At 57.4% G+C, this 56,151-nt stretch carries 54 protein-coding genes and 3 pseudogenes (2 of these 57 running past the window's edge); 22 read left to right on the forward strand and 35 right to left on the reverse strand.

Translation table 11 applies throughout. The features are described from left to right. Positions 1-85: the beginning of an Atu4866 domain-containing protein gene (locus tag FHT84_RS26970; protein WP_112343071.1), read on the reverse strand. It extends 242 nt beyond the left edge of the window; only the first 85 of its 327 coding nucleotides appear in the window; its start codon is at positions 83-85; its stop codon lies beyond the left edge, outside the window. A gap of 106 nt (positions 86-191) precedes the next feature. Then, positions 192-746 (reverse strand): nuclear transport factor 2 family protein, encoded by a 555-nt coding sequence (locus tag FHT84_RS26975; protein ID WP_112342977.1) that lies wholly within the window; start codon positions 744-746, stop codon positions 192-194. 172 nt (positions 747-918) lie between these two features. On the opposite strand from FHT84_RS26975, the gene FHT84_RS26980 reads away from it, so the two are divergent. The 3 genes from FHT84_RS26980 (at position 919) to FHT84_RS26990 (ending at position 3,262) form a co-directional block, all read left to right on the forward strand. Then, complete coding sequence (locus FHT84_RS26980) at positions 919-1,809, forward strand: LysR family transcriptional regulator (protein ID WP_183765098.1); 891 nt, start codon at positions 919-921, stop codon at positions 1,807-1,809. Positions 1,810-2,076: 267 nt separating this feature from the next. After that, entirely contained in the window at positions 2,077-2,448 is a 372-nt protein-coding gene (locus FHT84_RS26985; protein ID WP_245430388.1) for a MarR family transcriptional regulator, read from the forward strand. Positions 2,449-2,452: 4 nt separating this feature from the next. Continuing rightward, on the forward strand, positions 2,453-3,262 hold the full coding sequence (locus tag FHT84_RS26990; RefSeq protein ID WP_183765095.1) for an NAD(P)-dependent oxidoreductase: 810 nt from the start codon (positions 2,453-2,455) through the stop codon (positions 3,260-3,262). Between the two features lie 55 nt (positions 3,263-3,317). Here the strand turns inward: FHT84_RS26990 and FHT84_RS26995 are convergent, their stop codons facing one another. From FHT84_RS26995 to FHT84_RS27015, 5 genes and pseudogenes are all read right to left on the reverse strand, one after another. Continuing rightward, entirely contained in the window at positions 3,318-4,841 is a 1,524-nt protein-coding gene (locus tag FHT84_RS26995; RefSeq protein WP_112342981.1) for an ATP-binding protein, read from the reverse strand. Then, a complete protein-coding gene (locus FHT84_RS27000) occupies positions 4,838-5,557 on the reverse strand; it encodes a response regulator (RefSeq protein WP_112342982.1) in 720 nt (239 codons plus the stop codon). Before FHT84_RS27000 ends, FHT84_RS26995 begins: the two co-directional genes overlap by 4 nt. 650 nt (positions 5,558-6,207) lie before the next feature. Continuing rightward, positions 6,208-6,309, reverse strand: a pseudogene (locus FHT84_RS31560) (XdhC family protein); the annotation flags it as partial. A gap of 505 nt (positions 6,310-6,814) precedes the next feature. Then, positions 6,815-9,961, reverse strand: coding sequence for an efflux RND transporter permease subunit (locus FHT84_RS27010; RefSeq protein WP_112342983.1), 3,147 nt, complete (start codon positions 9,959-9,961; stop codon positions 6,815-6,817). 8 nt (positions 9,962-9,969) lie between these two features. Next, a complete protein-coding gene (locus FHT84_RS27015; protein ID WP_183765090.1) occupies positions 9,970-11,223 on the reverse strand; it encodes an efflux RND transporter periplasmic adaptor subunit in 1,254 nt (417 codons plus the stop codon). Positions 11,224-12,066: 843 nt separating this feature from the next. On the opposite strand from FHT84_RS27015, the gene FHT84_RS27020 reads away from it, so the two are divergent. From FHT84_RS27020 to FHT84_RS27030, 3 genes are all read left to right on the forward strand, one after another. Then, a complete protein-coding gene (locus FHT84_RS27020) occupies positions 12,067-12,417 on the forward strand; it encodes a transposase (RefSeq protein WP_234904071.1) in 351 nt (116 codons plus the stop codon). Next, a complete protein-coding gene (gene tnpB / locus FHT84_RS27025) occupies positions 12,414-12,758 on the forward strand; it encodes an IS66 family insertion sequence element accessory protein TnpB (RefSeq protein ID WP_011053349.1) in 345 nt (114 codons plus the stop codon). The genes FHT84_RS27020 and tnpB (FHT84_RS27025) overlap by 4 nt, the downstream gene beginning before the upstream one ends. Before the next feature lie 73 nt (positions 12,759-12,831). Further along, positions 12,832-14,424 carry an IS66 family transposase gene (locus FHT84_RS27030; protein WP_169646181.1) on the forward strand — a complete coding sequence of 531 codons (1,593 nt, stop codon included), beginning with the start codon at positions 12,832-12,834 and terminating at the stop codon, positions 14,422-14,424. 618 nt (positions 14,425-15,042) lie between these two features. On the opposite strand, the gene FHT84_RS27035 is transcribed toward FHT84_RS27030, so the two are convergent. Together FHT84_RS27035 and FHT84_RS27040 are read right to left on the reverse strand one after the other, a co-directional pair. Continuing rightward, positions 15,043-15,702, reverse strand: a complete 660-nt coding sequence (locus tag FHT84_RS27035) for a hypothetical protein (protein WP_112342986.1) — start codon at positions 15,700-15,702, stop codon at positions 15,043-15,045. Between the two features lie 331 nt (positions 15,703-16,033). After that, positions 16,034-16,375: pseudogene (locus FHT84_RS27040) on the reverse strand (transposase); the annotation flags it as partial. A gap of 47 nt (positions 16,376-16,422) precedes the next feature. Between FHT84_RS27040 and FHT84_RS27045 the strand changes: the two are divergent. Next, positions 16,423-16,824 carry a transposase gene (locus FHT84_RS27045; protein WP_245430389.1) on the forward strand — a complete coding sequence of 134 codons (402 nt, stop codon included), beginning with the start codon at positions 16,423-16,425 and terminating at the stop codon, positions 16,822-16,824. A 305-nt stretch (positions 16,825-17,129) separates the two neighbouring features. Here the strand turns inward: FHT84_RS27045 and FHT84_RS27050 are convergent, their stop codons facing one another. Genes FHT84_RS27050 through FHT84_RS27060 form a run of 3 tightly spaced genes read right to left on the reverse strand, consistent with a single transcriptional unit; the run spans position 17,130 to position 19,529 of the window. Then, a complete protein-coding gene (locus tag FHT84_RS27050) occupies positions 17,130-18,719 on the reverse strand; it encodes an IS66 family transposase (RefSeq protein WP_183765087.1) in 1,590 nt (529 codons plus the stop codon). Between the two features lie 53 nt (positions 18,720-18,772). Then, a complete protein-coding gene (tnpB, locus tag FHT84_RS27055) occupies positions 18,773-19,126 on the reverse strand; it encodes an IS66 family insertion sequence element accessory protein TnpB (protein ID WP_016557443.1) in 354 nt (117 codons plus the stop codon). Continuing rightward, positions 19,107-19,529 (reverse strand): transposase, encoded by a 423-nt coding sequence (locus tag FHT84_RS27060; RefSeq protein WP_112342989.1) that lies wholly within the window; start codon positions 19,527-19,529, stop codon positions 19,107-19,109. Before FHT84_RS27060 ends, tnpB (FHT84_RS27055) begins: the two co-directional genes overlap by 20 nt. 77 nt (positions 19,530-19,606) lie before the next feature. On the opposite strand from FHT84_RS27060, the gene FHT84_RS27065 reads away from it, so the two are divergent. Beyond that, on the forward strand, positions 19,607-21,052 hold the full coding sequence (locus FHT84_RS27065) for an IS1182 family transposase (protein ID WP_183765084.1): 1,446 nt from the start codon (positions 19,607-19,609) through the stop codon (positions 21,050-21,052). Positions 21,053-21,368: 316 nt separating this feature from the next. Here FHT84_RS27065 and FHT84_RS27070 read toward each other — a convergent pair whose 3' ends face one another. The 4 genes from FHT84_RS27070 to FHT84_RS27085 form a co-directional block, all read right to left on the reverse strand. Then, positions 21,369-21,803, reverse strand: coding sequence for a response regulator (locus FHT84_RS27070; protein ID WP_112342991.1), 435 nt, complete (start codon positions 21,801-21,803; stop codon positions 21,369-21,371). A gap of 14 nt (positions 21,804-21,817) precedes the next feature. Continuing rightward, positions 21,818-22,924 (reverse strand): PAS domain-containing protein, encoded by a 1,107-nt coding sequence (locus FHT84_RS27075; protein WP_113250165.1) that lies wholly within the window; start codon positions 22,922-22,924, stop codon positions 21,818-21,820. A 337-nt stretch (positions 22,925-23,261) separates the two neighbouring features. Then, positions 23,262-23,912 carry a ChrR family anti-sigma-E factor gene (locus tag FHT84_RS27080; RefSeq protein ID WP_112342993.1) on the reverse strand — a complete coding sequence of 217 codons (651 nt, stop codon included), beginning with the start codon at positions 23,910-23,912 and terminating at the stop codon, positions 23,262-23,264. Then, on the reverse strand, positions 23,909-24,562 hold the full coding sequence (locus FHT84_RS27085) for a sigma-70 family RNA polymerase sigma factor (protein WP_112342994.1): 654 nt from the start codon (positions 24,560-24,562) through the stop codon (positions 23,909-23,911). Before FHT84_RS27085 ends, FHT84_RS27080 begins: the two co-directional genes overlap by 4 nt. Before the next feature lie 135 nt (positions 24,563-24,697). Between FHT84_RS27085 and FHT84_RS27090 the strand changes: the two genes are divergently transcribed. After that, on the forward strand, positions 24,698-25,195 hold the full coding sequence (locus FHT84_RS27090) for a TspO/MBR family protein (protein WP_245430390.1): 498 nt from the start codon (positions 24,698-24,700) through the stop codon (positions 25,193-25,195). Positions 25,196-25,234: 39 nt separating this feature from the next. Here FHT84_RS27090 and FHT84_RS27095 read toward each other — a convergent pair whose 3' ends face one another. Genes FHT84_RS27095 through FHT84_RS27115 form a run of 5 tightly spaced genes read right to left on the reverse strand, consistent with a single transcriptional unit; the run spans position 25,235 to position 29,506 of the window. Beyond that, the gene (locus FHT84_RS27095; RefSeq protein WP_162736995.1) at positions 25,235-25,654 is read right to left on the reverse strand and encodes a DUF2177 family protein; all 420 of its coding nucleotides are present in this window, start codon (positions 25,652-25,654) and stop codon (positions 25,235-25,237) included. A gap of 32 nt (positions 25,655-25,686) precedes the next feature. Next, a complete protein-coding gene (locus FHT84_RS27100; RefSeq protein ID WP_112342996.1) occupies positions 25,687-26,058 on the reverse strand; it encodes a DUF2147 domain-containing protein in 372 nt (123 codons plus the stop codon). 28 nt (positions 26,059-26,086) lie between these two features. After that, positions 26,087-27,319, reverse strand: a complete 1,233-nt coding sequence (locus FHT84_RS27105; RefSeq protein WP_112342997.1) for a cyclopropane-fatty-acyl-phospholipid synthase family protein — start codon at positions 27,317-27,319, stop codon at positions 26,087-26,089. Beyond that, on the reverse strand, positions 27,306-28,139 hold the full coding sequence (locus FHT84_RS27110; RefSeq protein WP_112342998.1) for a DUF1365 family protein: 834 nt from the start codon (positions 28,137-28,139) through the stop codon (positions 27,306-27,308). The genes FHT84_RS27105 and FHT84_RS27110 overlap by 14 nt, the downstream gene beginning before the upstream one ends. Next, positions 28,136-29,506 carry an NAD(P)/FAD-dependent oxidoreductase gene (locus FHT84_RS27115; protein ID WP_183765081.1) on the reverse strand — a complete coding sequence of 457 codons (1,371 nt, stop codon included), beginning with the start codon at positions 29,504-29,506 and terminating at the stop codon, positions 28,136-28,138. Before FHT84_RS27115 ends, FHT84_RS27110 begins: the two co-directional genes overlap by 4 nt. 170 nt (positions 29,507-29,676) lie before the next feature. On the opposite strand from FHT84_RS27115, the gene FHT84_RS27120 reads away from it, so the two are divergent. The 4 genes and pseudogenes from FHT84_RS27120 to FHT84_RS31565 form a co-directional block, all read left to right on the forward strand. Next, positions 29,677-30,477, forward strand: coding sequence for a DUF1295 domain-containing protein (locus tag FHT84_RS27120; RefSeq protein ID WP_112343000.1), 801 nt, complete (start codon positions 29,677-29,679; stop codon positions 30,475-30,477). Between the two features lie 3 nt (positions 30,478-30,480). Continuing rightward, complete coding sequence (locus FHT84_RS27125) at positions 30,481-31,509, forward strand: cyclopropane-fatty-acyl-phospholipid synthase family protein (protein ID WP_112343001.1); 1,029 nt, start codon at positions 30,481-30,483, stop codon at positions 31,507-31,509. Further along, the gene (locus FHT84_RS27130; protein WP_112343002.1) at positions 31,506-32,036 is read left to right on the forward strand and encodes a hypothetical protein; all 531 of its coding nucleotides are present in this window, start codon (positions 31,506-31,508) and stop codon (positions 32,034-32,036) included. Before FHT84_RS27125 ends, FHT84_RS27130 begins: the two co-directional genes overlap by 4 nt. 290 nt (positions 32,037-32,326) lie before the next feature. Further along, positions 32,327-32,446, forward strand: a pseudogene (locus FHT84_RS31565) (AraC family transcriptional regulator); the annotation flags it as partial. A 14-nt stretch (positions 32,447-32,460) separates the two neighbouring features. On the opposite strand, the gene FHT84_RS27135 reads toward FHT84_RS31565, so the two are convergent. Next, positions 32,461-33,876: a PLP-dependent aminotransferase family protein gene (locus FHT84_RS27135; protein WP_183765078.1), complete on the reverse strand. Its 1,416-nt coding sequence runs from the start codon at positions 33,874-33,876 to the stop codon at positions 32,461-32,463. Positions 33,877-33,967: 91 nt separating this feature from the next. On the opposite strand from FHT84_RS27135, the gene FHT84_RS27140 reads away from it, so the two are divergent. The 4 genes from FHT84_RS27140 (at position 33,968) to FHT84_RS27155 (ending at position 36,525) form a co-directional block, all read left to right on the forward strand. After that, a complete protein-coding gene (locus tag FHT84_RS27140; RefSeq protein ID WP_183765075.1) occupies positions 33,968-34,393 on the forward strand; it encodes a cupin domain-containing protein in 426 nt (141 codons plus the stop codon). An 11-nt stretch (positions 34,394-34,404) separates the two neighbouring features. Next, positions 34,405-34,854 carry a carboxymuconolactone decarboxylase family protein gene (locus tag FHT84_RS27145; RefSeq protein ID WP_183765073.1) on the forward strand — a complete coding sequence of 150 codons (450 nt, stop codon included), beginning with the start codon at positions 34,405-34,407 and terminating at the stop codon, positions 34,852-34,854. A gap of 43 nt (positions 34,855-34,897) precedes the next feature. Then, complete coding sequence (locus FHT84_RS27150) at positions 34,898-35,542, forward strand: HD domain-containing protein (protein WP_183765070.1); 645 nt, start codon at positions 34,898-34,900, stop codon at positions 35,540-35,542. A 263-nt stretch (positions 35,543-35,805) separates the two neighbouring features. Further along, a complete protein-coding gene (locus FHT84_RS27155) occupies positions 35,806-36,525 on the forward strand; it encodes an SDR family oxidoreductase (RefSeq protein WP_183765067.1) in 720 nt (239 codons plus the stop codon). A 407-nt stretch (positions 36,526-36,932) separates the two neighbouring features. Here the strand turns inward: FHT84_RS27155 and FHT84_RS27160 are convergent, their stop codons facing one another. The 8 genes from FHT84_RS27160 to FHT84_RS27195 all read right to left on the reverse strand — a co-directional run bounded on the left by FHT84_RS27160 (position 36,933) and on the right by FHT84_RS27195 (position 44,561). After that, positions 36,933-37,904, reverse strand: a complete 972-nt coding sequence (locus tag FHT84_RS27160) for an alpha/beta hydrolase (protein ID WP_183765065.1) — start codon at positions 37,902-37,904, stop codon at positions 36,933-36,935. Between the two features lie 338 nt (positions 37,905-38,242). Then, positions 38,243-39,133, reverse strand: coding sequence for a LysR family transcriptional regulator (locus FHT84_RS27165; protein ID WP_183765063.1), 891 nt, complete (start codon positions 39,131-39,133; stop codon positions 38,243-38,245). Positions 39,134-39,166: 33 nt separating this feature from the next. Further along, on the reverse strand, positions 39,167-39,508 hold the full coding sequence (locus FHT84_RS27170) for a hypothetical protein (RefSeq protein ID WP_183765060.1): 342 nt from the start codon (positions 39,506-39,508) through the stop codon (positions 39,167-39,169). A 24-nt stretch (positions 39,509-39,532) separates the two neighbouring features. After that, entirely contained in the window at positions 39,533-39,997 is a 465-nt protein-coding gene (locus FHT84_RS27175; protein WP_183765057.1) for a DUF1348 family protein, read from the reverse strand. Between the two features lie 69 nt (positions 39,998-40,066). Further along, positions 40,067-40,615: a peroxidase-related enzyme gene (locus FHT84_RS27180; RefSeq protein WP_183765054.1), complete on the reverse strand. Its 549-nt coding sequence runs from the start codon at positions 40,613-40,615 to the stop codon at positions 40,067-40,069. A gap of 124 nt (positions 40,616-40,739) precedes the next feature. Beyond that, a complete protein-coding gene (locus FHT84_RS27185; RefSeq protein ID WP_183765051.1) occupies positions 40,740-42,797 on the reverse strand; it encodes a pyridoxamine 5'-phosphate oxidase family protein in 2,058 nt (685 codons plus the stop codon). 60 nt (positions 42,798-42,857) lie between these two features. Continuing rightward, a complete protein-coding gene (locus tag FHT84_RS27190; RefSeq protein WP_183765048.1) occupies positions 42,858-43,469 on the reverse strand; it encodes a glutathione S-transferase in 612 nt (203 codons plus the stop codon). 189 nt (positions 43,470-43,658) lie between these two features. Next, entirely contained in the window at positions 43,659-44,561 is a 903-nt protein-coding gene (locus tag FHT84_RS27195; protein WP_210278970.1) for a LysR family transcriptional regulator, read from the reverse strand. A gap of 98 nt (positions 44,562-44,659) precedes the next feature. On the opposite strand from FHT84_RS27195, the gene FHT84_RS27200 reads away from it, so the two are divergent. Next, on the forward strand, positions 44,660-46,078 hold the full coding sequence (locus FHT84_RS27200; protein ID WP_183765043.1) for an aldehyde dehydrogenase family protein: 1,419 nt from the start codon (positions 44,660-44,662) through the stop codon (positions 46,076-46,078). Between the two features lie 20 nt (positions 46,079-46,098). Here FHT84_RS27200 and FHT84_RS27205 read toward each other — a convergent pair whose 3' ends face one another. Then, positions 46,099-47,094, reverse strand: coding sequence for an NADPH:quinone reductase (locus FHT84_RS27205; protein WP_183765040.1), 996 nt, complete (start codon positions 47,092-47,094; stop codon positions 46,099-46,101). A 108-nt stretch (positions 47,095-47,202) separates the two neighbouring features. Here FHT84_RS27205 and FHT84_RS27210 point away from each other — a divergent pair, with 108 nt between their 5' ends. After that, positions 47,203-47,526: a helix-turn-helix domain-containing protein gene (locus tag FHT84_RS27210; protein ID WP_183765037.1), complete on the forward strand. Its 324-nt coding sequence runs from the start codon at positions 47,203-47,205 to the stop codon at positions 47,524-47,526. Between the two features lie 17 nt (positions 47,527-47,543). Here the strand turns inward: FHT84_RS27210 and FHT84_RS27215 are convergent, their stop codons facing one another. Further along, positions 47,544-48,428: a LysR family transcriptional regulator gene (locus FHT84_RS27215; RefSeq protein ID WP_183765034.1), complete on the reverse strand. Its 885-nt coding sequence runs from the start codon at positions 48,426-48,428 to the stop codon at positions 47,544-47,546. A 140-nt stretch (positions 48,429-48,568) separates the two neighbouring features. Here FHT84_RS27215 and FHT84_RS27220 point away from each other — a divergent pair, with 140 nt between their 5' ends. Together FHT84_RS27220 and FHT84_RS27225 are read left to right on the forward strand one after the other, a co-directional pair. Beyond that, complete coding sequence (locus FHT84_RS27220) at positions 48,569-49,144, forward strand: isochorismatase family protein (protein ID WP_183765031.1); 576 nt, start codon at positions 48,569-48,571, stop codon at positions 49,142-49,144. Between the two features lie 67 nt (positions 49,145-49,211). After that, positions 49,212-49,958, forward strand: a complete 747-nt coding sequence (locus FHT84_RS27225) for a pirin family protein (protein WP_183765028.1) — start codon at positions 49,212-49,214, stop codon at positions 49,956-49,958. 223 nt (positions 49,959-50,181) lie between these two features. Here FHT84_RS27225 and FHT84_RS27230 read toward each other — a convergent pair whose 3' ends face one another. Both FHT84_RS27230 and FHT84_RS27235 read right to left on the reverse strand, forming a co-directional pair. After that, on the reverse strand, positions 50,182-51,777 hold the full coding sequence (locus tag FHT84_RS27230; RefSeq protein ID WP_183765025.1) for a hypothetical protein: 1,596 nt from the start codon (positions 51,775-51,777) through the stop codon (positions 50,182-50,184). 137 nt (positions 51,778-51,914) lie between these two features. After that, positions 51,915-52,826 (reverse strand): HNH endonuclease, encoded by a 912-nt coding sequence (locus tag FHT84_RS27235; protein WP_183765022.1) that lies wholly within the window; start codon positions 52,824-52,826, stop codon positions 51,915-51,917. A 296-nt stretch (positions 52,827-53,122) separates the two neighbouring features. Between FHT84_RS27235 and FHT84_RS27240 the strand changes: the two genes are divergently transcribed. Further along, positions 53,123-55,432, forward strand: a complete 2,310-nt coding sequence (locus tag FHT84_RS27240) for a hypothetical protein (RefSeq protein WP_183765018.1) — start codon at positions 53,123-53,125, stop codon at positions 55,430-55,432. A 157-nt stretch (positions 55,433-55,589) separates the two neighbouring features. Here the strand turns inward: FHT84_RS27240 and rtcR are convergent, their stop codons facing one another. Then, positions 55,590-56,151: the 3' portion of an RNA repair transcriptional activator RtcR gene (gene rtcR / locus FHT84_RS27245; protein ID WP_183765015.1), read on the reverse strand. 1,043 nt of this gene lie beyond the right edge of the window; 562 of the gene's 1,605 nt are visible here — the last part of the coding sequence; its start codon lies beyond the right edge, outside the window; the stop codon is at positions 55,590-55,592.

A 56,151-nucleotide genomic window follows, 5' to 3' on the forward strand; every position in this document is an offset into this window, starting at 1 on the left:
GTTGCGGCTGCGGATTGGCCTCCTGTGCTTCTGCGGGTTGGATCGAAAGGGTGGCCGTGATGATTGCTTCAAGTGCCTGTCGCATGGTCCTGCTCCATTGAGCGTTGCTGTTCTCGGTTTGGAAGCCATGGCGCACGGATGCGCGGCTATCGGTCGGCATACGCTCAGGTCTTCCGAACCGCAGGCGTCGGTCATTGGGACCGCGGGGCGTTGTTGTCGACCACCTGCTGATAAGCAACGAGGTCTAGAAAGGCCTCCGCATTGACGACGAGGCCGTCCTTCATCTTGAGTATCCAGACGAACTGGTTGCGATAAGGTGCGCCCGACGTCGTGGTTGCCGTTCCGTCGAAGCGGATGATGATCGTGTCCCCGTCGGCGAAGATGTTGTGCACCTCCGGCGCGATCGGAGTCGCGAGCCGGCTGGTCAGGGGACGCGAGGCCTTCTCGATGAAGTCCTTCTGGTTGCGATAGCTGCCGGCGACCGGCCCGGAACCATGGATCGTCCAGACGACGTCTGGAGCGAGGAGCTCCCCGAAGACATAGGTGCCTCCGCGCCATTTTTCGAAGGCGGCTTCGACGATCGCCTTGTTTCGTTGCTCGATAGCCGCACTGTCCGCAGCCTGCACCTGCGTTGCCGTGGCGTTTGCAATAGCTGTGCCCGGCAGGGCGAGCGACAGCAATGCCAGTGTGATCAGAGCTCTACGGCTCGCGCCGGCGACCCACTGGCGTATCGGAAGAATGGTCATGGTACAGTCCTTTCCTGGCTGCTGAGAGCTTGATGAGAGCCATCGACCGGCGATGAAGCTGCGTGCACCGTCGACAGGCCTCGCGTCCTAGTTCGTGAGATCCAAAGTAGGCGCCTCGATGAGATCGGACAATTTGCCCAATGATGACCGCTCTGGTAAAACTATCTAACCAATGGCAATCGATCTAAATGGCATTTCCGTTTTCCTGGCTGTCGCCGAAGCGCGCAGCTTTCGTGTGGCCGCGGAGAATCTGGGCGTCACTCGGCCAGCGGTCAGCCAGGCTGTCCGACGTCTTGAAGATCGGCTGGGCGTCGCGCTCGTGCGGCGCACGACGCGCAGTGTCAGTCTCACGGAGGCTGGCGAACGACTGTATCATCGGGTGGCGCCGGCGATTTCCGAAGTCGGACTGGCGCTCGACGCGACGGCGGACCGCGACAGTGCGCCAAACGGGCTATTGAGGCTGGCAGTGTCGTCCATCGCCGAGCAGTTCATTTCGGGGCCGCTTCTGGCGCGTTTCGCGGATGCCTTTCCCTCAGTTCAGATCGACGTGACGGTCACGGATGAGGAATTCGACATCGTCGCGGAAGGCTATGACGCGGGGGTGCGATTGGGCGAAGTCATCGATCAGGACATGATTGCCGTTCCAGTCTCGGGCGACCAGCGCCAGGGCGCCTTCGCTGCGCCGTCCTACATCGAACGTTTCGGCAAGCCTCAACATCCTTCCGAGCTCTCGGCGCATCGTTGTGTCGGCTGGCGACCGGCGCCGCACAGCGCACCCTATCGCTGGGAATTCGGCGACAACGGGCGCGAGTTCGACGTGGCTGTCGACCCGCAGATCACCACCAACGACATGTGGCTTATGATCCGCACGGCCTGTGCCGGCGGCGGCATCACCTTCGGTATGGAAGACACGTTCAAACCCTATGTCGCATCCGGTCAACTGGTCCCTCTCCTTCAGGACTATTGCCCTCCGTTTGCCGGCTTCTTTCTTTATTACCCCAGCCGGCGCAATCTCGCTCCGAAGCTTCGGGCGCTCGTCGAGCATGTGAAGCGGTGGCGATAACGCCCCAACGACGTCGTCGTCATCACAGTCATTGCCGGCCTCATCGCGTCGCTTACGTCTAAGACGGCTGTCCAGCTTTCTGACCGGCCCCTTGGGATCGCTTCATCCGAGTCCGACGCATCGAGCCTTGACATTCGTTCGCTACCTTGCAATTATCGTATGGTAGCGAACGAAATAAGTGGGCTTTTCATGCGGGATCAGGCGGACACCAAAATTCTCTCCGTGGGAGCATGGACGAAGCGGTGTTACTTCGCGGGCCGGGCTCTCATGGACGAACGCTTGCGGCCCTTCGATCTGGGATCCACGCAATGGTATGTCCTCTGGTATCTCGTCAACAACGGCCCGTCCGTCCAGCGTGATCTCGGTCGCGCACTCGAACTGGAACGCGCGACCCTGAGCGGAATCATCGCCACGCTCGTCCGCAAGGACCTGGTCGCACAGACCGCGGATGGGGGCGATCAGCGTCAACGTCTGCTGACTTTGACAGCCGCCGGCGAGGCGCTGTGGCGCCGGATGCCTGATCTTTCTTTCATCCGCGATGCCGCCTTCGGCGGGATCGACGAGGCCGATCTGGCAACGACCATCCGTGTCCTCAAATTAGCGACCGAACGACTGCAGGCCCTGTTGCGAAAGGATTGAGCAAATGTCCGTATTGATCACCGGAGCCACCGGGCTCGTTGGAGAGCGACTTCTGCCGCGGTTGGTGGAGACCGGCTATGCTTGCCGAGCCCTGCTCCGGGCGGGCAAGAGCCGCGATGAAGAAATTGATGCCGTAACGGGCGATATTCTCGACCCTTCAACCCTGGCGAACGCCGTCCAAGGGGTTTCCGCTATTGTGCACCTTGCGGCCGTCTTCCGCACGCGGGACACCGATCTCATCTGGAAGAGCAATCTCGATGGGACACGCAACCTGATTGCCGCCGTGAAGGCGCATGCTCCCGACGCCCGGTTCATCATGTCGAGCACCAGCCATGTCTACAACAAGGACAATCCGCATCCGGGAAGGGAAGACGACCCGGTTGATCCCCAGCATGCCTATCCCGCAAGCAAGGTTGCCGCGGAAAAGGAACTGCGCGAAAGCGGGTTGAACTGGTCCATCCTTCGCTTCCCCTTCGTCTATGGCGACGGTGACGGACATCTCCAATCTCTTCCCAAGCACGTCAGCACTTGGCATCCGGCCCAACGCATGAGCACGATCCACCATCGTGATATCGCACAAGCAATCACGATGGCGCTCAAAGGTGATTTCGATCGGCGCATCGTGAACTTGGCCGACGAGGCGCCCACCTCCATCTACGAACTCGCGGGCATGGTCGGATCCAGGTTGGCGCCGAATTCCGAGCCTCTCGAAAACCCCTGGTACCTGCATGTCGATACGTCCCTCGCCCGCAGCCTGGGTTTTCATCCTAGCATAAGGACTGTGTATCAGGCTTGGCAGCAGGGTCTTTCTTAGGACCAGTAGATTTTAGCGTCCCGGCCAAGCTTTTAGAACACTGAGCCTCCATTGATCACTTGGTGTGCAGACTGATCGGCCTGACTTGTCGTCGCCGGCGCGAGGCGATTATCGCTGCACCAACGTTCCATCGTTTTGCGTTTGCAGTTCGGCCTGTTTCGCTATCGTCATGACGTGGTAGAGAAATAATTGTCCGCATACCGTTCTCCTTGGTGACGAACATGATATCGCCGCCATGCTGACGAGCAACTGCCCGCGCAATTGACAGACCGAGACCAATCCCACCAGTTTGCTTATTCCGCGATACCTCGAGCCTGAAAAATGGAGCGAAAACCTTTTCTCTCATGTCCTCAGGGATGCCGGGTCCGCGATCCTCAACGACTATGTCGACCGTGCCGGCCGTTTGAAGAATCAAAACCTTGGCTTCCCCTCCATATCGAACAGCGTTTTCAACTATATTGCGTACCGCCCGTCTAAGCCCGTCGGGCCGGCAGCGATATGTTATTTTGTCGGCGCTAACCAAAGTCACCGGGTACCCCAGATCTTCCTGATCGTCGCAGATGCTGCCGATCAAAGCCTCAAGTTGGATCGGACGCGTCTCTTCCTCTGTTGACTCGCCGCGCGCAAAGGCAATCGCCGCTTCAGTCATGCCCTGCAGTTCCTCGATGGTCGCAAGCATTTTTCGCTGGATCTCCTCATCCTTCACGAACTCGGTTCTCAAGCGAAGAGAAGTGAGCGGTGTACGCAGATCATGACCGATTGCGGCAAGCATTTTCGTTCTGTCATCGATAAACCTGTGCAAGCGGGCTTGCATCCGATTGAACGCAGACGCGGTTCGCCGAACCTCTTCCGGCCCCGTTTCCTCCAAAGGTGGAAGGTTCTCGCCCCGCCCAAGCGCCTCGGCAGCGATCGCCAGACTTTTGAGAGGCCGGGCGATTCGGTTGCCCACAAGAACCCCGATCAATGCGAGTACAGCAGCCGTCAGAACAAGCGAGCTTAAGGATGTCGAGGTCCACCAGCTTCCTTGCTTCATATAGAAGGCCGCGTTCAGATGCGTGCCATCATCTAGCTTCACGACCATGCCGTATCCGCGAGCTCCATCAAAATAAAGATACTTGACCGGTTGGCGAAGTGCCCATAGCTCCTGGAACGGAGCCTTCCAATCTTCGCTATTGTTGGATGAGGCGACTTTTTTTGCGCTCGGAATCCGCGGCACTGCCGTCCCACCTTCGAAGAACCGCACAAGGTCAACGTAGTTTTCAAGCGGCCTGCTGAATTGCTCCACCGCCTCCAATCGCCATGCGGACGCGCTCATGGGATCTTGAGCACTCATCCAGAAACGCGAGTCTCCAGTTTCGCTGGCGGTGAGGACCTGCTGCCTGGAACTTGGAACGGCGTCATTGACAAGGCGGGTTATCGTGCGAGTGCGGCTGAAGAACTCGCTCTTGGCGGCCGCATCCAATGCTTTCGAATGCTCGTTCCACGATATTACGAATGTAATGGCCTGCGCGATCAACAAGGCCGCGAGGGTGAAGCCGATAAACTGCGCCGCGAGACTTCTTGTCCATTTCTTTATCATTCAGAAGCCACTTCCACGGAGAGGCTGTAGCCGCCGCCCCAGTGCGTCTTGATGATTGAGGGGTTTTTGGGGTTGTCTTCGATTTTTTTCCTCAACCGACTGACTTGATTATCAATAGTGCGATCAAAGACGTCAGCAGTTCGACCGACTGTTAGATCGAGAAGCTGCTCTCGGCTCAATACTAGCCCCGGCCGCTCGATGAAGACCTTTAACAGCCGGAATTCCGCTGAACTTAATGGAATGCCAACGCCGTCGTCGCCAGAAATCTCCTGGCGACCAAGATTCACACGCCAAGGTCCCACCCGGACATTCTTCGGGTTTGCCGCGGCGAGAGCCATATTAGGGTTACCGGATCTGCGCAGCACCGCTCGAATGCGTGCCAGTAGTTCTCTTGGATTGAAAGGCTTGACGACGTAATCATCAGCGCCAAGCTCCAGGCCAATGATCCTGTCAGTGTCGTCGGCCATAGCGGTGAGAAAAATCACTGGGATCCCGGCGGACGCACGCAGCTGACGGCATACTGAAAGTCCGTCCTCCCCTGGCATCATCACGTCAAGAACAATGAGATCCGCCGTCTGTTTTTCCAACAGACGTCGTAGGGCTGCGCCGCTTTCGACGGCTGTGACTTTATAGCCCTGTTGCTCAAGATACTGTTGAACGAGATCCCGGATATCACCGTGATCATCAACAACAACTATATGCGCGGCCGCGTCCATGGTGATGTCCCCGTTTACCGTGAGAATACATCAAACCTACAGCTCTTCGCAGCCGAAAAAGTGTATCAAAGTTTCACGGCAGCCAATGGTTAAAGTGACGAGACACGATGCACACATTGGCATGAAACCCATTCTTCTTCTGGGCCTTTCGGGCGCTAACAAGATAAGTCGACGGGCAGTGGTCGGCATCTGGGCACGATCAAAGAGGGCGATTTGTATCGCCTGCTACAATCTTGGCACATATTGCCGACATTTCCACGTTAAAGTCGGCGGGTTGCTTCCAATCGACCCGGACTCCAGGTCTTGAATGCGACGACCGCACCGATGGCCTCAATTGGTCATCGGTGTTCAGCTAAACCCTAACAGTTGATGATTGGATTCGTATGTTGCTGTAGGAGGCAACTTAAGGCGCGCACCTTCAGCCAGAGCGAAGATCGCACATCGTTATGTCAGCCGACTTATCACGATCCTGTCTGTCGTATTGCGCCCAAAGATCAGTCTGCGCATCTAGCCAGCAATTTAGGCCGGCAGTGGGCAAAATCAGCTAGCTGCCCTCCCGCTACAATGCACATTCTATTCTCTCAAAATGCTAGTGGCCGCTAGAACAGCCTCACGCCTATCCACGTCGACGATCGGAAGCTGTGATGCCGCGCCCCGACATAGAAACAACCGCGGCGTAGCGCCTGTGCAATCGGCAAATCATCGATCTTCGGACCGTAGGTCACCGTCACCAGCACCGTACAGGCATCGAGCCACTTGTCTTTCAGCACATCGACCGGCAGTCCGCCGTCAGGTCGATTTCGCAAAGGGTTTAGCAGACGCCAAAGCCGTCTTGACATCGATGCCGGCAAGCGCTGCCATCTGCACCAGGAATGGCTGATATGGACGGTGCCGATGTTAGGATATCAGGCGGCGGCGATGACGGTGGCCATCCCCATATCGCGGCCTCTCATCCTCCAAGGCTTCCGCCGTCGTCAATAGATCCAGGGCTCATGCTCGTCTCAGTCCACGCAGCACCTCTTACCCTTTCCAAACAGCTCCCGCGCTTCAACACTCGAGATCCGAAGACAGCCGGAGGATCCGTGTTGCCAGTGCCTGGCGGCTCTTCTAACCGTTATCCGATTTGACCTTACACAACCCAGCAGCGACGTCGTGGTAGAGCTTCACGTTCGTCATCAATAATTCCCCACCTGCTTCTTGAGCGGCAACTACATTCAGTACACAGATTGTGGTGAATCAGCTTCCAACATTTGAATTTTATTGCGTAGGCACGTCCGCAATTGATTGAGCACGAGGTGATCTCGACCTGCCAATGCCAGCCAGTTTCCGGATCACAACATACAGTACCGGAATTAGGAATATGCCGAGGAGTGTCGCGGAAATCATACCGCCCATCACTCCGATGCCAATAGAATTCTGGCTCCCTCCTCCCGCGCCCGAGGCGGTTGCGAGCGGCAAGACTCCCAAGATGAAGGCGAAGGAGGTCATAAGGATAGGACGAAGGCGTTGACGCGAAGCCTCAATCGTTGCGTCGACGAGGCTCTTGCCTTTCAATTCCTCCGCTGTGGCAAACTCAACAATCAGGATCGCGTTTTTTGCTGTGAGCCCAATCGTCGTAAGTAGCCCCACCTTGAAATAAATATCGTTTAACTGGCCGAACTGGGTCGCCGCGACCAATGCTCCCAAAATTCCCACAGGGACTGAAAGCATGACCGAAAACGGTATCGTCCAGCTTTCATAAAGCGCAGCAAGTGCCAGGAAGACCACAACTATGGAGATGATGTAAAGGTGAAGAGCCTGATTTCCAGCGAGCCGTTCTTCAGCTGACAGACTGGTCCATTGATGCGAGAATTCATCTGGCAAATCATCGACCATGCGATCGATTTCCTGCATCGCTTGACCTGAGCTAACCCCAGTTGAGGGAGAACCCTGCAGCTGAACTGCGGAGACGCCATTATACCGTTCCAGTCTCGGTGAACCAAATCCCCAATGCCCCGTCGAGAAGGATGAGAGGGGAACCATTTCACCGCGATTATTGCGAACATGCCAACGCTCAAAGTCCTCCGGCTGCATGCGAAAATCTGCGTCCGACTGCACGTACACCCGCTTGATCCGCCCACGGTCCAGAAAATCGTTCACATAAGTGCCTCCCCAAGCCGAAGATAGGGTCGCGTTTATATCCGAGAGACTGAGACCCAACGCACTTGCTCGATCACGATCTATAGCTACCGAATATTGGGGACTGTCATCCTGTCCGTTAGGACGAGTTCCTCTCAGCCTTTCATTTTGGGCCGCGGCTCCCAACAGCTGGTTGCGAGCAACCATGAGGGCTTCGTGTCCAGCATTACCTGTGTCGCGCAGGAAGAAATCGAAGCCGTTATTGTTCCCGAAGCCCGGAATGGCGGGAGGAGCAAGTGCCACTACGCGGCCATCAGATATCTTCGCGAACGCCGCCATAGCTCGTTGAGCAATCGCCGCAGCCGAAGCCTCAGGTATTTGCCTTTCCCCGAAATCCTTAAGCGACACGAAAACGGTTGCAACGTTTTGGCCCTGGCCGCCAAAACTGAAGCCGACCGATCCGAATATTCCCTCAACGTATTCACGCTCGTTCGTCAGGTAATGATCGATTACCTGATCGAGAACTCGCCGAGTTCGATCCGCCGTTGCGCCGGGCGGCAACTGAACTGCGGTCACAAGACGTCCCTGATCTTCCTCGGGCAGGAAGGCGGAAGGCAGCCTGGCGAACAGAAAGGCAACTCCAACCGCGACTGCAATGAACATGACGACGCCAATAGCGATGCGGCGAAGCAGGACTTGTGTTGTCCGCTGATACAGATCTGTGAAGCTGGCAAACCCGGAATTGAACCATCTAAACGGCGCAGCCTTTGCCATTCCATGTTTCGGTTTTCTGAGAAGCGACGCGCAAAGAGCTGGCGTGAGCACCAAGGCTACGAGGACAGACAGGACCATGGCCGTGACAATGGTAACGGAAAACTGCCTATAGATGATGCCAACGGACCCCGAGAAGAAGGCCATCGGGATGAAGATCGTGGCCAGAACGGTCGTAATCCCTATGAGAGCGCTGCTAATCTCGCCCATCGACTTGATTGTCGCCTCTCGTGGGCCAAGATCCTCTTCCTCCATAACCCGCTCGACATTCTCGATGACGACAATGGCGTCATCCACGAGCAGGCCGATTGCCAACACCATCGCAAACATAGTGAGCGTGTTGATCGAGTAGCCGGATAGTCCGAGAACAGCAAATGTCCCAAGCAGCACGACAGGAATTGCCAACGTGGGGATTATCGTCGCTCTGATATTTTGTAGGAAGACGTACATGACAACGAAGACGAGAAAGACGGCTTCGATCAGGGTCGCCACTACACCCTCGATCGACAATCGAACGAAGGGCGACGTGTCGAATGGATAATGGACTTCGACATTCGGTGGAAAATTGACCCTTTGCCGCTCGATTTCGGCACGAATGCTTTCTGCCGTTTCCAACGCATTGGCCCCGGATGCCAATCTGAAGCCAATACCGGCGGCAGGCGTGCCGCTATACGTGCTAGAATTGGTGTAGCTTTCCGCTCCGAGTTCAACCATTGCAACGTCGCTCAAGCGGATCACGGAACCGTCTGCGGCACCATTGAGGATGATAGCCTCGAATTGCTCGACGGTTTGCAGACGACTCCCTGCCGTGACCGTTGCGTTGAGTTGCTGGCCTCGCCGTTGTGGTAATGCGCCGAGTTGCCCCGCCGAGACCTGCGTGTTTTGCGCCTGCACGGCCTGCGTTACGTCGCTGACCATCAACCCGTGTTGAGCTAGCTTGTCGGGATCAACCCATATCCGCATCGCGTATCGATCCGATCCGAGCAGCCGTGCCTCGCTAACACCTGGTACGCGTCTTAACGTGTCCATGAGCAAAGTATCGATAAAGTCGGCGATATCGTTGCCGTTAAACCGCCCATCGGGCGATGCAAGGGCGGCAATCAGGAAAAAGCTCGCTGTCGACTTCGAAACCGTCAATCCGCTGTCCAGAACCGCCTGCGGCAAACGCGCTTCAACGAGCTGAAGGTTGTTTTGAACCTGCATCTGAGCCACGTCGGGGTCAGTTCCACTGGTGAAGGTCAGTGTGATCGAGGCCTCACCGGTCGCCGTGGAACTCGACGAGACATAATCGACGTTGTCGATCCCAGTCATCCCTTGTTCGATAACCTTCGTAACCGAATCCTCGACCGTCTTCGCATCCGCTCCGGGATAATTCGCGGTGACCCGAACAGCGGTCGGCGCGATTTGCGGATATTGGGAGATCGACAATGCCGGGATCGACAAAGCTCCTGTCATCATGATCGCTATGGCAAGGACAAAGGCAAAGATGGGACGTTCAATGAAGAAGCGAGACATGATAGATCCTACTGGAGCGACACAGGTAGTGAGCCAGCAGCGGCCTGAGTGCTCCTTTTGGGCTCGCTCGACGATGCTGGCGCCTCCACGACATCTCGCAGCTCACCGGTTTCGTCTTCAACGATGACGACCCTTGTCCGAACCTGTTGCCCCATACGTGCTCGCTGGGCCCCCTCAACGACAACGCGATCACCATCGAAAACGCCACCTGTTACGAGCCAGCTATTTCCGATCGTGCGGTCGACGGTGAGAACACGTTCTTCGACCTTCATATCGTCGGTTACGAACTTTGCTGTAGCTTGTCCTTGCGGATTGCGTGAAACCGCGCGCTGGGGCACCAGGAAACTGCCCTGCACGAAGCCCTCTTCGATGAGCGCGCGTACATACATGCCAGGCATCAAGATGCCGCTCGGATTCGGAAAAACAGCACGCAGCGAGACCATGCCCGTCGATTCCGAGACCGCTGACCCGGAAAACTGCAACTTTCCAGGATGCGGATATCTCGATCCGTCTTCCAACCTGAGTTCAACGGTAACATACTCGCCATGAGTTCTGATCTGGTTTGACGCCAACGCCTTGTTCAAAGCCAAAAGGCTAGAACTCGACCGCACGAGGTCGACATTGACGATATCGTGTTGACGAATGACAGTCAGGGGCTGGGCCTGGTCCTGCGTGACAAGAGCACCCTGCGTGACATTGGAGGCGTCGACGCGCCCTCCGATCGGTGCCACGATCGTTGTGTAGTCAAGCTCGATGCGAGCGGTTTCTAAGGCTGCATTCGCCGCAGCTACGTCCGCCTCGGCCTGAAGCAACTGGGTGCGGGCCTCGTCAAGATCCTGTTGGCTTGCGATATCACTGGCGCGCAGTCGCTGGTATCGATCAAACCTAGCACGCGAGCTGGGGACGGCGCTCTCAGCCCGTCGTAATGCAGCTTGCGCATTTCGGTATGCGGCTTCGAAAGGCGTTCGATCCAATTCGTACATGACGTCGCCGGCCTGAACGACGCTCCCTTCTTCGAAGACTCGGCGGCGAATAGTGCCGGTCACTCGTGGCCGGACCTCGGAGACCAAGTGGGCGCTTGTTCTTCCCGGCAATTCACGCGTGAGCGTCACGTTCCGTCTTTGCAGTGTCTGAACGCTTACCTCCGGATCCTGGTCCTTGGCAGATTGCTGGACCGCGACATTGGCGTTTGCGCCGGCCAGTACAAAGACCCCGCAACCGAGGAGTATTGAGAACCAAACTTTAAGGTAACGTCGCATCATTGAGAGCACCATGAGTAAAGGGCTGCGTCCGGCTGCAAACCCTTGGCGAGCACAGTCTTGAAGGGAAGGCGGAGATTAACGAAGACTTGTCTCGCGGCTATGCCGCAGATCCCGCAAAATGTAACAGTGTGTAATGAGTGCCATTACAATGAAATCCGCATATTCCCGAGGGTGCGGAGAGCGAGCTAGAGTTGGCGCTTTGATCTGGAAGCGGTATCTTCCTCTAGGTGACGAAGAAGTTGCTGCGTGGTGCCAGGGCGCTGTTGCGCGATCCGCAGTAGCTCGTGCGCCGCCCTGAGGGCGACGTCATCATTGAAGGCGAGGTTATTGTCCTCACAGAAGATCGTTAATGCCCGTTTGGCTTCACGGAGCTGCCAAAGTCCAAGCGACATTTTCATGCCTCCAAGCTGTTTCAACTGGCGCCATATTGCCAGTGTGATGTCGCTTAGCTGTGCCGGAAATGTATCAAATGATACCGACGGGAAGGTAGGTCGGCAGGTAGAACCTGTCGTCTCACTTTTTAGGTTCACAGACCGCTATTGTTTGCTCATTATTGACGTTGAGTGAGGTCCAGAGCCAGAGCGGAGCTCTTGATGAGATTGGACCGCCCGCGGCGCATTTTTATATAACTTATTGAAATATCTATACATTATACATGTCGCGACGGCTTCGGTGCGGTAATCAGATTTATGGAACTACATCAGACAGCCGTGGGATCGAATAGTAAGCGGCAAGGAGACCCCATCTGGCGGTGCTGATGCTGTGCAGGGTATCTCGGACATACGACTTCTCTGACTGTGAGGATCTATGTCTGGGCCAGCGGCTAGCCTTGGATTGATGCGGATGATTGAGGCTGTGCCCGATCGTCTTGACGGCGCGCCGCGACAGTTGCGGCGGTTTTGGTCTGACGAGTTCAAGGCGACTGCGGTCGAGCAAGCCTGTCAGCCGGGTGTGAACGTCTCGGCGGTCGCACGGCAAATCGGGATACTGCCGTCTCAGCTGTATCGCTGGCGCAGAGAACTGTTGGGCAGTGATGAGCCTGGGCAAGCAGCGGAGACAGAGTATCCGCAGGGCGTTGTATCCGGCCCCGACCCCATCGTGGAAATCATCATTGGGGATGTTATCGTGCGGGCAGGCGGGCATGTCGACGAGGCTCATCTGCAGCGCGTTATCCGAGCGGTTCGTTCGGCATGATCCCCGCGGGTGTAAAGGTGTTCCTCGCCAGCCATCCCATCGACTTCCGCAAAGGACCGGACAGCTTGCTGTCGCTGGTGCGCGACGCCGGCAGTGATCCGTTTAACGGCTCGCTTTATGTCTTCCGGGCGAAGCGGGCAGACCGGGTCAAGATCGTCTGGTGGGATGGATCAGGGGTCTGCCTTTACTCCAAGCGACTGGAGAAGGCGCAGTTCTGCTGGCCGCGGATCGGGCACAACCGGGTGCAGCTCAATCATGCCCAGCTCATGGCGCTCGTTGACGGCATGGACTGGAAGCGGGTTCGCTCTGTGGCAGTGAAGCCGCCGGAGATTGTTGGGTAAAGGCCTGCGGCGAAGTGAATCAACCGCCTGAAAGGGCAGGAAAACCGGAGCAGAATGTGCTCTGGTAGGCCTCATGACGCCGCCCGATCTCCAGCTCCCGGATGATGTAGAGACGCTGAAAGCCATGGTCCTTGCCATGGCCGACAAGGCGGCGCGGGCCGATGCTCTCGAGAGCGAGGTTGCAGATCTCAAGGAACGAAACGCCGATGCCGATGAGCGCATCGAACGACTGACGCAGATCCTGAAAGCCTTCGATCGTGCCCGCTTTGGCCGGCGATCGGAAAAGCTCGGGCCTTCAGGCATGGATGATGAGCAGCAGGCTTTTGTCTTCGAGGAGATCGAGACCGGTATCGCTGCGATCCGAGCCCAGGTCAACAAGGGCGCAACCCATCCCGACAGCAAACGTCCGCCGCGGCCACGCAAAGGCTTCGCGCCCCACCTGGAGCGGGTCGAAGTGGTAATCGAACCGGCTGAACTACCCGAACATGCCGGCAAGCAGAAGGTGCTGATCGGAGAAGACGTCTCTGAGCGGCTGGACGTCATGCCGGCGAAGTTCCGGGTCATCGTCACCCGCCGGCCAAAGTATGCCTTCAAAAACGAAGACGGTGTCATCCAGGCATCTGCGCCCGCGCACATCATCGAGGGCGGCATTCCAACGGAAGCGCTTCTGGCCCAGATCGCGGTATCCAAGTATGCCGACGGCCTTCCGCTCTATCGGCAGGAGGCGATCTATGCCCGCGACAAGGTCGAACTCGATCGCAAGCTGATGGCCCAATGGATGGGCAAGCTCGGCTTCGAACTCGACATCCTGGCCGATTATATCCTTGCCGAGATTAAAAAAGCTGAGCGGATCTTTGCTGACGAGACGACGTTGCCAACGCTCGCGCCGGGATCCGGATCAGCAAAGACGGCTTGGTTATGGGCCTATGCCAGGGATGACAGACCCTTTGGCGGCAGTGGTCCGCCGATGGTCGCCTATCGCTTCGAAGATAGCCGCGCTGGCGATCGTGTCGCCCGGCATCTGAGTGGCTATCGCGGTATTCTTCAAGTTGACGGGTATGGTGCCTACAACAAGCTCGCTCGATCTGACGGCGGCAATGACGGTATGGTATTGGCCGGCTGCTGGTCCCACAGCAGGCGCAAGTTCTACGAGCTCCACGCCTCGGAAAGCTCAAAGATCGCCACCGAGACGGTGGAGCTGATGGCAAAGCTCTGGCAGGTCGAAGAAACAGCCCGAGGGCAAAGCCCTGACGCCCGTGTCGACGCGCGTCAGCAGACATCCGCCGCTGTCGTTACCGAGCTCTTCGACCTTTGGCAGAAGACCCTGCCGCGGGTCTCTGGCAAATCGAAGCTCGCCGAGGCGATCCGCTATGCCACCTCGCGTCGCGTCATCTTCGAACGCTTCCTGACCGATGGCCGCATCGAGCTCGACTCCAACATCGTCGAGCGCGCGATCAGGCCCCAGACAATTACGAGAAAGAACAGCCTATTCGCCGGTAGCGACGGCGGTGGCACGACCTGGGCGACAATCGCCACGCTCCTGCAGACGGCCAGGATGAACAACGTCGATCCGCAAGCCTGGCTTACCCAGACACTCGAGCGCATAGCCAACGGGTGGCCCAGCAGCGAAATACACTCGCTCATGCCGTGGAACTACACGCCCTGAACGGCCTCGCCTTGGCGCTTACATCGAATAGATCGTGGATGGAGATAAAGCGCTGCAGTTGTTGCCGCGACTTGAAGCTTCATGATCCGCTCACGTCGTTGGATTCGAGCAATGACGCACTGGAAAGCAGTGACCGGGCTGCAGCTTGATCTCAATGGCGAGCCCTTCGCCTGAATCCAGTCAAACAAAGTGACATTGCCCACCCGAGCAGCTAATCGCATTTGGTAGGGCTTAGACAATTGCAAGCTGCCCCTCAGTGTTGGCTTAGAAGGCTTGATTGCCGGCATAGAGGCAGGCTTGAGCGGTGCTGTGGACTTGTTCCTTACCGCTTATCAGCTCGCTGATTGGGCATACCTCAAGAGTTTTGCACTAAGTCCTGCACCTTGATCCGATTGCACGTTTTTTGGTGGGAAAATCCGGTGCGTACTGGCGCATGATATTAAGCTATGCCCGCGTATCGACCGACGCCAATGACCTCGCCATTCACAACGACCAGCTTACGGCCACAAGCTGCGAACGCATTTTTGATGATAACGTGAGCGGACCAAGACCAACCGGCAGCAGCTTAAGAAGCTTGGCACCAATTTGTCATGAAGCTTGACCTAAATTGCGGATCTTTTAGCCAAGCACGCTATCGAGGCTACCGCGGAGATTGTGTGGGAGCTTAGCGAACACTTTGACAAGGATCAACTCATGATAAGCTTTCGTAAGCATCGCTCTTTCGGTCGGATTGCACCGTGCTAAATCTTTCTCGGCCTTCTTCAATACCTGGAAGAGCTCTCGAGCATCGTTTTGACGAAAATTGATCGGTGAAAGCGCCAATTTTCTTGCGTATGGTTGGCCGGTCAAATTCTCGAAATAGCGCCTGATCTCCAGCTCTTGAACTTGAAAAAGTAACCATGAGCTGTATGGCTTAATCGCGATGCGCGTGCCCTCGAGAGCGCCAACAATGGCAGCATGGTCGGCGGGTATGTGCAAACGATCCTGCATCTGTGCGCTATCAACTTCGACTTCCCCGGCAAGCACGAACAATATGTTTACTTGCGGAACATCATATTCCGCTATCCCAATCAGCCCGGCCGAACGTTCCGCGCTTATGATAGTGGCTGATTGCAGCGATTGCATGCGGATTTTGAAGCTATTGTATTCGCTGCCGGCTGTTGGAACCGACCATTGCCAGCCTGAGACGAACATGTTGAGCTTTCGGCAAGCCGCATCGTGCGAATACGCCTCAAAAAAGTTGACGCGGTGATCGACTGTCTTTCCTCCCGTTGCCATCACTCACCCTGTCACCATTGGAACTTCTCCGGCTAGTACGATGCTCAACAGCTTTTGGATGTTTAGTCCCAGCATTTTCTGGAACGGATTGGGCGCGAAGCGTTCTGGCTGTAAATCCCATGCTTTGCTAGGGGGTGCGGATAAAGGGCTTGCCCAGCAGACGGAAGTCGCCATAAGCTGCGCCGCGCTCAATAGGATGCTGGGATGCGCACGCCCGAAATCCGTCCCGCCCAAGCTCGCTATCGCATAGTCGCAGCATCAAAGACGGAATTCCGGTCTTTCAACGACCCGCGCACCAAAGCCTCAGCCCATCGAATACCGAAAAAGTCGCGAATGCGCGTGTTCTTAGCCGGCGGCCGATGATGGATTTGTAGCGACCGATCGCGGTCTCGACGAATGAGCGTTTGCCGTAACCGGTGGCGACCTGCCACTTCATCCGGCCATCGGCGTTGATCGTTGCGATATGTTGGTTTCGTTGATTGGTGGGATCGTCATGCTGACGTTCCACCGCATTGGCGCGCGGCGGGAGGACCACCGCAGCATCGGCGCTGTGCCTGGCGACGTCGACGTAGGTCGGCTCACCGTCACAGGCGCCATCGGCCGTGACGCGCCGGATCGGCATGTCAATCTGGTCGAGCAGCGGCTCCCCCTGCGAGGCATCGCCGGCATCCCGGGCCCTCAAGCGAGCATCAGCGTCCACATATCGCGCGGGCGCGTGAGTTGTGGATCGGACGACGCCGGCGCTTCTTCAACAAGGCATTCGCGCGCCTCATCTTTATCGATGAGACATCGATCAATACGAACCTGTCCAAGCGCTCAGGATGGTCGCAAAAAGGCCGACGCTACCGCACACATGCGCCCTTCGGCTCGTGGAAATCCCAAACCTTCATCGCCGGTTTGAGATCGCGTGGCGTGATTGCGCCTTGGATTGTCAATGCACCGATGAACCGGAGCATCTCCGAGACTTGGGTCGAAACACAACTTTCGCCGACCCTGTCTGCGGGAGACGTCGTCATTCTCAACAATGTCGGCTTTCACAAAAGCGAACAGGCCGAAGACCTCGTCGAAGCCCGCGGCGCTTGGCTCCTTTTCCTGCCACCCTTTTCGCCCGATCTCAATTGAAATGGCCTTCTCCAAATTAAAGACGCTCTTGCGGACGCGGGCCGCACGAAGCTTCGACACCATTGCTCAGGCCCTCGGCGATATCCGCAAGCTTTTCTCCGTCACAGAATGTCGAAACTATTTCAGGGCTGCAGGATATGAGGCCGATTAAATGCGACACGCTTAAGCAAATTTCTCAGAGCTATCGGTTCGGGCCGATTTCATAATCAAGAGCCATTTGTCGAAGAATCGTAAGCGCGATTTTCGCTGCACGTTGACGCCGACCCGTTGATTGGCATCGGATCAACGTTTGGAACCGTATAGTGTCAGGCGGCTTCGGTTCTGGCGAAGTTGAACGGCAGCAGGTCGACGATGTCTGCCCTTTCGTCCCGCTGGGGCAACTCAGTGAGCACGTGGCGCAGCCAGGCAAGCGGGTCGACGCCACAGGCGCGGCAAGTGAGCATCAGACTGTAGATCACTGCGCTGGCCTTGGCTCCGTCGGCGGTGTCGCTGAACAGCCACGATTTTCTTCCGGTGGCAAAAACTCTGATTTCGCGTTCCAGAATGTTGTTATCGATCGGCATCCTACCGTCGCTGGTATAGCGTGTCAGGTAATCCCATTGGTTCAGGGCGTAGGAGACGGCGTCGCCGAGCTTGGTATCCGGCACGACCTTCGGCGCGATGGCGTCGAGCCACGCCTTTAGGGCGTTCAGGACAGGCAAGCTGTGCTGTTGGCGGAAACGGCGAATGCAATCAGCCGTCGTCTCACCGGCATCTAGGGTTTTGTCTCTTGCCTGCTTTTCGATCCGGTATAGCTGCTCGAAGAACCGGAGCGCCTGTTCCGGCGGGCCGCCTCCATTCTTTCTGGTCTTGAGTGCCTCAACGAAACGCCGCCGGGAATGAGCCATGCATCCGACATGGGTGGCACCATGCAATGTGCGCCAGGCTGTGTAGCCATCGCTCACCAATATGCCGCGGTAGTCACCAAGAAAGGTCTGTGGGTGTATCTGGCCACGGCCCGGCTGATAATCGAGAAGCGCGATCGGCTCTTCACTGTCCTCGCCACTGCGGTATGCCCACATGTAAGATGTGCTGGTAGCTTCCTTGTTCGTTTCCTTCAAGACCTGAACCGTCGTCTCATCGCCATGTATGAGAGGCTGCGATCGCAGCCGCAGCTTCAGAGCGTCATAGATGCGATGCAGATGCTTCTCGCTCGAGCCGATTACCCAGTGAGCAAGAGCGCCACGGCTGATCGGAACGCCGGCCCGCTCGAATGTCTGAGCCACGCGGTAGAGTGGGGTGCCATCGACGTATTTGTGGACGAGCGCGAAGGCTAGCGTCGAAGCGGTAGCGATGCTGCCCGGCAGGGGCTGCGTCGGCATCGGTGCGATCACGACGGGTGTGTTGATCCCGGTGCGGTCGCAATGGCGGCAGGCATATTTGAACCGGACGTTCTGCAGAACCTTTGCCTTGACTTCGATATGAAGCTGCTCGGTAACGGCCTCGCCCATGCGATGCATTTGACTATCGCAGCACGGACAAGTTTTTTGATCGTCGGGAAGGTCATACTCGACACGCTCGCGTGGCAGGTCTTCCGGCAGAGGTCTGCGTCCCCGCTTTTTTCCCACGACGCTCGCGACCGCCGGCAGGCCCGTGTCCGGGAGATCGACAACGTCATCACCGTCGCCGCTGTCATCTTCGTCGGCAGCCTCTTCGGCTTCGTTGAAGAGGCGATCAACGTGCTTTTCGCTGCGGGGTGCAAAGCGATGCAGCTTTCCAAGCGCCAGCTCCTCCTCAAGCTTGACGACCCGCTGCGAGAGCGCTTCCTTCTCGGCTTTGAGCGCAGCGATTTCGGCAGCATTGGCTGCCAATTGCGCCATCAGTTCTGCAATGCTCGGTTCGCCGGTGCGAGTCATCAGATTCTTGAATCTGAACCGCCCCTTCGCGTCAACAGTTCAATTCGCCACCGTCAACCGGCGATCTGATATTGCCGCACCGGATGACGGATCATCGCATCGATATCAATGCCGTCGAGAATCCAGTGAAGCTGTTCTGTCGTCAGCACAACGACCGGCACTTCGCGGCGGGGCCATCTGAACTTGTCTTCGGTCAACCGCTTCAAGACCATCACAAAACCGGATCGGTCAAAGAACAATAGCTTCATCCGGTCACGACGGCGATTGCAAAAGGCAAAAACCGCAGGAGCAAAGGGATCCAGCGCCATCGTCTCCTGGACCAGGACAGCAAGGCTGTTGATGCCGGCCCGAAAGTCGATCGGCTCGCGATGCAGGTAAACCTTGAGATCAGCGCCAAGTCTGAACATGACCCGGCGCTCCGATGATTGCCGTCAATGCATCTACGTCACTGCATTCCAACGTCAGCTTCACCCCGTTCGGCAGTGACGCGCTCACCTTCGCTGGAGAGGGCAGCGGCCGGTTCCTCTCTGCTTTCCGAGGCAGCTCTTCAAACTCGTCGCTGGCCGCGGTGATTTGCACCGGAATAAAAGACGATGTCGAAGACGGCGGCGACGCAAGCGGCTGGGTGTGCTTGCGTATCCATTTCCAAACGAGGTTCGCGTTGACCCCGTGGTCGCGCGCGAGTTTCGATACCGATGCGCCAGGTTCAAGGCAGGCCATAATAAGGCGGTCTTTCGAACTTTGATCGAAACGGCGTCTCCCATTCCGACCGACCAGCCGCACGGCAAGTTTTTGACCTTCTTCCATCATTTGGTGTCCACCAAAATCAGACTGTGCCAAAACGCGATGGGATTCCAACGGCAAGCGAACCGTAGTATGTTGTTTACATGGCACATTTACCTGGCTCAGATCGCTCTCAGCTGCTGCTTCTCCCCGAAGCGGTCGATGATTATGTCGGATCGGACAATCCGGTTCGGCTGATAGAGGCTTTTGTCGATAGCATTGATCTTGTCGCCGCTGGGTTTTCCCGCGTAATGGCAAAAGAGACGGGCCGACCGGGATACGATCCAGCTGATCTGCTTAAACTTTATCTCTACGGATATTTAAATCGGGTACGTTCGAGTCGAAAGCTCGAGGCGGAAACCCGCCGTAATATAGAGGTGATCTGGCTGCTGCGCCATCTGAAGCCTGACTATCGGACAATCGCATCCTTTCGCCGCGTGAATTGCGCAGCCTTCAAGCCAATTTTCCGCGAGTTTGCCTTCGTCTGTCGCCGCCTCGATCTGTTCGGTAGGGAAATGCTTGCCGTGGATGGTACGCGCATTAAGGCGGTCAATAACAGGCATCGCAACTTCACCCGCACGCAGCTGTTGGATCTGGTGCGTCGCGCCGACGAAAAACTCTCCGACTACGTCAAAGCGCTTGATGACGGTGATGCTGACGAGGAGAAAGCGGCCAGCAGTATCAGCTCGAATGGTAGAAGCAGTGATACGGAGAAGAAAATTGCGGCGCTCAGGACGAAGCGACAGAGGTTCAGCAGTTTGCTTGCCGACCTGGACCGGACAGGCGAGGATCAGATATCGCTGACAGACCCTGATAGCAGGGCTATGCCGAATATGATGAAAGTTGGAGTTGGGTACAACGTTCAGCTGGCAGTTGACGTGAAGCATAAGCTGATTGCTGAGGAAGAAGTCAGCAACAATGTTCTCGATATCGGCTTGCTGGCGCCTACCGCTGAGTCGGCCATGCAGCTACTCGGTGTCGACCAGATCGAGGCAGTTGCCGATCGTGGCTACTACAAGATCGAAGACATAGAAGCTTGCGAAAAGGCTGGCATCACCGCCTATGTGCCGAGACCAATCCGTGGATCGACAATAGACAATGGGTTTTTCTCGAAGGGGAAATTCACATACCAGCCAGAGATAAACGCTTATATCTGCCCAAACGGCGCTGTCATGTCTCCTCGGCGGAGTGGTAAAAAACGAGGCCTTGCAAGAACCTATTTTGCAAACCCTATCGGCTGCCAATCATGTGCCATCAAAAGCAGATGCACGCCAGCTGCCTTTCGACAGATCATGCGCCTGGAGAATGAAGCTATTCTTGATCGCATGGCGGAGAGGCTGAGCCAACGTCCAAATATTATGAGTCAACGAAGGGAAAGCGTCGAGCATCCGTTTGGGACTATTAAGCAATGGATGAACCAAGGCGCGTTCCTGATGCGTGGGCTGAACCACGTCCAAGGAGAATTTAGCCTAACCGCACTTGCCTATAACATCAAAAGGGCCATCACCCTCGTTGGTGTTCCGGAGCTGATCGGCACAATGAAGGCATAATTGGCAAATCTGCGCTCCGAGCGCCAGAAAAGTAGTAAAAGGGACTACATTTTGGCCGCATACCAAGCCATGGCGTGAATGCGAGAAACTTGCGAGAATTCCTCGTCGGCCCAAGACGAGTCCGCGTAACACCTGATCCTTCGACGTTTTAGGACGGTCTGATTTTGGTGGACACCTCATGCCAAAGCTCACTCAATTGCAGAAGGTGCGGCGAAAATCGCGCTTACGAAGAATCCAGCCTGACTACCGGTCAAGGACGGGCAGCCGAAACCGTTTGGGGACTCTCCACATCCATTTGAGTATCCAAGACCTCAACTCACTGCACACTCTTGCTGGGATTGATCTGGAGAGTGTCTTCAGCAAGCACGAGGCTTGCTGGCGGCGATCTGTCCTCATCACCAGCAATGACGGCGGATAGATATTCGAGAGCGTTGGAAATTCCGTTCATTGTGTAAGGCTTCTCGATAGCGCCAATTGCGCCCGCGAAGTCCGGCGGCAGCTTTTTGATATTGCCGCTAACGAAAACGTACGGGATGCTCCTTTCAGCCAGCGCTCGCCCAAAATCGATTCCCCTCGGACCGTCCTGCAACTGGATGTCCACAAATGCAAATTCCGGTGGAGACGTTTCCAAAAGTTCCAGTGCTTGAGCGCCACTTGCCGCCTGTCCGACAACCGTATGACCGGCAGCCTCGATCTCCCATTGGAGCTCCATCGCAAGCAACATTTCGTCTTCAACGATCATGACTTTCAAGGCAGTATTTCCTTCTAGCTTTCGACCCGTAAAGTGAGGTCCACGGTTGTGTGCCACCCCTCGCGCTTTCGATCTATCGTGGCACCAACTTGCAGCGCCGATCTGTCAAGAATCAGCCGGCCCAATTCTGAGCTCACCTCATCAGGAGACACGGGTTCTGATATATCCTCCACCCTAATAAGAAGGCGGTCGTTGAAACGCTTGACGACAACATGAATGTCGCCTCCGCTTTCCCTGATCCCACGGCGGAGGGCATCACCGACCAACTCGTTCACGATAAGTGCAAGCGGCGACGCCTTCGCCGCTGGAACAGAAGCCGTCGAAATATCGAGCGTCAGTCGTATATCATCACGCTTTATAGCTCCGAGCAGATCCAAAACGAGCTCATACGCGAAATCAGCCAGATCAAAGCGAGTGACGTCGTTGGTTGTAAAAAGCCTACGCTGGACAGTGCTTATTGCTTCGATTCGGTTGAGCACGGACATCAAGGCATTTTGCTGGCCATGGTCCTTCGTCAACCTTAATTGCATCTTGACGATCGAAGCCATGGTCAGAAGATTGTTTCTGACACGATGATCAACTTCGTGAATCAACACGGTCTTTGCCGCAAGTGCTGCGCGCAAATCGTTTGTGCGATCCCTGACCTCTTCTTCGGCCTGATGACGGGCTGATGCCAGATCCGCTTCCCTGCTTTTGATGTTCGTAAAGTCGAGTTGCGAAGCGAAGAAATAAATAATCCGACCTCGGCGGTCCCAAACGGGGCTGATGAACAATGCATTCCAAAACGAGCTGCCATCCTTCTTATAGTTCAAAATGTCGACGGAGACGCCGCGTCCGCCGGCAAGTGCATCGCGGACGGCAGCGACAGTCTCCCGACTCGTCCCTGGACCTTGCAAAATTCGACAATTGCGCCCGATCAATTCGTCGTTCGAATAGCCCGTTAACCGTTCGAAGGCTCCGTTGCAAAAGATGATCGGATTGTCAGGTTGATTGGGGTCAGTAATAATCATCGGCATACGCGTTGCCTTGAATGCCGCGGCGAAAGGGTCTTCGCTCGAGTGGGCCGCTACAAGCCGTTCACCCGCTTGCCTCGCCTCTTGTTGATCCTGATCTCGGTCCATAATACTCGATCCCTTGCTTAGAGGAGCGAAATTGGGGATAGCCGATTAATTTTAACAGGATTGGCCTTTCGAATGATCGAACAAATCCTCCGATACGTCACTTCGATATATGACTATCTCTAAGATTAATTCTTAGCTCCTATCTAAGACCAAGCTTACATCCGATTCTTTATTCTTTCAAAGCGTCCCTGTATTGACCTTTCGATCAGAATTATTCCGTCTCGACCCAAATACTATCGGCGCTGCCCTCCGTTGAACTCCATAACCGAAATGACTGGAACGAATTATTGTTCCGAACAAACGATTTGACGCCTCCTGAGCACTCGGTCAAACACAATCAGATGCCAGCGAAAGGCCCGAGCAACCTTCCAAGAAACCCCTTAAAGCGGACATGTCCTTCGATAGCGGCCAGGGATATGCACTCACCGTCGCTGCCGATCACTGGGCTATGATCCGTCTCATCATCACCCTCGACGAAGTCACCCGGCTCGTAACGATTATTGCCATCCAAAAACGATCCTTTCAGAACCTGCGTCACCTCAAGATCCGTATGCCCGTGCGCCGGCATGTGCTTATTCGCTTTTACCTTCAGCAGGATCACCTTCGCTTCTGGCGCATGAGGAACGCGAATACGGCTAAGCCTGACTCCCGGCCCTACGGGACGCCAGGGACCAACTTCACAACCAGCTAATGGGCTCGGAAGAATGATGCCGTCGACGGAAGCCTGTGAGCGACGCGGCGCGATATGTCTGGGATTCCCGTCTTGACCCAAACGCGCAAGCGTTTGTTCAAGAGCCCGAGGAGAAAGCGCCTGTGGTTCCGTCCGGATCAGCATCTCCCCGCCAACGGCCTCGAATGTCGCTACACGCCTCTGACAGAAAGGGCAGCCACTCAAATGAGCGGCAACGACGAGTGAAGGACCGGCCGGCAACGTGCCTGCAGCAAAACGCAGGAGTGTCTGATCGCTGGGATGATGCTTGTTCGTCATAATGTTTCTTCCAGCATATCCCTGAGTTTTCCAAGCGCACGCCTGATACGAGACTTCACAGTGCCGAGAGGCAGTTCCAATTCCCTGGCAATTTCAGAGTGAGGACAATCACGGAAAAAGGACAATCTGATGATCTCTTCCTGCTCGGAACTCAGCGCTTGAAGCGCGGCACGAACCTTTTCTTCATCCGCCCTGATAAACAAAATCTCCTCAGGCGTGGGTTCAGCGGCCTGCATGACCTCAGTTCCGTCACCAGACGGCTGATTTGACGACTTTGATTTCCGCTGAAAATCAATCCGCAAGTTGCGGGCTATCGCGAAAATCCATGTCATCGCACTGGCGCGCGCCGGATCGAAATAAGTGGCCTTGCGCCAGACCATAAGCATCGCCTCCTGGGCGATTTCTTCGGCAATTTCAGCCGTCGAGCCCGAGCGCATCATGAACGCCTTGATCCTGGGCGCTGCAAAATTGAAGAGCTCGGCAAAGGCCTGACGATCCTGACGGGTTGCTATCGCCAGAACAAGTTGATTGACCGCTTCGCGCGTCAATGGATCGTGCTCGTGCAAAGTTGTCACCGCCCGTCTCCTTTCGAAGGAGATGATGCTGTTCTGTTTGCCACGGCTATCGATAGGCGGTGCTGAAACATTCATGCGCTTTCTACGATGGGCAATGCCGCTTGGATCCCATGATCCGATCCAGAAAAATCCACGTATCAGATTTGAAGAGCAGGAACAAAGGCTTCGGTTTGGCAAACGCCGTGCAGGAAGCGGGCGAGAAGAGAGATCATGATGCCGCGAAAAACAGTGAACCAAAAGCTTTTGGCGAAGGCCGGCCTCGCGGTGATCCCGGTCATCTTAACCCTTGTCCTCGGACAGTGGGCGACCTTGCCGAACATTGAGGGTTGGTATGCAGGCCTTGCCAAGCCCGCTTTCAATCCACCGAATTGGATCTTTGGACCGGTCTGGACCTTCCTTTATGCATCTATGTCCTTTGCAGTCTGGCGCATATGGATACTTCCAGGTGATCAACCGCAAAAGTCGGCGGCGCTCATTTGCTTTTATCTGCAACTGGCGCTCAATGCCGCATGGTCATGGGCGTTCTTTGGGCTCCATAGCCCGCTGCTTGGGCTTATCAACATCGTTCCGCAATGGATTTTAATCCTCCTCACAATCCTCAAGTTTCGCCTTGTCGACCGAATTGCTGCTCATAGCCTTGCGCCTCTCGCTGTTTGGGTTGCCTTCGCGATAGCGCTCAATTTCGAAATCTGGCAGCTAAATCGCTGAATGTGCAAGCTGTCGCCAATAACGCCGCACATCTGACCCTCAGCCATGTGTAAGAGATCCGAAGAGGCGCGCCGTTATCGATTGCCCACAACCGGCGGCAATGCCTGAGAGGATCGTACCCCAACATAGATCGGCCAGGGTCAGAACAGTCGACCAGTTCTTGAGTGTCGCCTGATTGGTCAAATCATAGGTAGCATAAGCCGTAAAGCCGAGCATCGCCCCGCACACTATCGCAGTCTGGATCGATTCTCCGATCAGCCCCGGGCGAACAGCGAGAAACGTAAGTCCAAGCGCATAAATCAGGTAGAACGCAATGGCAGGCGCGAGCCGGAAGTCAGCTGCAAGCATGTCTGCCATTACAGGCCGGTAAAGACGATCGATCATGCTGCTCAACCAGATAAAATCGATAGCGACGAACATGACCAATGTGACAACATAGGCGACGACATAAGTTTTCACCACATTCTCCATAGCGGCCTTCCTTCGGTCGATCAGCGGATGCGTGTCCAATCGACACCCCTGCAAATCAGGCCGGCAATAACACAGCCCCTCGTGGACATTCGATCACCATCCACTTTCACGGTGATCCTGTAGCTCAAATCACGTTGGGGATCGAAAGCCTCACCGGAATAGACGCCATCTTCACTCGGCTTGATCGTCATCACCAGCTTGTCACCGGCTTTTTCGCTTGGCGTTCCCGGCTTGATCCAAGTATTGGTCGCACAAATGTCCGATCCGCAGGGGGCAACTCTCACTTTGGCATTGCCATCTGCCCGAGCCCATAGGCCCTCGATTCCGGCAGCTTGCGCATTAGTTGCAAGTGCTGCGGCCAGATGAACAACCGCTCCAATCATCACTCTCATGCCTGGATCTCCTTCTAACCGCCGACCTTCATGCGTGCTCAAGTGTATAAAGTCCGACGTCGATGCTCCCCTCCTCAAAGCCGGCTTCGCAATAACAAAGGTAGTAGTGCCAAAGACGACGGAACCGCTCATCAAAGCCGAGGGCGGCAATGGCAGGCCAGCGCGCATGAAAACGAGTGCGCCACTCAAGAAGCGTCCGAGCATAGGATTTGCCGAAATGCTCTCTTGCGGCGAGCCTGAAGCCCGCCTTTTCAACAGCCGCCTCCAATGCGGGATCGGAGGGCAGAAAGCCGCCGGGAAAAACATACTTCTGGATGAAATCGGAACCGCGCCGATATGCATCAAAACGCTTTTCATCAATTGAGATCACCTGCAGCACAGCCTTGCCACCTGGTCTCAAGCAACGTTTCAACGTCGAGAAATAGTCTGGCCAATAGGCCTCGCCGACTGCCTCGAACATTTCGATCGAAACGATCCGATCGAACTGGCCATTAAGATCACGGTAATCTTGCAGGCGCAGGTCCACCAGCTCTGTCACACCGGCATTTGCGGCCGTCTGCCTTGCCCAGGCAAGCTGTGAGGGTGACAAAGTGATACCGGTCACCTTGGCATTGGCACGGGCCGCCATGAATACGCAAAGAGCACCCCAGCCGCAGCCGATCTCCAAAACACTCTGGCTAGGATGGAGTGCAAGATTTTTGATAACTTGCTCAAGCTTTTTTTGCTGGGCGGCTTCGAGAGTATATGTTGGATCGTCAAAAATTCCCGAGGAATACAGCATCGTGGGGTCGAGCCATTGGCTGTAGAAATCGTTGCCGAGATCGTAATGTGCCTCGATATTGCGACGGCTGCCATGCTTCGTATTGGCGTTGAGAAAATGTTTTGCCCTATTGAAGAGCCGCATCGTCGCGCTGCCTTCAATAGCCGGCGCTAACGCTTCGATGTTTTTGGCAGCAAAGCGGATGACTGCGGTCAAATCGGGCGTCGTCCAGTCCTCATTGATGTAACTCTCCGCAAAGCCGATATCTCCCGCAAGGATCAAGCGAGGCAACAGGCGCCAACGCCGCATGTTGATGATAGCCTCCGGCCCTGGTTCAGCGCCGTATTTTTCGACAACCTGCCCTGATGGCAACGAAATCTTCACGTGACCGTAGCGAACGTCGCACAACAAACTCATGAGAAGACGGCTGACAAGACCAAACCTCTCGGTGCTATCGGACGCACGCATCGAAGCGCCGGAGAATTCGTCAAAATGGCTCATGAACTTCAACCTTGGAATTGCGTGTTTTCCCGTCAGCGGGAAATGGGCGAACGAACGAAACAGGGCTTTCAGGAGGAAGGGGGCGTATCCGCAAGCCGATACCTTTCAACCAGATCTTAAGCGCTTCCCAATGGATACCTCCGACAACACGAAGTGTGAGGAAAGGGATCGCAAAAAATGCCCGTAGCAACGCGCGATCCGTAAGCTCGCAACGGCGTGCCAGATGCCTGGCTGTCAGTACCGGCCCATCACAATCGAAAGTCTCGATTCGGATGGAAAGAACATCGGTTGGGGGCAAGACGCGAAACTGGTATCGTAGATCCATGTCCATAAAGGGCGAGACGTAGAAGGCCTTGTCGCATTGCTGAATAATTTGCGATCCGTCGTTCGCCTCGACCGGGATCATGTAGCCATGCCGCTCACCGAACGTATTGTCCACTTCCCAGAGGATGGCTTTGAGCGACGCATCCTTCGAGTAACAGAAGAACACACTGAGTGGATTGAAAGCCCAACCGAACAGTCGGGGCATGGTCAGCAACCGCACTGGACCGCCATCCGGCTCGATGCCGACGCTACGCATACTCCTCTCGACCTGTTTCTTCAGATCGTCCCCTGACCGGTCGCCTCGATCCCTGCGATAGAAGGAGAAAAGGTTGAAACGGTCGATGGAAAGAAGGCGGAGCCGCCGATCGATCCGGTCAAGCTCATCGAGATCGAGCAGCAGAGAATAGATCCTGTAGCTCAGCTTGTGCTGCTTCGGCCTTACACGAGCATGCGTGACCAGGCCGGAAAAGAGTGCAGATTGAAGGTCCGCACTCATGCGGTAACCTCCACGTCCAACGGCAGCTCGGCGAAGCGATCAATTGGCTTGCGCACGATCCGGGAACTTTCCTGCGGCACCTGCCAGGGTCGCCGCAAGCCGCCGAGATCCTCGGCAACCGCAAGGCCCGCCTGAATGCCGTCCTCGTGAAAACCCGCGCCGAAATGCGCGCCGCAGAACCAGGTATTGCGGACACCTTGAAGCGACCAGACTTCCTTCTGTGCGCGATCGGTCAAGAGATCGAAAACGGGATGTTCATATGTCTCACGGCAGATGACGGTTTCCTCCTTCGGCGCCCGTCGCGGATTAAGCGTGACGAAGGTCGACGGTGCCGCTCCCAACGGCTGCAGTTTGTTCATCCAATAGGTGATGGAAGGCTGAATTGGCCCATCCCGCGTATCGGCCACATAGTTCCAACTGGACCAGGCCGCCCGCCGTTTTGGCATCAACGCCACATCGCCATGCAGGACCGCCTCGTTCCGCGAATAGCGGAAGGCGCCCAAAATACGTCTTTCCTCGGTGCTTGCGTCCACAAGCATTCGAAGCGCCTGGTCAGCATGGGTTGCTATCACCACATCGTCGAAGAGGTGATGGCCGCCGGTGCCGTCCTCAAGCTCTACGCGATGTGATCCGCGCCTTATCGACTTTACTGGCGTCGACAACCGGATGCGGTCGAAAAAGCTGCTGGTCATGCGGGCAACATATTCGCGGCTGCCCCCCCTTACAGTGCGCCACACAGGGCGGCCCCATAATTCCAACAGCCTGTGATTACTGCAGAATTTCACGAAATTTGCTGCCGGATAAGCACCGACCTGCATCGCAGGCGTAGACCAGATCGCCGCAGCCATCGGATAGAGATGGTCATCGCGGAAGGCGCAGCTGTAGCCGTTGCGCGAGAGATACTCATCGAGCGAAATGCCGTCCATGTCGGGCAAGTCCCGCGGCGCATTACGGTAGAAGCGCACCAGATCGCGCATCATTGACCAGAAGCGAGGGCTGACGACGTTTGATTTCTGCGCCAAGAGACCGAGCCCTGTACCGCCGGAATATTCATACGTGCCATCGTTGATCGAAACGGCAAAGGACATATTGGAGGTAGCCGTTGGCACATCGAGCGCGCGGAACAAAGCCGTCAGATTGGGATATGTAACCTCGTTGTAGACAATGAAGCCGGTATCGACGGATACAGGACCCGCGGCGCTTTCGAATTTTACCGTATTGCTGTGGCCGCCGAGCCGATCGCTTGCTTCGAAGACGGTCACATCATGGCGCGTTGAGAGCAGCCAAGCTGCCGAAAGTCCCGAAATACCGCTGCCTATGACCGCAATGTTCAGGCGGCGGCCGCCGTTTCGATCGTAGTGACCCATAAAATCCCTCGTCTCCCGCAATAAGCTCTTGGCTTTCGAAACAGATACGGAGGGCGGCGGCGGCTGGTTTCGTAAAAGTTGAGATTTTTTTCGAGCGCTATGAAACCGGTCCCAGAGATCGTCCGTAAATAAGGCGTAACCTCATAGCAGCGCATCAATGCGAGCAACGGATGGATTGGCTTCTTCTGATGATCATCGCAGGCGGCATATCGCTGGCCATGACCGGTGCCTGGATCGCGCAGCGTGTGACCGGCAAGAGCGGCTGGATCGATACCATTTGGTCTGCAGCTGTCGGCTTGGGCGGCATCCCCGCCGCCGTCTCAGCACAAGGTCCGTTCGCTCGCCGGATGACGATAATCCTGGTCGTGACAGCCTGGGCGCTGCGGCTCGCCTGGCATATTGGAGCACGCACCAAAGGCGGTGGCGAAGATCCACGCTATGCCAAACTGATGAAGGACTGGGGCGCCAGTGCCGGCTCGCGCCTCTTTATCTTTCTGCAGGTTCAGGCGCTTGCGGCTTTCGTCCTCGTATTCGCAATCTATCTCGCGGCGATCAATGACAAGGCCTATCCAGCAGTAACGGATTGGCTTGCCGTGTTACTTGCCGCCGCGGCTCTCGCCGGCGAGACAATTTCGGACGCACAGCTCGCCCGATTTCGTCGAAGGCCGGAAGCCAGGAGTGAGGTCTGCGAGTCGGGGCTGTGGCGTTATTCCCGCCATCCCAACTATTTTTTCGAATGGCTGTTCTGGTGCTGCCTTCCGCTATTCGCCGTCACAAGCTCGGCTACGAGTTTTTTATCGTTGCTCGCACCGGCGTTGATGTATTGGCTGTTGGTGCATGTATCCGGAATTCCCCCGTTGGAAGAGCATATGCTTCGCTCGCGCGGCGATAAATTTCGCGCGCTGCGGAAGCGTGTGAACGCCTTCTTCCCAGGCCCACGCAAATCTGAATTCGTTTCCCAGGGAGAATAGCCGATGAATATGCTGGCATTTGCGATCAGCGCTGCAGAGCGCGCGCCACTTACAGACAGTATGACGCTGGCTGGGATAGATTATCTGTGCGCTCGCACCAAACACCGTCTATCGACGACTTCGCAAGATGCTGAAAATATGTTTGTCGAGGCAATGGGCAATTTTCCGATAGCGACGCACACTAATGAGGCCAATCGCCAGCATTATGAAGTCCCGGCGGAGTTCTTCAGCCTGACCCTCGGGCCTCAACGAAAATACTCTTGCTGCCTTTATACGAACCCCCATACGACGCTGGCGGAAGCCGAGGCCTATGCACTTGCCGAAACTGTAGAGCATGCCGAAATCAAGGATGGAAACAGTATCCTGGAACTGGGTTGCGGCTGGGGTTCACTGTCGCTCTATCTTGCACAGCAATTTCCCAATTCGCGAATTACATCGGTTTCAAACTCCGCCTCACAACGCGAATACATTCTCGCCATGGCGCACAAGCACGGTCTCGGCAATCTGACCGTCATCACGGCAGATATGAACGGCTTTACGACCGAGGAACGCTTTGATCGTGTGATCTCAGTCGAGATGTTCGAGCATATGTCCAACTGGCGCACCTTGCTGGAGCGTGTCCGCGGATGGCTCAATCCGCACGGCAAGCTCTTCCTCCATGTCTTCACCCACAAGGACCGCTCCTATCGCTTCAACCACCAGGATCCGGCCGACTGGATTGCCCGTCATTTCTTTACCGGCGGCATCATGCCGGCACATGATCTGCCCCATCGCTTTGCCGACCTGTTTTCAGTCGAACTGGAATGGCGCTGGTCTGGGACGCATTACCGACGAACGGCGCTCAACTGGCTCGCCAACTTCGACCGCGAGATGGATCGCATCCAGCCGATCTTCGCTAAAGTCTATGGCAGGGACAGCACGCTCTGGCAGCGCCGCTGGCGGCTATTTTTTCTGGCCACCGCAGGCCTGTTCGGTCATGATAAGGGTCATGTCTGGGGAGTAGGTCACTATCTTCTGAGGCCGGCGGGATGAGGCAGCCCGCGCTGGATCCAAGGACTGGGGCAACGGTTAGCATCACCTGGGTTATCATAGCCAATAAACCCTTCTATCCATTTTATGTCTGGTGGCTGGTTGGCGATGGCGTAGCAACGTCAGCTATAACGCTCGCCGCGATTCCCTTATTTTTGGCGATCCCATTGATAGCTAGAAAATCGTCGTTCAGTGCCCGGTTGGCGCTGCCAATGATCGGCACGGTCGACACAGTATGCGAATCCATCCTTTTTGGAAGAGCGTCTGCTACGCTCCTATTTCTTGCCCCCTGCATGGCGCTGACACTGGTTTCGTTCCAACCCGATGAGAAATGGTGGCAGCGGGGCCTTGTTTGCTTCATGTTTGTCTGCTTTGCGATATGCTGGTGGAGGCTCGAGGAGCCGGTCTTTCCGTGGGCCAGCGATCAGATCGCAATACTATCGAGCATCAACGTTTTTGCGGTGGCCAGCCTGATGACGCTTATCGGCATACGCTATGCCGGAACATCGCCCGAAAACACGTCTTCCTAACCGAGTTGAGCTTAGGCGTAGCGATAGGGAATTCTTCAACAATCGCCACATTCGACGCTCTTGATGGGAATCGAACCTAAAACCACCCCCGAAGTTCGACTAACCCACTCGTTTGTTTTGTATTTCTGGAAAATTGTGATTAAGCGCGGAACTTTGACCCCTTTCGGCGCGGAAGAATGACCCCAGTTGTTGCAGACTAACATACTGAGTGACTTTGTTTTTCTTTAGAACGCCTGGGGTTACCGTTCGACGCCTATAGTGGGGTCAAAGACCGCGCCGAAACACATCAGCTGAAGACGGTGGCCTACGACTGCGGATTTGGCACGGCCGACAGGATGCGGGCCGTCTTCACGCAACGGCTCGCGGTCACTCCAGCTCAGTATCGCGCAAGCTTTCGGAAGACGCGGTGATTGGGTGGCCACACCTAAAGCCGCGACCGTTCGGCCAGCTCCAGAAGCCGGCGGCAAGCCTCGCGGAGATTTCTCTGGGGAGCACTCGCGACGCCCAGAAGCAGCCCCGGCTGAGCGCTTGCTGACGACGCGAACCACGTCGAAAGCGGTGCTGGAAACAGACCGAATGGGAGAGCCTCGCTGACCACGGCGACGTCCGAAATGTCGTCCCGCAGCTTGAGCAGGACCGCGAGACCCGGTGTCGAAACATCAACGACGCAATCGGAGCTTGGAAGGGCAGCAAGCACGGCCTGCTGTCGCGAGGCATAGAGACGCTTCATGCGGCGTATGTGCCTCAGATAGTGGCCCTCCCTGATGAACTCTGCGACAGCCATCTGCACTGCGGGACCAGGCGCCGGCATGAGACAGGCGGCCGTCTCCGCGAACAACGGCACCAGTGCAGGGGGTACGATGACGAAGCCGAGCCTGAGCGCCGGGCTAATGGTCTTGCTGAAAGAGCCGATATGGATGACACGCCCTGCTCGATCCAGCGAGGCAAGAGCGGGGGCTGCCCTGCCTGTCAGCTGCAGTTCGCTCAGGTAGTCGTCTTCCACAATCCATGCACCATTCGCCGCTGCCCAGTCGAGCAGAAGCAGACGGCGTCCCAGGGACAAGGTATGGCCCAGAGGTGCCTGCTGTCCCGGCGTGACAACCGCGAGCTTCGCGCCGGAGCATGAGCGCATACCGTGTTCCACGTCGATGCCCTGCGCATCGACCGGGATCGGTGCGACTGAGAGACCGGCCAGTTCGACGCCTCTTCTCGACCAGGGAAAGCTAGGTTCCTCCAGCCAAGCGGGATGTCCGGCCAGCTTTAGGGCGCCGAGTGCAAGCCCCAGACCTGCAGCATATCCATTGGTCACTATCACCTGGTCCGGCGAACAGTTCATGCCACGGGCTATGGCCAGAAAGGAGGCGATCTCGCGTCTCAGCTCTAGCTCCCCACGCGGATCCGGGTAGAGCAGCGGCGCGCTCGCACCGGCTCGCACGGCCTGGCCATACAGACGGGCAAACAATGTTGCGGGAAAGACGTCGGTCGCAGGAACGCCCATTTGGAAGAACGCGGGTCCCTGCGTCATTTCCAGATACATTTGCATGAACGCACCTGGATCTACCCGCGTCTGCATATCCGCAACGGCACCTGGCCGCTGCGCCACGCGGGTGCCCGCCGCCCTTGAAGCCTCGATCAGCTGCGCTGCAGCAAGCCTGTCATAGGCGGCCCGGACGGTTCCGCGCGCGACGCCGAGCTCGGCCGAAAGATCCTGCCAGGAAGGCAAGCGCGCTCCCTGTTCCAGGACGCCGTCCTCGATCGCCTTCCTGATTCCGGAGTGAATCTGTTCCGAGAGCGATGTCGATGCGGAGCGGTCGATGGAAAGGCTAAGCTTGGTCCCCATGGGTTCATGGTACACTGTTTCTGCATGTTCTTGGTTCTTTTTTTTATGCCACGGCAGCGGCATCTTCAGGCCCATCGAAAGGAGCACGTCCATGAAGATGAACAACCTGTTGTCCGCCGCTTTCGCGGCACTGTCGTGCATCATGATACTGCCAGTATCGGCGCATGATCCGCAATCCGAAACGGTTACCCCCAAATTCCGGGAAGCGATCCCGAACGTACCGGGCAAGTCGCTTGTCGCAGTCGAAGTCGACTACGAGCCTGGTGCGGCTTCCAAGCCGCATACCCATGCCAAGTCGGCCTTCATCTATGCCTACGTCCTTTCCGGCCGGGTCGAGTCGAAGGTCAACGACGGCCCGGCTCGTATCTACAAGGCCGGAGAAGGCTGGTCGGAGCCACCTGGCGCTGTCCATTCCATCAGCCGCAACGCGAGCCAGACGGAGCCAGCCAGGCTGCTTGCTATCTTCGTCACCGATACCTCCGAAACGAAACTCACTTTCCCCGTAAAGCAGAACTAAGGAAAACCGACATGACACAGAGGCTTGATTACAACCAGGTCGCACCGAATGGCGCGAAGGCACTTGGCGGGGTGTATGGCTACGTCACCCAAAGCGGCCTGCCGGGAGAACTCGTCGACCTCGTCTATCTCCGCGTATCGCAGATCAACAACTGCGCCTACTGCCTCGACATGCACACCCGCGAACTTATCAAGCGGGGCGTCAAAACTGAGAAGCTGGCCCTCCTGCAGGCCTGGCAAGAAGGCGGCAACCTCTTCTCCGAGACCGAGCGTGCGGCTCTGGCATGGACGGAGAGCGTGACCCTGGTTGCGCAAACCGGCGTGCCCGACAGCGCCTATCAGGCGGCGCGGAAGGTCTTCGACGAGAAGCAGCTTGTCGACCTCACTATCGCGATCAGCCTGATGAACAGCTATAATCGCATGGCCATCAGCTTCCGCAACACGCCCCAGGCAGTGCGCTAAATCGGCTTGAGGCCGACCCCAACCAACACCAATGGAGCATGCCATGATCCCGCTGGAGATAGCCGGCATACGCATTCCCGACAGCAAGCTCGCAAGGGATGTGACCCAGCTCATACGCGACACAGAAAGTGAGCTGCTCTTTCGCCACTCGTGTCGCGTCTACTTCTGGGGAGCCATCGGCGGGACAAACAAGGGGCTCGTCTACGATCCCGAACTGCTCTACGTCGCCTCCATGTTCCATGACCTCGGATTGACGGCGCAGTTCGCAGACAGCCGCCTTCGCTTTGAAGTGGATGGGGCAAATGCCGCGCGCGACTTCCTGCGCGCGCGCGGCATCTCGGAAGGCGACATCGAAACAGTGTGGAACGCGGTTGCCTTACACACAACGCCTGGCATACCGGAGTTCATGCGTGCGGAAATTGCGCTGCTTCAGGCTGGAGCCGGGATGGACGTCGCCGGCCGAGGATTCGAGCATTACGATGAGGCAGACCGGAACGCGGTCGTCGCTGCGTTTCCTCGTGAAGCCGATTTCAAGGACGGGATCATCGACGCGTTCTACCAAGGCATGAAGCACAGACCCGAAACCACCTTCGGAACCTTCAATGATGATTTCCTGGCAGCAAGGGATCCGCAGTTCCAGCGGGTGAACATGTGCTCGGTCATCTGCCACTCGCACTGGGAACACTGAAATCTTCCCGGAGTGTCAGGCAAGAGCGTCAGCGCACACCAGCGACGTCCCGCGCCCGCGGAACATCTGCGGGATCCCGATGGGAGGCAGACGTGTGGGCGGCTCGCGTCAGGCGCTCGCCGGCGCATCGAAGAACGGCCAGACAGGAACCTCCTGACTCACCGCATGAACCATTTGCGGCGACGATACAACAGGCGCACCGTCAGGCGTGTCCCTCGAGCGGTTCGCCCACAACATGACATTCTATAATGACAGGTACGGACATGACTGAACGAACTTTCCTGGTGACTGGTGCAAGCAAGGGCATCGGTCGCGCACTATCACATCGCCTCGCCGCCGCAGGCCATCAGGTGGTCGGCATCGCCCGTGGAAAGGATCCTGACTTCCCTGGCGCCTTGGTCTCGCTCGATCTCAACGATACGCAGGCTTCGGAGGAAGCTCTCAGGGAATTGGCGAAACTCTATTCCTTCGACGGCGTCGTCAACAATGTCGGATTGGCAAGGCTCCACGCAGTCGGAGAAATCGATCTTCATGACCTGGAGGACATGCTTCGTGTCAACCTTCACCCCACGATCCAGACCGTCCAGGCTCTCTTACCAGTGATGAAGGCAAAAGGCTGGGGTCGGATCGTGAACGTCAGTAGCATGGTGACGACCGGCACACCGCTCAGGAGCGGATATGCAGCAGCGAAGGCTGCGGTAAACAGCCTCACACGGACATGGGCGATGGAACTCGCCAGCAGCGGCATAACCGTTAATGCCGTTGCGCCGGGTCCGGCCGAAACTGAAATGTTCCGCCGCAACACCCCGGCCGGGAGCGCAGCCGAGGCACGGTTCCTCTCGATGATCCCAATGGGCCGCCTTGGCAGACCGGAAGAAATCGCAGCCGCCATAGCCTTCCTTCTGTCCGAGGATGCTGGCTTCATCACTGGCCAAATCCTCTTCGTTGATGGTGGTGGGTCGGTCGGTAGAAGCGCGGCATAAATATCCCACAGGAAAGTCTGGCTCCATGTGGGGGAGCTGGGCACGAGGAAATCATCGAGGCGCCGCCCCTTGGTTTTGCCTTGCGGTAAGAAGTCCAAGAACAAAAAGCGGACCGGCTGCTTGCAGGTATCTGACCGCAGTGACCGAATGGCGGAAATGACGGCGCAAAGCTCTCACAGCCTTTTTTGCAGTTGAAGGGACTCGAACCGCCGACGTGTGCCTGCGATCGCCAAACGAGAGCCGCCGGTAATGATGAGCAATATTTCCATCTCAAGGCAAACCAAAATACCTGCCGCGGGAGAGAGATGCGGCAGGCGTATCGGAGCAAATGGCTGCCCCATGAAGAGAGGCTTGTGGAGGAGGCTTCCTGAACTATTGTCAGCCGGTGTGGGAGCCTCACTCCGTTTTCATTTCGCAACCTTGCGATCCAGGAAGCTCCTGATCAGCGGAGCCATCTCGTCCAGCTTGTCTTCAAGCGCAAAGTGGCCTGTATCAAGGAGATGGAACTCTGCTTCGGGAAGATCGCGAAGATAAGGATGCGCGCCCTCTTCCGGGAAGATCTTGTCGTTCTTGCCCCAGACGATCAGCGTCGGCGGCTTCCGGTCGCGGAAGAATGCCTGGAACTGCGGATAGAGCGGCAGGTTGGTGCGGTAGTCGTAGAACAGGTCGAGCTGAATATCCTTGTTCCCCGGCCGGTCGAGCAGCGCCTGGTCATGCACCCAGTTATCGGGGCTGATGCGCGTCAGGTCCTTGACGCCATCGGTATATTGAAACTTGGTCGTCTCCGGTGCAACGAGCACCGAGAGCGCTTCCCGATCCTTCTTCGCCCCCGACTTCCAGTAGGTGCGGATCGGGTTCCAGAAATCCCGGATGCCTTCGTCATAGGCATTGCCGTTCTGGACGATCATTCCGGTGACGCGATCCGGATGCTTGAGCGCCAGCCGGTAGCCAACGGGTGCGCCATAATCCATGAGATACATCGAATAATTGGTAGCACCGAGCTTGGTCAGCAGCGTGTCCACGATATCGGCATAGTGGCCGAAGGAATACTCGAACTTGGTGTGATCGGGCGCATCGCTCTGACCGAAGCCCGGATAGTCAGGGGCGATGACGCGGTAGCGGTCAGCGAGCAGCGGGATCAGGTTGCGGAACATGTGCGACGATGTCGGAAAACCGTGAAGCAGGACGACGACCGGACCGTCGGCCGGTCCGGCTTCGCGATAGAAGACGTTGACACCGTCGATTTCCACGGAGCGATAGTGAACCGTTGCAGATGCCTGCTGGGCGATCGCCGGCGTTTCGGCGAAGACTACGTTTGCGGGCGCGGTAATAAAGATGCTGGCGGATGCGAAAAGCAGGGCGGCAAAAGTACGAGACATTGTGGTTCTCCTCAGGAACGGTTGTGGGCGGCTTGTTGCCTGCAGCCAACATCGCTCTTTCAGCCTGAAAGGAGAATGTTCGTATTCGACAAGGGATTATTGCGTCTGGTGATATGAATGCGGTAAAACAGGCGACCATTTGGATGGACCGCGGCGGTGGCGTCGGCGTGGTTAACCCCCTCCGGCAGATCAAAGCTCAGGGGATCGGCTTGCGGTGCGACCATAGCGCTTCGAAGCAACGCATGTTTGTTTCTTCGAACGGCGGTCCCACGCAAAGAGACGGCGGGCGGAAGCAGTTCGCTCCACAAGCATAGGCCAAGCTTGGTGATATTGAGGGGTTAATTGAGAAGGCGGTTCTCGCGCAGCCTTGCTGCAGCCATATCGACGAAGGCGCGCACCTTTGCTGAAGCGTGCCGACCCTCCGGATGAAGGATATGGATGGGTAAAGGTGGTTCTTCGAATTCACTGAGGATGATCTGGAGCTCTCCAGCAACGAGGGCTGGGCCGATCTGGTAATTGAGCACCCTTGTCAGGCCCCACCCCTCGCGTGCCGACTGGATCGCCGCTTCGTTGGTGTTGCATTGTAAAGCCGCATCCACGGATACTCGCAGATCGTCGCCAAACTTCCACTCAGGTGAAGCCCAGGCTGCCGTGGAGGCCGCGATACGGTGGTCTCTGAGATCGGCCGGAGTTTTCGGAACACCAAAGCGCTCGAAATATCTTGGTGAGCCGCACATGACGCGACGGACCGTACCAACTTTCACAGCAGAGAGATTAGAGTCGGGCAGATGGCCGATGCGCACAGCGACGTCGATGCCTTCCTCGACGATGTTGACCGGTCGATCGATGAACAGCGTCTTCGCTTTCATCGTCGGATAGGTATCGAGGTAATCCGTCACGACCGGAAGAACGTACATCTGCCCGAACAGCGCGGACGCGGTTATGGAGAGGGTCCCCGTCGGCGTCGCGTAGGAACCGCCGGCAGCCGCCTCTGCTTCTGCGATATCAGCAAGGATCCGGCGACAATCTTCAAAATAGCGAACGCCCGCTTCGGTCATCTTCACCGAGCGGGTGGTTCGCACGAGCAGGCGCGCGCCAATAAGGTCTTCGAGCGAGGCAACGGCACGTGTGACAGCCGGTGCGCTCATGAACATCTGGCGTGCGGTGTCCGCGAAACTTTCGGTTTCGGCGACCTTTACAAAGATCCTCATTGCTTGCCAGCGATCCATCCATTCCCCCGAAGCACTCGAGTTTCCAAGACCTTAGGGGCTTGAGAACGAAGCCTCAAGAGGCACGAGATCATCCGATTGAGAACGGCAAGCCTGCGAGATGAATTCTATCTCCGCGCAGGCTTCCTCGGAAAGACCGGCGCGCAGGGCGCGCTGGTGCGTCTCCCGACAGGTATTCAAAGCAAGCGAGACCGCGACCGAAGTCTCGAAATCGAAGCTGGAACCTTGCTTGGCAACATCCATCTCGGCGCCGGTCATGCCAAGGGCGCGACCGGCTTCTTCTTGTTTCGCCAGCAGCGATTTGCTCGCGTTGGTTCCCGTGAGAGCAAGCTCTATTGAAAGCCTTATGCGAGCATCGATTGACGAGCCGGCCACTTTTCCATCTCCTGGCTCAGCCGCCTAAAAGCCGAAATCGCTGAGGCCAGGATGGTCGTCCGGCCGGCGGCCCAGCGGCCAACGAAACTTGCGATCCGCTTCAGCGATCGGGTGCTCGTTAATGCTGGCATGGCGTTCCCGCATCAGGCCGTCTTCGGCAAATTCCCAGTTCTCGTTGCCATAGGCGCGGAACCACTGACCGCTGTCGTCGCGATATTCATAGGCATATCGGACGGCAATGCGGTTGCTAGTGAAAGCCCAGAGTTCCTTGATCAGGCGATAGTCGAGCTCCTTGTTCCACTTGCGGGTCAGGAAAGCCTCGGCCTCGGCGCGGTTCTTCGCGAACTCGGCGCGATTGCGCCAACGGGTATCGAGCGTATAGGCGAGCGCCACTTTGGCGGGATCGCGGCTGTTCCAGCCATCTTCTGCAAGACGGACCTTCTCGATGGCACTCTCTCTGGTGAACGGGGGAAGCGGCGGACGGGACATGCTAAAATTCCTCTCAGGATGATGTGGAGCGGGAGGCGGTACGTCTGGCACCGCCTCCGGAGCCCGGCCTCAGGCAGCCGCGCGTTCAATGCGCGGGAAGTCAATCTCGGTGTCGAGGGCCTCGTTCACGTAGTTCGTGAAGGTGTTGAGGGCCACATGGGCGATGATCTCGAGGATCTCGGCATCGCCGTAGCCGGCGGCACGGACCTTGGTAATTTCGGCTGACGAGACGGACCCGCGAGCGACTGTCAGAGCCCTGGCGAATTCGACTGCAGCAGCCGCCTTGGGATCGTTCGACGTGCCGTTACGGTTGGCAGCGATTTCACTTTCGTCGAGCTTGGCGAACTTCGTGCCAGTGAAGGTGTGGGCCGACAGGCAATAATCACAGCCGTTGGCTTCAGCCATGGCGAGCGCGATGCGCTCGCGGGTGGCCGGCGGCAGCTTGCCCTTGCCAAGTGCGCCCTGGAGCGACGTCAATCCGGTTAATGCGGCGGGGCTGTTGGAAACCAGACGGAAGATGTTCGGGACGGAGCCGATCTGCTTCTGGATAGTCTCCAGGATCGGGCGAGAGGCTTCTGGCGCATCGTTGATGGTGGCCGGTGTGGGAATGCGTGACATTGTATTCTCCTTTTTCGGTTGAGAGAGGCGTCGCTCTCTTGGGATGAATATGATCTGGTGGGGCAGCTTGCTGAACATCGAAAGGGAACAAGGGACTGTTACGCTGGGCGCAGTAATCGAGCCCTCAGACAGCGAGCTGGAGGCCGCCTTCCTGGTCAGCAGGAACGGCGCAGCACAGAAGTACTTCGTCGGCGTCGATCTTCGCCGTTGGTTGCTTGACGTAAGCGACGGCGCCCTTGACGAGCTTTGTCCGGCACGTCCCGCAGTTTCCTTCCCGACAACTGAACTCAGGCTCGAGGCCACGTGCTTCGGCAAGTTCCAGGAGAGTGCCGGAACCAGGTGTCCACCGGGCCTCTTTCAGGGAATTCGTGAACACGACGGGCACAGGTTTTCCGGAAGGCTGTGCGGCGGAAGACACGGCTGCCGGTGTGGGTTGCCCTGTGCGGACCAGCGACGACGGACCGAAGGCTTCAGCCTGAATGCGATCGTCAGCAATGTTGAGAGCCCTCAGTCCGTCATAGAGGCCTTGTGTGAACTGGGGAGGCCCGCAGAGATAGAAATCATAGTCGTTGAAGGGAAGGAACCGCGTCAGCATAGCCATATCGATCCGCCCTGCGGCATCGAAATCCCTGCCCTCTTCGGCATCCGTGGTGTCACTGAGGATCCTGACCAGCCGCACGGCGCCCTTGGCCGCACCGACCAGTTCCCCGATCTCCTGATCGAACGGCCTATCGGCCTTGGAACGGGACGCATGGAATAGCGTCACCGGGCGGACACGCTGCTTGCGGAGCCCTTCGTAGACGACGTGACGGAGCATCGCGAGCATCGGCGTGATGCCGACGCCGCCTGCAAGAAGCACCACCGGGCGTGTCGAGCGGGCGTCAATCCTGAAGTCGCCAGCCGGCGCGCGCGCCTCGATGACCCCGCCGACGGCAATGGTATCGTGCAGAAACTGAGATACCCGACCATCACGCTTGACGCTGATGCGGTAGATCCCGTCGGACGGCGCGACCGAGAGCGTATAAGTCCGAATGGTCGACTTTTCCTCGTCGGGCAAATTGATGCGGATGGGCAGATGCTGACCGGCCGTGTGCGGAAGGAGCCCTGCGCCATCGCCTGGCTGGAGGTGGAAAGACTTGATCGTCGCACTTTCATCGACAATGGCGGTGACGGTCATTGGCCGCCAGTTTTCAGCAAACTCTGCGGCGCGGAGACGGTCGGCTGCTTGGCTCCAGCTGCCTGTTATCAGCGAACTCGGCGACCAGCCGTCCTTCTGAAAAGCCCATCTCAACGCCAGTGCATTACGGCGGCGAACGATGCGCGTCGGCTTGAAGGTCCAAAACCGCTCAGCGCCCTGGAAGGCGGCGATCTCGGGCGAGTCGAAAATGACTTCGGCTTTCCCCGTCATCTGCAGCATGTCGCCCGTTTTGAAATCGACGAACAAAAGTCCTGCCTTTCCGTTCAGCAGGATGTTGCCGAGCGTCGCGAAGAAGAGATTTCCATCGAAGTCGGGGATCGTCAGGACGCCGTCGTCACCGACGCGAACAAACCCGGCATTGCCGCCTCGGTGGGACACATCCACCTGGCGCCGGTCTTCGCGATCGACGTAGGAGGCAACGAAAAACGCGTCAGCTTCCCGAATGATCGCACGCGCTTCGTCATCGAGAGCGGGCAGTTCCTCGACCTCACCGGTAAACTGTTCGCCTGGCTGACGCTCGAAAGAAAAGTCGCGCAGCTGAATGTAGCGTGGACAATTTCCAAAGCTCTGGTCGACATCAATGCGGAAGCCGCCGTCGATCGTCGAGACAAAGCCGTTCATGCGGTTGCGGCGACGGGTGTGCATCTCGATGCCAAGGAGACCGATCGGCAAGTCATCCGCCAGTCCTTCGCTGGCCGGGTCGCTCGGATCGCGGTGCGCGACAATGTCCAGCACGACGGGCGAAGGTGACGACATGAACCCGGGCTGACCTTCGACGAACGTCGCCCAGGCGTCTCCGCCTTGATCGACGCTCCCGAGAACGATGAAGGGGAGTTGGGCGTAGAAGTCCCGGTGCTGGTCCAGCATGAAATCGCGTACGACGCGCTGACCGACGGAAGCCATGCGTTCCTTTACGCCGAGCTTTTCCTGGATAAAGGTCTCGCCTTCATGCCACGTTGGCAATTTTGTAAGCTTCACGGACATCTGCTTTCTCCAGAAAAAGAGGCGAAGAGCGTGCGAGGTGTCGCACGCTCACGTCGAGGCTCAGGCGGCAAGGCCGGCGGGCGTTTTGACGAAGCCGACGAATCCCGGAAGGGCTTCGACGCGGGCCAGCAGAGCGTTGACAGAGGGATAAGCGCTAAGATCGACATTGCCCTCCGGAGCCCGTGCGACGTAGCTGTAAACCGCGACATCGGCGATCGTCGGGCGGTTGCCCACCAGCCATTCGCGTCCTTGCAGATGGCTCTCGATCCGGCCGAGGATGGTATGTGCCCGGCCAATGACTTCTTCGGGGTTGAACTTGGCGCCGAACACAGTCACCAGACGCGCAGCTGCCGGTCCGTAAGCGATCTCACCAGCTGCAACCGAGAGCCAGCGCTGAACGTCGGCGGCCCCTTTTGGATCTTCCGGAAGCCATTCCGTCTGGCCCGACTTCTTCGCGAGATAGACAAGGATCGCGTTGGAATCAGAGATGAAAACATCGCCATCCGCCAGAACCGGTACCTGCCCGAACGGGTTCATTTTGAGGAAGTCGGGCTGTTTGTGGGCGCCAGCTTTCAGATCGACCTCGACCAGCTCGTGGGGCATCCCGATCAGCGAAAGGAAGAGCCGGGCGCGGTGTGCGTGACCTGACAGCGGATGGTGATAGAGTTTCATGTGATCGCTCCTGATTGAAGGCCGGGTTCGTTCCCGATCCGTGAACACAGGATGCAATGCGCGATCGCGGGGCTGAATACTCATGTTCGGCACTGGACTGTTACGCTGAGTGAAATAGTCCTGTAGCCCCATGATACTAGGTGAACTTCACATCCACCCCGTTGGGCGATCCCCCAGCTGAAGAGCGGGTCACATCGGTCCGGTTTCCCGCAGCTCCTTGATCAAGTCGACGAGCCGGCGCAGCTTCGCCGGCAGATTGCGCCTTCCGGGATAGTAGAGACATAAGCCCGGGTAAGGCGGGGTCCAGTCAGCAAGCACCTGCTCCAGCTTGCCGGCAGCAAGATCATCTTCGACCTGCCACTCACTCAGGTAGGCTAGCCCGGCCCCCTCACGCGCAGCCCGGAGCATGAGGTCGCTATCGTCGAGCACGAGCTTGCCGGGAACGTCGAGCGCGAAGCTCTCCCCTCGCCGTTCGAACTCCCAGCGATAGATGGTTCCGCTCGCCATTCGTGCATGAATGCACAGGTGGTTTTGGAGCTCTGCCGGATCCCGCGGCTTTCCATGACGGCGGAAGTAATCGGACGATGCGACGATGGCCGGTCGGATACTAGCGCCGATCGGGACGACCACCATGTCGGGAGGAACGGCCTCCCGGATCCTGATTCCGGCGTCGAAGCCTTTGGCATTGACGTCGACCAGCGCGCCCTCCGTCACGATCTCCACCGCCATCTGCGGGTTCCGGCGCATGTACTCCAGGATCAGCGGCGTCAGGATCATCCGCGTTGCGCCCACCGACGTGTTGATTCGCAGTGTGCCGGTTGCTTCCGCCCGATGTTCGTCGATGTGCTCGACGGCGCGTCGGATCGCCTCCAGCGCCGGGCCCACGCTCGCCACGAACTGCTCTCCCGCGGCTGAAAGGACAACGCTGCGGGTCGAGCGGTTGAACAGCCTGACGCCCATGCGCGTCTCCAGCGCAGCGATCTGCTGGCTGAGCGAGGACGACGAGATCCCAAGCTCGCGAGCCGCCGCGCGAAACCCGCCTTGTGAGGCGACGGCGAGGACAGCCTCAAGTTCAGCAAGTGAGCCGCGCATCATTGTCCGTAATCTCCTATCAGGCTGAGCATGTTTGGCCAGCTTATCAGGACAGTGTCGAAGTGCCAGATATGACGGAACAGCAAAAGGAGTTTGAGATGCGCATCATCGACAAGGTTTATATCGACGGAGGCTTCGTCACACCGAGGGGATCTGAGACCGCCAATCTTTACAATCCGTCGACAGAGGAGAAGATGGGCACAGTCAGGCTCGGCGGCATCGAAGATGCCCGTGAGGCTGTCGCCGCCGCGAAACGCGCCTTCCCGGCGTTCTCACGGACGACGAAGGCCGAGCGTGTCGAGATGCTTAAGCGTTTGAACGCAGCCGTTGCCGCGCGCGTCTCCGACCTGACGGAAGCGATGGCGCTCGAATATGGTGCTCCTCAGACCTTTACCCGGTTCGCTATTCCCCACGCTGCTTCAAGCTTTCTGACTATGGCGAAGGTTCTGGAGGACTACGACTTCGAGCGACAGATGGGCCGCGCCCGCGTCGTCATGCAGCCCTCCGGCGTTGCCGCCGCCATCACGCCCTGGAACAGCAATATCGGCTTCGTCACCTCGAAGCTTGCAACCGCCATCGCTGCCGGCACGACCATCGTCATCAAGCCAAGCGAAATGAGCGCTGTCCAGACGCAGGTTCTGACCGAATGCCTTCATGAAGCGGGACTGCCGAAGGGCGTCTTCAATATCGTCAACGGGTTTGGCAATGTCGTCGGCGCGGAACTCAGCCGGCATCCGGACATCGCCAAGGTGACCTTCACAGGCTCCACCGGGGTCGGCAGGGAAATCCTGCGCAATGCCGCCGACACCTTCAAGCGCGTCACGCTGGAACTTGGCGGCAAGGGTCCGAACATCATTCTCGACGACGCCGATCTGGATGTAGCTATCCCCGCCGTCCTGCGGATGGGCTTTATCAACAGCGGCCAGGCCTGCATTGCCGGCACTCGCGTCCTGGTTCCGAGCCATCGGCTCGACGAGGTTCTGGCCAGGCTGAAACAGGAGATCGAGACATTCAAGATCGGCGCCCCCGACGATCCGGACGCAATGATCGGACCGATGGTTAGTCAAATGCAGTACGACCGGGTCCAGTCCTATATCGAGCTGGGGACACGAGAGGGCGCCAGCCTCCTGACGGGTGGTCTCGGACGGCCTGCCGGATTGGAGCGAGGCTGGTTCACGAAGCCGACGATTTTCACCGGCGTCAAAAACCAGATGCGCATCGCACGAGAGGAAATATTCGGACCAGTCCTGTCCGTGATTGCGTACCGCGACGACGACGAGGCCGTTTCGATCGCCAACGACACTCCCTATGGACTTCAGGCCTATCTTCACGGCACTGACGCGTCGCGCCTGCAGGCGCTTGCGGATAGGCTCGACAGCGGACGCGTCGCCATCAACGGGGCACCCCATGAACCGCTTGCTCCTTTCGGAGGCTTCAAGCAGTCGGGCATTGGCCGCGAGTATGGCGTGTTCGGCCTCGAGGCGTTCCTGGAGCCGAAAGCCGTCATCGCCTCATAAGCTAGCTTGATGGGATCGCATCACGGGTTCTGGATTCGGAGGAGAATCTTACCGACAGCTTTCCCGCTCTCCTGCAACTCGTGTGCCTCGGCCACTTCGTCAAGCGCATATGTCTTCGCGATCAGCGGAGCATATGCCCCCGATGCGGCGCAGGCCGAAACCTCATCGGCTGCCTGCCTCATCGCGGATTCCGGCATGGTGTAGACATAGACGAAACGGAACGAGAAGCCGCCCAGCAGCGCCGGGAAGAACGGGATCGTCAGCTTCGCATCTGGCGATTCCGTCGAATAGGCCGACACAACACCGTCGCGGGCGAGAGAGGCGATTGCTACGTCGATGTTGGCGGAGATATCGACGTCGACGATGCGATCGACGCCATGTCCGCCGGTGGCTGATCGGACGGCCGCAGCGACGTCTTCCTCGCGCCTGTTGACGATAAGATCGGCGCCCGCCGCCCGCGCGACCTCCGCCTGCTGCTCACGGCTCACCGTCACCGCCACCCATGCCCCCGCCCACTTCGCAAGAAGGATCGCTGCATTGCCGACGGCGCCTGCTCCACCTTGAACGAGGACCCGCTTGCCGCGCAGGTCGCCGTCGGCGAAGAGGCAGCGATGCGCTGTCATCGCTGGAACGCCGAGCGCCGCTCCGATCTCGAAGGAAACGTTGTCGGTCAGCCTGACGGCCTGCGCGGAGGGAACGACAACAAATTCCGCCGCAGTACCGAACGCACGACCCCATTGGCCCATGTAGATCCAGACGCGCTCGCCGACGCGCGACGGAGGCACGCCGGGACCGACGGCGTCGATGACGCCCGCGCCGTCCTGATGCGGCACGATCCGTGGGAACGGCATTGCCTTTCCACCGAATCCAGTCCTCGTCTTGATGTCGGACCGATTGATGCCTGACGCGACCACCCTCACCCGAACCTCTCCGGCTCCCGGCTGCGGATCGGGTAGCTCGCCGACGGACAGCACCTCCTTTGCAGATCCTTGTCGGTCGTAAAAAGCAGCTCGCATGACGCACCTCTGAATATAACTGCTTCCAACTAGGGGCGATACAGGCAAACTTGCAAGTAGGCAACAGTTCTGCCTATAGGGATAGAAAGTACACTATTGGAGCACGCAATGACTGCTGGCCAGAAGTGCCCTGTCGAAACAACCGTCGACGTTACGGGTGGAAAATGGAAGCCGATGATCATTTATCGGCTGCTGGACGGGCCGCGACGGTTCGGCGAGTTGCGCCGGCTTGTCGGCGACCCGAGCCAGCGTTCGCTAACGATGCAGCTCCGCGAACTCGAAGCCGACGGGATCGTCGCCCGCGAAGTCTTCGCAGAGGTTCCGCCGCGCGTTGAATACTCTCTGACGCCGTTCGGGCTGACGCTCGCGCCCGTGTTGATGGCCATGCGCGACTGGGGTGTGGCGTTTCAGGAGCGGCGCTCGGCCACGTAATACTAACCTTCGGTGCTCTAGCCAGCGCCTCCGTTTGCGGAGAACCTCTCGACAAAGAAGTCGATCAGAACCCGGACCTTCCGCGACACGTGCGACCCCGGCGGCCGCACGATATAAACGCCGATCTCCGGCAGGCTGTAATCCGACATGATCGGCACGAGGGTTCCGGCTTCCAGGTAATTCTGAGCGATCACCACGGGTAGCGCTGCGACGCCCAGCCCCGCCGCCGTCCCTTCGGCGATGCCCGCAGCGCTGTCAGCCTTGAACCGTCCCTGACTGTTGACGACCACGGTCCGGGTGCCGTCGGAAACCCTCCAGCTTTCGGTCCCCTGCAAGATGGCCTGATGGTCGAGAAGATCTGACGGCTTCTGTGGAACGCCGTGGACACGCAGATACTCCGGGTTTGCAAAAAGGCCTGCCGCAAAGGCGCCAATCTTGCGCGCGGTCAGGTTAGAATCCTTCAGATAGCCGACGCGGATGCCGCAGTCGAAGCCCTCCGTTACCAAGTCGACGTAGCGGTCACTGTAATGCGCGTGGAGCTGCAGGAGCGGATGCAGGCGGGCGAGTTCAGCAAGTGCCGGGGCGAAGTGCCCAGGACCGAAGGACGAGGGGACCGCCACGCGAAGGCGTCCCCGCAGCTCTCCGGTCGGCAGCATCTCCTCGCGTGCGACGTCCATCTCCAGGCACATGCGTGCAGCGTGTTCACGGAAGGAAACGCCAGCTTCGGTGAGGGATGCACCTCTGGTCGTCCGCGCCAGAAGCTGAACGCCGAGCTCGCTTTCAAGCCGGACGAGCCGCCGGCTGACGATCGACTTCGGCAGGCCGAGACGCCGGGCGGCAACCGTGATGCCACCGCTGTCCGCCACCTCAACGAAGGTCTGCATGTCCTCGAAGCTCATCATCCCAGTGTTCCATTTTTCGTTCCACAGAGTGGCTAACCATAGAGCTACCGTGCCGCTGATCGCAACGCTAAATTCCAATCATCGAGCGGATCGAAACGAACTTCACCAACCGCCGCCGAGCAAAGAAAAGGAACACGACAATGCATAAGGACGTATTCACCCCCGAGAATTCCGCCATGTTGCTGATCGATCACCAGATCGGCACGATGGCCTGGACGCACTCGCACGACATCAATCTGGTCAAGCAGAACGCCCTGAAGCTCGCCCGCATCGCGAACGCCGCCAACATCCCGACGATCCTCACCTCCAGCATGGAAGACCAGATCCAAGGCCCGCTGCTGCCGGAACTCGAAGCAATCCTGCCCGAAGCGTTCGAAGCCCGCATCAAGCGTCCCGGCATCGTCAACGCCATGCACCACGACGGCTTCAATCAGGCGGTCAAAGCGACCGGTCGCAAGAAGCTGTTCGTTGCCGGCGTGACGACTGAGATCTGTGTCACTTTTCCGGTCCTGCAGATGCTGGACGAAGGCTACGAGGTCCAGGTCTCGGCCGACGCATCCGCGTCCTACACCAAATACGGCGACGATATCGCCCTGCGCCGCATGGAAAAGGCCGGCGCAATTATCACCACCGTCGACCAGATTATCTCCGAGCTTGCCGTCGACTGGACGAGCCCGCTCGGTCAGAAGCTGGTCGGCATCCTGAACTACCATTGAACGCACACAGCCGTCTTCGGCGCGGGCGGGAAAGCCGAGCCCGCGCCCGGATGAAAGGAACACTTCCATGACCATTACCAAGGTTCCGACAGGCCGGATGCGCGGCAACGTCAGCCAAGGCCTCGGCGTCGAAATCCTCTATCCCGGCCTGACGCTGACGTCGGACGACAGCGGTATCGGCCCGATCGGCAGGATCGATCGGGCACAGGTCCAATCGGGTCATGTCATCGGTATGCACCCGCATAGGGACGATGAGATCCTGACCTACATTCGCAGCGGTGAGATGCTCCATCGCGACACGGTCGGAAACGAAAAGACGCTCGGCAAGACACATTTCATGATGATGAACGCCGGGCATACCTTCCAGCATGAAGAGCTGATGCTCGGTGATCGTCCGGTGCGCGCGCTGCAGATATTTCTGCGACCGAACGCTCCCGATCTGGAGCCGATGGTACAGTTCCATGAGTTCCCGGAGGAAGGCAGCGTCGATAGCTGGCGGCTCATCGCCGGACCGAGCGCTGCACCGTTGAAGGTCAGATCCGACGTCCGCGTCTTTGACGCGCACATGACCGAAGGGGTCCAATTGCGGCTGCCGGCCGAGGAAACTGGAAGAAACACCTTGCTCTACGTCTACAGTGGAAAGGTCGCCATCGCGGGCGAGGTCATATCGGAAGGGGAAAGCGTATTTTCGACCGCTGCATATGACGATCTGACCGCATGGGCTGAATCAGACGTCTTGCTGTTCTCGATGGATCCTGCGGCGGAGGTTTACCGAGGTGGCATGTTCAGTGGGAACCAGAGGCGCCGCGCCTAGAGATGCAGGCGTCGATCACTCCTCGCTTGCCGGCCTCGGCGTCATCTCGATCACCACCCCAAGGTCACACGGCGTCATCGTTCTGGTCAATATTCACGTTAAGGCTCTGGGCTTAGAGCTCTTGAAGGGATCAGGACCCTCGACCCCTGATATTAAGAAAACTCCCTCTATGCGAGCTTTATCAGCGAGCCAAGAGCTTGATCTAGCTGAAACTTTCCGCAGTTTATTGAGCTTCTTCTTTCGCTAACAAATCTTTGATCCGACTTCGTATGTCACCGTTGGGTTCAATTTCCTTCAGCCGATTTAAGGCAGCTACGGTTTCCTGCGGCCAGTCTTTTCGATCCCACCCGGATACGGCCCGAATTGACAGATTGCGGTTTCTCACCACCGGGCTTTGAAGACCCGCAGCAATAAAGGCCCAGCCTTTGCCAGGAAACTTCTCGAGGTCCTGTAAAATGAGGTCCAAGGCCATATGGGCTGAGTATCCAGGGCCGAGGCCCATTTCGTTTCCAGGGCCTGTCGCAATTTTTTCGAGTGGAATGCGGTTCAAGCCAAGCTCCAGCACTTGATCAATCCGTTCCGGACCCGAGCTACGCATCAAATCCCACCAATACTCCTCGCCCGCTTCCGTTCGGGCATAGAAATAAGGAAATGGATCGATGCCAAACTGCTGGCATACCCTGCTTGCATTCCAAAACTGTTGCTTGTCCCCGAACTCCAGAGCGTTTGATATCTCCCGCTTCCAGTGATCCTTGGCTAGCATGTCGGAGAGACTCGCGGATATGAGATCGACAGCGTCGGCTGACCAATCGTGCCCCAGTTTCCTGTTACCCGACTGATGCTCATTGAGCCAATCTCTAAAGCGAGAAAGAAAAGAATAGTGCGAAACGGAAGCAAAGGTGCCGTTTCCGTGCTCCAAAAGTGCGCGAACCACCGCGCAACCATGCTCGTAGTCAGACAATCCTTCAGCTGGCCCACCATCGCCGGCTATCATCGTATCGACGATTTCGACGGCAGAATTGAGCAGCTCGTCATCTATTCGATCCGCCCGAAGCGCAATGTGCAGATCACCGGCTCTGGCGCAAATACAGGCCAGATATTCATACATCACCGAATTTCTATAGCCGTCACGAATCAGCCAATCCTTGATTTCTGGATCAGTTGTGCCTGCAAGCCGTTCGACCGTGTGAATTCGTCCCCATCCTTCAACGATTTTGGCCAACTTCCACAGCACTCTCTCGCCGTAGCTAGAGAGTGCGACTGCAGCATAAAGCGTGAACTCGTCATGTCGGCCGAGCGTCAGGAAAATTCCCGAGTCATCATTTCCCCGGAGAAGGCCGAGCAATGCCATTGAGAACTTCACCGGCTCTCTGTCTGGAGCATGCGTGGTGAACCAATGCACAATCTCATAGAGCCGGCCAACGTCCAAATCCCTTTGGGACCGAATTCTCTCGATAAGCGCATCGATGACACCAAGGGCCGAACCGTCCTTGATCAATAAATACAAGGTCCTGATGTTGCTTTCCGACGCATTTTCGATAGCACGCTTCAACGCCGCATATAGTTCCGAGACAATCTGATCTTCGCTGTTGGAAGCACCGTGGTGGCTCATCACTCCGTCCATGGCACCCGGTGCGAATGAAATTTTAGTCGGATCACTCGCCGGTTCATCGGGAAGCCGATATCCCTCTTCCGACAATCCCGTCGGCCTTATTGGGTCAATATTTGCAGCGATATGGGCATGGATGGATTGAGCCCTTCCCCAAGGCGGATTCTGCTTGCTAGGGGGCCAGACGCTTTTCTTGAAGAAACCCAACATAAGAACCCTCTACGCATTTTTTGAGTTAATCTGCATACTTAACTGGGCGCGACCGCAATATTCGTCGTTTTCTCGCACAGATCGCTCGAAATCACCACGAATTGGCCTTGGGCCGTCATCCGATCCCGCGTCACAATTCATTGCTTGAAGCAATTCTCGCGATGCCACTGGAGAAAATGCGGATGTGGTCGCGCAGAAGGTCGTAAGGGCACGATCGCTCTACTGGTCTTGTTGATCAGCCCTCTTATGCTCTCCGGATCATTCGCCTGCCGCGAAACCAGGATGTCCAGATCATCCGAGAGGCTGATCAGGCCGCGATCGAACATCCAATGTGCTGTACCCGATAAAGCAATGCCGTTACTAAGGATGTCAGGTCCGTTCGCCTCCACGGGCCGGATATGGGCGGCGTCGACTTCAGCACGGCCGCCACCATTAATGAGTTTCAGTCCGGTGATCGCGCATCGTTTATCGTAGGCCTGCAAAACAAGCCGTCGAAACAGGCGATTGCGAATAGCGCGGGACGAGAGCTGGATCACACGGTGGCGTTCTTGTTCAAAGATGAACGGTGTTTGAGTGGCGTCTTCAAATCCGTTTGTAAGATCAGCCGTTTCGGTTCCATCCAACCGAGGCAGTTCGGGTTCAGGCTCATTCAGGCCGACCGATAGGATGCGATTGAAATCGGCAGCGGAAATGGGTCGCACCGCCGATTGCGCTCGCCCCGAGATCTGTCCGCCATCGTTCAATACGCCGCGCTCAATGACCCCGTCAGGACCGCTAAACGGAACAGGATTGATAAAATCCAGATAACTGCCAGGCTCGATCAGCGCCAGATACATGCCCGCCATCTTCGGGTCGGGGATGGCTTGGGCGACCTTGGCGACGGCGAAGTAGCCACGCGTGGCGGCGACCTTGCGTGGCTCATAATAGATGATCCAATCCCCTACGCAGCCTTGAACACGACCGAGGTACTGGCTTGGAAACTGATATTGTTCAGCCGGACTGTCGTCATAGATCGAGTCCGAGCGATGAATGAAAACTCCGAATCCCATGTTCGATGCTTAGCACGACAAGATCGGTTTCGGATATGATGTCTGTCTTTCGTTCGAAGACAAATTGTCCGGAATTGCACGTTTTTAGCGGGAACGCCTCGTGGCGCTCTCGAACAGCAGGGACCCCGTCGATTGCCGGTGATCTCGGACTTTGCGACGGCTAGTCTGGATCCAATCCACACCTTGACCGCAATCTCCGCCACGTCCCAAAACGCCCGATCTTAAGCCTTCGCTAACGTTCATTCCTTAGCAGGCCGTGCCCCGGGGCTGGAATCTTATCTGTAAGGGAAACCTGAATGATCATGAATCCGACGGCGAGAACCTTTCAACGCAAGATCGCAAGCTTTTGCGAGATCCGGCTGGCACCACTGGTAAGTCCGGCCGAGCTTAAGCGCTTGACCGCTTACATGTTGGCACTGGTCACCGATCAAGCCCTTCCTCCCATGAAGGGCAAAACAGTCGATTGGACCGAGATCGCCGCGGCATGCCGGCTGGCTGCCAAGCCAAGCACAAAATTGATGCGCGTCGGACAGCACGGCTTCGATGCCATTATCCGCTGGGTGAACACGAACATCGCGACACCTCGTATTGGCACGAGTTCATCGTCGGGCTCCGCGCGGATCTCGAAAGCTCGAGCTGCCAGCGGCAGTCGCTCTGCGAAGAGGAATTCAAAACCGGGAGCACGGCCCAAGCCGATTGAGGAATTCCCCGTTGCGCTGTTCGATGACTATCCGGAACCCGTCTCGTTTCAGGCAGCATTGGAATTGCACATCAGACGCTTTGGCGAGACTTACTATCATCTCCATCGTGCTGTTGTGCGGCCTGACGACACTTTTGATGTGAAGACTCTTCTCAGTTGGCTGAAGGACACCAAGGTGCCGCGCGGCGTGGACAGCTTCGAGATCCTGGATCGTATCGAGCATCGGTATCGGTTGCCGAAGGGCTACTTCAAGGCCAAGCTTCCGCATCAATCCCGCGCCGGCACCGGCCACGAGATCGACGAGGAAATTTCTCCCGCGGAGCGCCGCCGGCTGGCCTGGCATCTTCCTGACAATTTCAACAGGCTGCCGAAACCAAAGCGCCAGGAAATCCTCGAATGGGTTCGCAGGGTCATCATCACCGGCGCAACCGACTACCGCCGTTTTCAGGCGGCGGCAATCAAACAACGTTATGCAATCCGCTTTCCAGCAATGGCTTATGGTGGACGGGCGTCATCGGTCCCAATCGGACGCGGCACTTCAAGCCAGGATAATCCCATTGGCGACCTTGGTGATCCGGATTTGCTGTCGGGCGTCATTGATGCCCCTCCCCGTCTCGCTCTCGAAATGGCGAATCTGATCTCGTTCAAGACATCGACGCTCACGGCAATTGGGTTTCAGCGCAATAGCGTCTGGGGCGAAGAAACGGCATCGCAAAAGTTGGAACATCTTGGCCTCATGTTCGGAGCCCTTGCGGCATCTCCTGACGGTCAGGTCGCGGGACGAGGAATTGCGCTGGGTGCCCTCACCTTCGGACTTCTGGTATTTCCCGGTATCTGGGACTGGTACCTGCAATGGCGCGAGCGCCGACGTGGATTTTACTCGGCCTGGGAAGCCGACATGCTGAGCATTGCCCTGTCGCTCACGCGCGAGGAGACCGGCTGGCTCAGACAGCACCCGGAACTGATTGAGAGGGTCATTCCGATCGAAGGCCTTGTCTCGGCAGAGGAGATCGCTTTTGCCAAGCGCGACTGGCATGCCTGCTGTGACGCGTTTCATACCCACGCGCGCAACCGCATCAAGGAAATTCAGCGCGTGATGCGCATACATCGTGATCCATTCGAACCGATCATGTGCGTGCTCGAGGCGCCAAGCCCATTGGCGGAGTACCGAAAGATCACGGACGAGATCCTTCTCAGGATGCCGGACAAGGACCGATATCCGAGAGCAGCAGCCGAATCCGTGCGATCGTTTCTGATGCTGCGGCTCGGCCTCCATCTCGGGCTTCGTCAGAAAAACCTCCGGCAGCTCCTACTTTGCCCTCGCGGGCATATTCCAACCTCGGAGCGCCGACTTGAAGAGCTGAAGCGTGGCGAGATTCGCTGGAGCGATCGGGACAAGGGCTGGGAGGTCCTGATCCCGGCCAATGCCTTCAAGAATTCGAACTCATCCTTCTTCGGCTCTAAGCCATTCCGCCTCGTCCTGCCGGATCTGCTGGACCTCTATTATTACATCAATGCTTACGTCGATCGGCACCGGCGCATTCTGCTGGCGAATGCCAATGATCCCGGCACCTTCTTTATAAAGACGGTCAAGCAATCGAGCACGGAGGCCTCCTACAACCAGACCACCTTCTATGAGGCCTGGCGGCTGGCCATTCAGCGATACGGCATCTACAATCCCTATACCGGCCGCGGGGCGATCAAAGGCTTGCTGCCACACGGTCCCCACAATGTTCGGGATGTGCTGGCCACCCATATTCTTAAGCTAACAGGCTCCTATGAACAGGCGAGCTATGCGATCCAGGACACCCCTGACATGATCCAACAGCATTATGGGCGTTTCCTGCCACAAGACAAAGCCGCTCTGGCCGCAAAGATATTGAATCAGGTTTGGGAGGCAGCATAACCCTTGACTGCCAAGTCTTTGGAGGGCGGCCTTACTTGATCTGGTCTCGCTGGCGCCGTGATATAGCGCCAGCTTTGAGAATATTACGGTTTTAGATCAGGCCAACCTGTCAAGCTCGTCTTCGGCGTTTTTGATGAAAGGCTCCCTGGCTCATCCATCATCGTAGTTTGACGTCCTCAAATCTTATGCCGAAGCGGGCGAGATATTTGGCTAGGCGATCTGCGTCATTGCTGCTTTTCTTTTCCAATCGCGAGATCGCAAACAAAGCCCTACCGGCGGAACTCGCCGTCGCGTGCTCCCGGCAGGTCTGAAGAACTGCCGCAAGCTGTACCGTATCAAAACGATCGAGGCGGGCGGCAGCTTCTGGGCCCAGCACATCTTCAATGATCGCATCGGACCCATTATCATCGGTCGCGCGGCGCCAAAACGCATTGAGGCGCTTGATTTCATCGTCGACGACTTCGGTGGTAATACGCCCATGTGGCGCGAGCGTCGCCATGCGCGTCACCGAGGCCGATAGATCGCGGAAGTTGGCACTCCAGACGGCTTGCGGGCCTGTGGCAAACGTCAGGTAGCGTTCACGCGCCTCCTTGTTGAAGGTCACGTTTTCCCCTTCACGCTCCAGATAGCGCCTAAGTTCGAAGTCGAGGTTGGGCTCTATGTCCTCCTTGCGCTCGCGCAATGCTGGCAGCTGGAAGGTCCACAAATTGAGCCGGGCG

This window comes from Rhizobium sp. BK289 (assembly GCF_014193575.1).
In the GTDB taxonomy this organism is placed as follows: Bacteria; Pseudomonadota; Alphaproteobacteria; order Rhizobiales; family Rhizobiaceae; genus Rhizobium; species Rhizobium tropici_C.

What these genes read in the sequence shown, in the direction of transcription:
- FHT84_RS27230 (WP_183765025.1), bottom strand. Translation starts at nt 51,777, where the DNA reads ATGTTGGGTTTCTTCAAGAAAAGCGTCTGGCCCCCTAGCAAGCAGAAT.
- FHT84_RS26995 (WP_112342981.1), bottom strand. Translation starts at nt 4,841, where the DNA reads ATGATAAAGAAATGGACAAGAAGTCTCGCGGCGCAGTTTATCGGCTTC.
- FHT84_RS27225 (WP_183765028.1), top strand. Translation starts at nt 49,212, where the DNA reads ATGACCATTACCAAGGTTCCGACAGGCCGGATGCGCGGCAACGTCAGC.
- FHT84_RS27010 (WP_112342983.1), bottom strand. Translation starts at nt 9,961, where the DNA reads ATGTCTCGCTTCTTCATTGAACGTCCCATCTTTGCCTTTGTCCTTGCC.
- FHT84_RS27120 (WP_112343000.1), top strand. Translation starts at nt 29,677, where the DNA reads ATGGATTGGCTTCTTCTGATGATCATCGCAGGCGGCATATCGCTGGCC.
- FHT84_RS27090 (WP_245430390.1), top strand. Translation starts at nt 24,698, where the DNA reads ATGATGCCGCGAAAAACAGTGAACCAAAAGCTTTTGGCGAAGGCCGGC.
- FHT84_RS27175 (WP_183765057.1), bottom strand. Translation starts at nt 39,997, where the DNA reads ATGTCCCGTCCGCCGCTTCCCCCGTTCACCAGAGAGAGTGCCATCGAG.
- FHT84_RS27085 (WP_112342994.1), bottom strand. Translation starts at nt 24,562, where the DNA reads ATGAATGTTTCAGCACCGCCTATCGATAGCCGTGGCAAACAGAACAGC.
- FHT84_RS27160 (WP_183765065.1), bottom strand. Translation starts at nt 37,904, where the DNA reads ATGTCTCGTACTTTTGCCGCCCTGCTTTTCGCATCCGCCAGCATCTTT.
- FHT84_RS26990 (WP_183765095.1), top strand. Translation starts at nt 2,453, where the DNA reads ATGTCCGTATTGATCACCGGAGCCACCGGGCTCGTTGGAGAGCGACTT.
- tnpB (WP_011053349.1), top strand. Translation starts at nt 12,414, where the DNA reads ATGATCCCCGCGGGTGTAAAGGTGTTCCTCGCCAGCCATCCCATCGAC.
- FHT84_RS27015 (WP_183765090.1), bottom strand. Translation starts at nt 11,223, where the DNA reads ATGATGCGACGTTACCTTAAAGTTTGGTTCTCAATACTCCTCGGTTGC.
- FHT84_RS27150 (WP_183765070.1), top strand. Translation starts at nt 34,898, where the DNA reads ATGATCCCGCTGGAGATAGCCGGCATACGCATTCCCGACAGCAAGCTC.
- FHT84_RS27235 (WP_183765022.1), bottom strand. Translation starts at nt 52,826, where the DNA reads ATGGGATTCGGAGTTTTCATTCATCGCTCGGACTCGATCTATGACGAC.
- FHT84_RS26975 (WP_112342977.1), bottom strand. Translation starts at nt 746, where the DNA reads ATGACCATTCTTCCGATACGCCAGTGGGTCGCCGGCGCGAGCCGTAGA.
- FHT84_RS27140 (WP_183765075.1), top strand. Translation starts at nt 33,968, where the DNA reads ATGAAGATGAACAACCTGTTGTCCGCCGCTTTCGCGGCACTGTCGTGC.
- tnpB (WP_016557443.1), bottom strand. Translation starts at nt 19,126, where the DNA reads ATGTTCAGACTTGGCGCTGATCTCAAGGTTTACCTGCATCGCGAGCCG.
- FHT84_RS27105 (WP_112342997.1), bottom strand. Translation starts at nt 27,319, where the DNA reads ATGAGCCATTTTGACGAATTCTCCGGCGCTTCGATGCGTGCGTCCGAT.
- FHT84_RS27180 (WP_183765054.1), bottom strand. Translation starts at nt 40,615, where the DNA reads ATGTCACGCATTCCCACACCGGCCACCATCAACGATGCGCCAGAAGCC.
- FHT84_RS27115 (WP_183765081.1), bottom strand. Translation starts at nt 29,506, where the DNA reads ATGGGTCACTACGATCGAAACGGCGGCCGCCGCCTGAACATTGCGGTC.
- FHT84_RS27130 (WP_112343002.1), top strand. Translation starts at nt 31,506, where the DNA reads ATGAGGCAGCCCGCGCTGGATCCAAGGACTGGGGCAACGGTTAGCATC.
- FHT84_RS27080 (WP_112342993.1), bottom strand. Translation starts at nt 23,912, where the DNA reads ATGACGAACAAGCATCATCCCAGCGATCAGACACTCCTGCGTTTTGCT.
- FHT84_RS27220 (WP_183765031.1), top strand. Translation starts at nt 48,569, where the DNA reads ATGCATAAGGACGTATTCACCCCCGAGAATTCCGCCATGTTGCTGATC.
- FHT84_RS27125 (WP_112343001.1), top strand. Translation starts at nt 30,481, where the DNA reads ATGAATATGCTGGCATTTGCGATCAGCGCTGCAGAGCGCGCGCCACTT.
- FHT84_RS27190 (WP_183765048.1), bottom strand. Translation starts at nt 43,469, where the DNA reads ATGAAACTCTATCACCATCCGCTGTCAGGTCACGCACACCGCGCCCGG.
- FHT84_RS27075 (WP_113250165.1), bottom strand. Translation starts at nt 22,924, where the DNA reads ATGGACCGAGATCAGGATCAACAAGAGGCGAGGCAAGCGGGTGAACGG.
- FHT84_RS27030 (WP_169646181.1), top strand. Translation starts at nt 12,832, where the DNA reads ATGACGCCGCCCGATCTCCAGCTCCCGGATGATGTAGAGACGCTGAAA.
- FHT84_RS27165 (WP_183765063.1), bottom strand. Translation starts at nt 39,133, where the DNA reads ATGGATCGCTGGCAAGCAATGAGGATCTTTGTAAAGGTCGCCGAAACC.
- FHT84_RS27100 (WP_112342996.1), bottom strand. Translation starts at nt 26,058, where the DNA reads ATGAGAGTGATGATTGGAGCGGTTGTTCATCTGGCCGCAGCACTTGCA.
- FHT84_RS27035 (WP_112342986.1), bottom strand. Translation starts at nt 15,702, where the DNA reads ATGGCAACGGGAGGAAAGACAGTCGATCACCGCGTCAACTTTTTTGAG.
- FHT84_RS27205 (WP_183765040.1), bottom strand. Translation starts at nt 47,094, where the DNA reads ATGCGAGCTGCTTTTTACGACCGACAAGGATCTGCAAAGGAGGTGCTG.
- FHT84_RS27135 (WP_183765078.1), bottom strand. Translation starts at nt 33,876, where the DNA reads ATGGGGACCAAGCTTAGCCTTTCCATCGACCGCTCCGCATCGACATCG.
- FHT84_RS27110 (WP_112342998.1), bottom strand. Translation starts at nt 28,139, where the DNA reads ATGAGTGCGGACCTTCAATCTGCACTCTTTTCCGGCCTGGTCACGCAT.
- FHT84_RS27060 (WP_112342989.1), bottom strand. Translation starts at nt 19,529, where the DNA reads ATGATGGAAGAAGGTCAAAAACTTGCCGTGCGGCTGGTCGGTCGGAAT.
- FHT84_RS27215 (WP_183765034.1), bottom strand. Translation starts at nt 48,428, where the DNA reads ATGATGAGCTTCGAGGACATGCAGACCTTCGTTGAGGTGGCGGACAGC.
- FHT84_RS27145 (WP_183765073.1), top strand. Translation starts at nt 34,405, where the DNA reads ATGACACAGAGGCTTGATTACAACCAGGTCGCACCGAATGGCGCGAAG.
- FHT84_RS27200 (WP_183765043.1), top strand. Translation starts at nt 44,660, where the DNA reads ATGCGCATCATCGACAAGGTTTATATCGACGGAGGCTTCGTCACACCG.
- FHT84_RS27020 (WP_234904071.1), top strand. Translation starts at nt 12,067, where the DNA reads ATGATTGAGGCTGTGCCCGATCGTCTTGACGGCGCGCCGCGACAGTTG.
- FHT84_RS27065 (WP_183765084.1), top strand. Translation starts at nt 19,607, where the DNA reads ATGGCACATTTACCTGGCTCAGATCGCTCTCAGCTGCTGCTTCTCCCC.
- FHT84_RS27050 (WP_183765087.1), bottom strand. Translation starts at nt 18,719, where the DNA reads ATGACTCGCACCGGCGAACCGAGCATTGCAGAACTGATGGCGCAATTG.
- FHT84_RS27155 (WP_183765067.1), top strand. Translation starts at nt 35,806, where the DNA reads ATGACTGAACGAACTTTCCTGGTGACTGGTGCAAGCAAGGGCATCGGT.
- FHT84_RS27240 (WP_183765018.1), top strand. Translation starts at nt 53,123, where the DNA reads ATGATCATGAATCCGACGGCGAGAACCTTTCAACGCAAGATCGCAAGC.
- FHT84_RS26985 (WP_245430388.1), top strand. Translation starts at nt 2,077, where the DNA reads ATGGACGAACGCTTGCGGCCCTTCGATCTGGGATCCACGCAATGGTAT.
- FHT84_RS27195 (WP_210278970.1), bottom strand. Translation starts at nt 44,561, where the DNA reads ATGCGCGGCTCACTTGCTGAACTTGAGGCTGTCCTCGCCGTCGCCTCA.
- FHT84_RS26980 (WP_183765098.1), top strand. Translation starts at nt 919, where the DNA reads ATGGCAATCGATCTAAATGGCATTTCCGTTTTCCTGGCTGTCGCCGAA.
- FHT84_RS27185 (WP_183765051.1), bottom strand. Translation starts at nt 42,797, where the DNA reads ATGTCCGTGAAGCTTACAAAATTGCCAACGTGGCATGAAGGCGAGACC.
- FHT84_RS27210 (WP_183765037.1), top strand. Translation starts at nt 47,203, where the DNA reads ATGACTGCTGGCCAGAAGTGCCCTGTCGAAACAACCGTCGACGTTACG.
- FHT84_RS27000 (WP_112342982.1), bottom strand. Translation starts at nt 5,557, where the DNA reads ATGGACGCGGCCGCGCATATAGTTGTTGTTGATGATCACGGTGATATC.